This window comes from Kribbella sancticallisti (assembly GCF_039530625.1).
In the GTDB taxonomy this organism is placed as follows: domain Bacteria; phylum Actinomycetota; class Actinomycetes; order Propionibacteriales; family Kribbellaceae; genus Kribbella; species Kribbella sancticallisti.
Genome location: NZ_BAAAOS010000032.1, coordinates 113,791 through 170,635, shown reverse-complemented (window position 1 = coordinate 170,635; position 56,845 = coordinate 113,791). Strand labels below are relative to the sequence as shown.

The following is a 56,845-nucleotide window of genomic DNA, read 5'->3' as shown; positions in this document are numbered from 1 at the left end:
GCCAAGGGCAACTTCACCCGGGAGAGCGGCGAACTGGCGATGACCGAACTCCTCGCCGCCCACCCCGACCTCGACGGCGTCTTCGCCGCCAACGACCTGATGGCCGCCGGCGCCCTCCAAGTCCTCCATGACCACCACCGCGCCGTCCCCACCGACGTCGCGGTGGTCGGCTTCGACGACAGCGAACCCGCCCACTTCACCCGCCCCCAACTCACCACCGTCGCCCAACCGGTAGAGGAAATGGCGGCCGAGATGGCCCGCATCCTCCTCACCCACATGGAGGACCCCACCCTCCGCCCCACCTCAGTAATCTTCGACCCCCACCTCGTCCCCCGAGAATCAGCCTGAACCACCCAGAAGAACAGAAAGACAGAAGAAGAGAGACAGAAGAAGAGGAGGGGTGTGCTGGCTGCCTGCTTCAGCTGGTGGGTTGGTCGAGGAGGGTGGCGGTTTGGGCCTCTAGCCAAGGGAGAGTGACCTGGTGGGACCAGCCTAGTGCTGCAGCCGGAGTTTGTGATGCTGGCCGGTTGGCCCGGACCGCCATCACTCACCAACCTGCGTTTCCACCCGATAGCGCGCTTGCGCGCGCTCAGCCGCAGGCAACCAGCCGAGCTTGAGGAGTGGTGGCGGTCCGGGCGAACGCACGCCGAAATCACGAACTCCGGCTGTAGTACCAGCGCTGTGGAGGCGAGCAATGATCAGAACCTTTGGATGGCCCTCGGCGAGGTGGCGTGATGGTGGCGCACCTCCTCGAGGATGATCTCGCGACAGTCCCTGGAGGTGGACCCGCCACCTCACCGGGCGGTGGAGGAGCCGGGTCTCGTGGCTCTTCTCACCTGGCAGAACGCCGCAACTGCCTGATCGTCTTCGCCATGCTCACCTCGGCTGCTATCGAGCACCGCTCCGCGGCCGCTGGACCACGCAACGGGTCGGAGAGCCAGATTCGTTGTCCACAACTTTGATCTGTTGTGGACAAGTTGGCCCGATCGGATGGGTCCGACAAGATGCTGACATTCCTCGCGAACAAGGAAATTCCGGCCCGAAACTGTCGGTGGCGATCTCTAGGGTTGTCGTATGGAGTACTTGGGCGAGCGGCCGGCGTGGTCGATGAGCGACAGCGAGAAGCTGTCGACTCTCGACGCGGTGCATGCCGAGATCGCTCGCCTGAAGACGTACTCCTTGCACCTCATCGCCGACCTGGACTCGTCCGGTCACGCCAAGAACATCGGCGCCGGCGACACCGCCCGCCTCCTGACCATGCGCCACCGCCTCGACCCCATCGAAGCCCACCGCGACGTCCGTCTGGCCAAAGCCCTTGCCAAGTACCCGGACGTCTCCGCAGCCCTCCCCGACCCAGCCGGCGAGGAGGACAGCGAACAAGTGCTGATGCATCCCGCCCAGGCAGACGCGATCATCACCGCGCTCGAAGCGGTACCGACCACCGTGCCGGGCGACGACGTACGCGCCGCCGAGCAGCAGTTGGTGAAACTCGCGCGCACCTTCAGCCCGCGCGACCTTCGCCGAGCAGGCAAACGCATCCGCGACCTCCTCGATACCGACGGCCCCGAACCCGCCGAGCAGAAGGCCTACGGGCGCGAATCCCTCGCCCTGGTCAACGCAGACAACGGAGTGAGGTTCCACGGCTACCTGGCCAACGAGAACGCCGAGCTGTTCAGGGCCCTCATCCACGCCGGCGCGAAGCCCCACAAGACGATCGACGGCGAGCCCGATCCCCGGTCCCGCACCAAGCGCCAGGCCGATGCCCTCACCTCACTGCGGACGCCAGGCGGCAGCTCGACGGCAGCTGAAGCCACGGCACCTCCCGCCCTCATCCCCGGCCACGGCCCGAAGGCGCAGATCACCGTCACCATCGACTTTGACGCCCTGAAGTCCGCCACCGCGGACGCGGTCGGTGAGTTGGTGTACGGCGACGGTTTGTCGGCGGCCGCGGTGCGGCGGATGGCCTGTGACGCCAAGGTGCTCCCGGTCGTGCTGGGTTCCAAGTCACAGCCGCTGGATATGGGCCTGACCATCCGTTTCGTCACCGGCCCGATGCGCCAGGCTCTCAACGTCCGCGACAAAGGCTGCGTCGTCTGCGGCGCCCCACCCATCCACTGCGAGGCCCATCACCTGATCAGCTGGATCGACGGCGGCACCACCTGCGTCTCCAATCTCGTCCTGCTCTGCAAACGCCACCACATCGACCTGCACGCCGGCCACTGGAACATCCAGATCGTCGACGGTGCCGTCCGAGTGACCCGACCCGACTGGGCCAGCCCAGACCACGTTCCCCGCACCAAGTACCGGCCACCAGACACCAGCCCTACCCACGCCTGGGCATGGGACACCGACGCCCGCTGGATCACCGCGGAGGAAGCCGCACGCATCGACCCCTGGGACGATGCCCCGACCACGCCGGCAACCTCAACGATGCAGGCCACCTCAACGATGCAGGCCACCTCAACGATGCACGCCAGCTTGACGACGCCGACCAGTCTGACTAGCTGATCGTTTCAGAGTGCGATGCGTAGCCGCCTCAAGCAGATGATGGTGCAGGCGAGTTGGAGGAGTCCCTGGTGGAGGTCGGAGCGTATCTCGTAGCGGATGCGTAGGCGCTTGAACTGGTGCAGCCACGTGAAGGTTCTCTACCACCCCACGGGCTTGCCCAGGCCGGAGCCGTGCGGGGCGCCGCGTCGGGCGATCTTCGGGACGATGCCGCGGACCCACAGGACTCACGCCGGGAGCGTGCCAGGACAAAGCGGTTGAGGAGGGCGAGTCGGCCCGGCACACAGTCACCCGATGAGCCACAGCACAACGTCTGGCAGCTGGGACGGACCCTGGTGCCGCGTCCAAACAGAGCAGTTCGGGGCCGCGTTCCTGCCGAATGCCGGCGAGGACCTGGGTGCCGTGGACAACGTCGACGTCTTCGTGGACCTCAAGGACGGCTCCCGGTGGAGCGCGACCATCATCACCCTCGCCTAGGTCGAGATCCTCATGAAACGATGGACCGCCAGCGGGGAAGCCCTCGCAGGCCGCTACTTCTGGTGCTCGGACGGGCTCACCGTCCGCGATGCCGGCATCAGCAGCATGACCCAGGTCCTCACCGGTCTTATCGAGAACGGCGAGTTCACAAAGATCCTTGAACGCCTCGACAACTGACAGCCGCCCGGCTGCACGCTTCATTCTGAAACGATCAGTAACCCGAGAAGGCCGACCAGCAACTGGTCAAAGGCGCGATACGAACCAGTCGGGCCCTGTCTACCCCAAGGACCGTAGACCTCCGGCAGTCAGCGCCTCAGCCCGGCAGCAGTAGCCCGCGCAGCGCCTTCAGGTCGAGGTGGACCTGGTCGGCCGGCTGCCGGCCGCTGATCAGGACCATCTCACCGAGTTGCTCCGCGCGCTCGTCCTCTCGACCGAACAGGACTGAATGTCAAGACCCGGCTGATGGCTCCGACGTTCCGGTGAAGGCACTCACCGATACAGAAAGCCGGGAACGATGGAACCGCTGAACTTGATGGTCACGCTCAACCTGGTCGCCGAGGACGTACGCCACGAGGTGACCGGCCGGGGAGCGGCCCCCGGCGGGTACCGGTCCGAGCCGAGGAAGCGTCGTCGCTGGACCACGTTATGGCGGAGGCTGACCGTGCGGGAAACAGCTGATAGACAGGAGGAATGCACCAACTCCGCGCGCTGGGCGTCTCAGCCGAGGCCGAGGCGATCTACCTCGACCTGATGAAGCGCGGTGCGCTGAGCATCCACGAGCTCACGGCGGGTAGCGGTTCGGTGGACGACCCGCTGGCGGAGCTGGCGGCGGTCGGACTGGTGGACCGTGCCGACGACAAGGTGATGCCGCGGCCGCCGCACCTGGCGATGGAGGCGCTCGCCCAGCGGCATACGCGTGAGGTCGACCTCGCGCGGGAGTGCGCTGCCTTGCTCTCCGATCTGTGGACGGCCGGCGTCGGGCAGCAGACGTACGTCGAGTTGCTGCCCTCCGCCGAGACCGCCCGGGCAGTGCTCAACCACGTGCAGGTCGACGCGCAGCTCCAGGTCCGGGCGATGACCGTGGGCAATCTGGCCTCGCCGGACCACCAGATCGTGGACGGGTTGTTCGACGCGCTCGGCCGCGGCGTGACGTACGAGGTGATCTACGGGACCCAGGTCTTGCAGTCCCCGACCGCGTTGCGGATGGTGCAGCTGTGCGCGGACGCGGGGGAGCAGGCGCGGGTCTTCCCGCAGGTGCCGCTGAACCTGACCATCGTCGATGACCGCTGGGCCCTGCTCTCCGCGCGGACGCCGGTCGGCGAGATCGCCAGTACCGCGGCGATGGTGGTGCACCACTCTCCTTTCCTCACCGGCCTGGTCGGGTTGTTCGACGCGTTCTGGCGGATGGCGGTCCCGATCACCAGCGGCACCGAGACCAGCGACTCGATCGGAGCACCGTCGCTCGAGACCAAGCGGCTGCTGACCTACCTGAGCGCGGGCCTGACCGACGAGTCGATCGCGCGGGAGTTCGGACTCAGCGAGCGGACCATCGCTCGCCGGATCAGCCGGCTGCAGGAGGCGCTGGGCGCCCAGACCAGGTTCCAGCTCGGAGTACAGGCGTCTCGTCAGCAGTGGCTCTAGGGCCCCGTGTCGAGAACGGAAGTTCGGCTCCGACGTTGCTGCTGAGCGACCCCGGTATGGGGACGGACGAGAAGGGGTGGACCTGATGAAGTACATGCTGCTGATGCAGTCGAACAAGCGGGGTTGGGACGACATGGCCAAGACCTGGTCGCCCGAGGACGTCAGGGTGATGGTCGAGTACATGCGGGTTCTCAACCGGGAACTGCAGGAGGCGGGGGAGTTGCTCGAGGTGCGCGGGCTGTCGGGGCCTGACGAGATGAAGACGCTGCGCACCCAGGACGACGGCGAGCCGATCATCACCGACGGGCCGTTCAGCGAGACCAAGGAGGTGCTGGCCGGCTACTGGGTCGTGGACGTCGCCTCCGAGGAGCGCGCGTTCGAGATCGCGGCCCGCGTCTCCCGTACTCCGGGCCCGGGCGGGCGTCCGCTCAACCAGGCCGTCGAGATCCATCCCGCAGGCGTCGAGCCGGCGCCGTAGACAGCGGTACGGCGGGAGGTTCAGCTGCGGAGTTTTGCGACGATCAGGTCGGCGACGGCTGCCATGCCGGCGGCGGTCGGGTGGTAGATCGCGCCGCGGCCGGGGAGGATCGAGAAGCCGGTGGTCCACGGTTCGGCGGAGCCGACTGCGTGATCCTTGCTCGCGGTGGAAGCGGCGATCCGTTCGACGCCGGATCGTTCGGCCGCGGTCGCGAACGCCTTGGCCAGGCCGTCGGCCATCATCACGACGCTCGGCAGTTGCTCCTCGTTCAGCGGTACGTCGAGCCGCGGCCGGGTGGCCGGGCCGGCCACCGTCAGGTAGTCGACCAGCAGGATCCGGCTCTGCGGAGCACGCTTCTGGATCGCCGTCACCACGTCGAAAAGGGAGTCGGCGACGGCGTCGTACTCGGCCTGCTCCTTCAGGTAGCTGACCCGGGCACGGATCCGGTTGGCGACGCGTTTGCCGAGCAGGGTGGCCGGTTTGGCGAGGGTGTTCAGCTTGCTGCCGCGGGTGAACGTCCCGATGTAGTCGAGGTCGTTGCCCCCGGCAGTGATCGTCACGAGTGCCGTGTCGGGGCCGACGGCATCGATCTGAGGAGGGGCTTGGTCCTGCGGTTCGCGCAGGAGGTTCGCGGTGGTGGCGCCGGAGTACGTGACGTCGGTCAGGTGCAGGTCGAGCGCCTCGGCGACCAGGTGCGGATAGTTCCGCCCGGACCGGCCCGCCGCCTTGTCGAGGATGGGCTTGATTCCGGGTCCGGCAGCGAAGGAACTGCCCAATGAGACATAACGACTGCCAGGGGTGATCACCCAGAGAACATACCTGCGATCACTCGGTCCGGCGGTCCCGGTCCGGCTGGTCCTCGGCCATTCCCTGCTCGTTGACCTGGCGCTCCTCGGACCACTGGCGGGCGCCTTCGTCGCGGGTCTGGTCGACAGCGCCCGGGGGAGGGGTGTGCTCGACGGAACGGTCCGCGGTGCGCTCGCTGCTGTGCGCGGCGGTCTCGTTGCCCGCCTTGCCTTCGACCGACTTGGCCGCGGCCACGGCGCCCCGGCCCGCGGCGAACAAGGTCCAGAGGAGGTAGCCGACCAGCACCGCCACGATGACCATCACAAGAATCCAGATCGGGGCGCCCATGAGTCCTCCAGTGTTGACGTGGGGCAACCGGTACCCCCCGCGCCGCCGCCCATGCGCGGTACGTGTCGGGCGGGGTACCGGAAGGTCACGAATCCATGACTGGAGGAGAGATGGAGAGCAGAGCGAAGGTGGCCGGGCACAGTGTTCACCCGGTCCTGATCGTTTATCCACTGGGGCTGCTGTCCACGGCCGTGGTCTTCGACGTGTTGCACCTGATCACGGACCGGCCGGGCTTCGCGGTGGCGGCGGCGTACACGATGGCGGCCGGGCTGATCGGCGGCGTGGTGGCCGGGGCGTTCGGGCTGGTGGACTGGCTGGCGGTGCCAAAAGGCACCCGGGCCCGCCGGATCGGTGCGCTGCACGGCCTGACCAACGTGGTGGTCCTGATCCTGTTCGCGATCAGCTGGCTGGTGCGCAACGGCAACGACGGCTGGGATCCGGGCTGGGTCGCCATCATCCTGGGCTTCGTCGGGCTGCTGCTCAGCGGCGGCGCCGGCTGGCTGGGCGGCGAGCTGGTCGAACGCCTCGGCGTCGGCGTCCACAAGGGCGCGAATCCGGACGCTCCGAGCTCCCTCAGCGGCTGGCCTGCCACCAAGACGTCTGAAAAAGGGCCCCGAATCGAGTGATTCCGGCGATTTCGGGGGTACCGCGAGGTCGTGACCGGCCGCCCGGCCGGCCACGCCAGCAGCATCTTGCGGCTGGGAGTCGCGGAGGGAAACACGCACAATGGCTGACACCGGAACGGGCAGCATGACTGCCACGACACTCCAAAAGGCCGCTACCGCGGTGGCAGTGGTCTTCCTGTTGGTGGGTGTCCTGGGCTTCATCCCCGGGATCACCACGAACTACGACACGATGAGCTTCGCCGGGCACCACTCCGATGCGATGCTGCTCGGCATCTTCCAGGTCTCGGTGCTGCACAACATCGTGCACCTGCTGTTCGGTGTGGTCGGTCTGGCGCTGGCCCGCACCTTCCGCGGTGCCCGGGCCTACCTGATCGGCGGCGGCGTCGTGTACGCCGTGCTGTGGATCTACGGCCTGGTCATCGACGAGACCAGCTCGGCGAACTTCGTCCCGCTGAACACCGCCGACGACTGGCTCCACCTCATCCTTGCCATCGGCATGATCGGCCTCGGCGTCGCCCTGGGCCGGGAAGTGGGCACCCGCACCACCCACCGCACCACCTGATCGACCGGCAGTACCTCCACCCACGACCCGGGGCTTCAGCAGCCCCGGGTCGTGCGTCTGTGCGAACCGCCACCCGGCCGAAACGGTGGGTGGGTTCGGCGGCATACTCACTGCGGTGACGACGGATGTCTTTGGAGCGGCCGGGGTTCGGGAGCGGGTGCTGGCTGCGTGGGCGGCGGCGCCGGTACGGTTCCGGGAGGACGCCAACGCCGAGGAGGATCTGGCGCTGGGTGGCTATCTGGACCGGGTGGTCGTCGAGCTCGCCCAGAACGCGGCCGACGCGGCCGCGCGGGCCGGAGTTCCCGGGCGGGTCCAGTTCTCCCTGCGGGACTCGACGTTGGTCGTCTCCAACACCGGTACGCCGTTGTCGGCCGAAGGGGTCGAGTCGCTCGCCACGTTGCGGGCCTCGGCCAAGCGGGACGACGCGGAGAGCGCGGTCGGGCGGTTCGGGGTCGGGTTCTCGGCCGTTCTCGCGGTGACCGACGAGCCGGTGATCCTCTCGCGCACGGGTGGGGTCCGGTTCTCCCGCGCGGACACGGCCGCCGCGGTGGCCGGGTTGGACTCGCCCGGCCTCGCGACCGAAGTACGCCGGCGTGACGGCCAAGTGCCCGTACTGCGCCTGCCGTTCACGGCCGAGGGCGAACCACCTGAGGGCTACGACACCTCGGTGATCCTGCCGCTGCGGGACGAGGCGGCGGCCGAGCTGGTACGGCGGCTGCTCGACGAAGCGGGCGACGACCTGCTGCTCGCGTTGCCCGGCCTGGAACGCATCGAGCTCGACGTCCACGGTGAGGTCCGCGTGCTCGCCGACGCCGAGACCCGGTGGTACGTGCGGCGCGCGGCCGGCGTCCTCGACGAGAGCGACAGAGAGCGGTTGCTGGCGGACCGGCCCACCGAGGAGCGGTCCCGCCCATACTGGTCCGTGCTTTGGGCCCTTCCGCGTGGTCCCGCGTCTGAGCCTCCGCGCACGGTGCACGCGCCGACTCCCACGGATGAGCCGCTCTCGCTACCGGCGTTGCTGCTGGCAACTTTCCCGTTGGACCCGTCCCGGCGCCATGTCGCCGCCGGGCCGCTCACCGACTTCCTTGTCCAGCAGGCCGCGACGGCCTATGCGGAGCTACTCCGGACCCGGGCCGAGGACGGCGCCAGCGTCCTGCCGCTGGTCCCGACAGGTCTGGCGGCCGGTGCACTCGACGGCTCCCTCCGGGACGCGATCCTGGCTGTTCTGCCGGAAACGCCGCTGGTGAAGGCGATCGAGGACGGAACGCTGATCCGGCCGCGCGAGGCAGTCGTGGTCGAAGGCTCGGACGACGCGTTCAACACCGTGCTCGCGCCGATCGTCGGCGGCCTGATCGCCTCGCCTCGGCAGGATCGGACCGCCTTGGACGCGTTGGGGGTCCGCAGGCTCGACCTTGCCGAGCTGATCGACCAACTGGGAGCCGTCGCTGAGGCAGAGCCGCCCGAGTGGTGGCGCGGGGTCTACGAGGCGCTGTCGGCGATGGTCACCGATCCGCTCCTGCGCGAATCACTCGGCACCCTGCCGGTCCCGTTGGCGGACGGCCGGCTGGTTCGGGGAGTGCGTGGGTTGCTGTTGCCCGGCCCGGAAGTGCCGGCCGACGTACTGGCGACCTTCGGCGAGTACGGCGTACGGGTGGTTCATCCGGACGCGGTGCACGGATCGCTCGAGCGGCTCGGTGCGCTGCCGATGTCGCCGCGCGCGTTGCTCGAGGACAGCGCCGTTCGGGCGGCCGTCGAGCATTCGGCCGAGGCGGACGACCCGGACGTGATCGCGCACGCCGTACTGTCCGTGGTCGCCGCCGACGTCTCCCAGGCGGACGGCCTGTGGTGGCTTTCCGACCTCGTACTGCGGGACGCCGACGGTGACCTGGTTCCGGCGAACGCGCTGGTGATTCCGGGTTCCGACGCGGCCGCCGTGCTCGACGAGGAAGAGGTCGCGCCGATCGACCTGGCCGTCGTCGAGCGGTACGGACGCGAGGCGGTCGAGGCGGTCGGCGTACTCAGCTCGCTCGGCACCGTCGCAGCCTCCGACCTGACCCTCGACGAGTTGCCCGAGGCGCTGGCGGATCTCGACGGGATCGACGACTGGGCCGACGACGTGGCACCGGACGGCTCGCGGTTCGGCGTCACCGTCGGCGAACTGCGGGCGATCCGCGACCTCGACTGGATCGTGGACGACGCCTGGCCGCGGGTGCTCGAACTCTTCGGGACCTCGCCGGAGTTGCGCCGGGCGCTGGTGGAGCCGGTGCGGGTGGTCGGGCCGGACGACGTCGTGCATGGCGCGCTGTCATACCCGGCGTGGTGGATCAGAGAGCGCGTTCTGCTCGAGGACGGCGAACCGCTGACCGGCCGGGCCGACCCTGAGGTGGATCCGATCCTGGCGGAGTTCCTCGATGAGGCGCCGGAGTGGACCGCCCGGCTGGACCCCGAGGTTCGGCTCGCGGTCGGGCTGGTGCGGGAGGTGAGCGATCTCGACGCACACGGCGTCGGAGTGCTGCTCGACCGGCTGGCGGACCCGGACCGGGTGGTGGAAGAGAGCGCAATCTTGAAGTTGTGGAGTCGCCTCGGCAGCCACACGGCGTACCCGGGTCTGACGCCGGAGTACGTGCGGGTGCTGGACGACACGGGAGTCACGCGGGTCGTTGCCGCTGGGGAGGCCGTGATCGCGGATGCGCCGATGTGGTTGCAGCGTGGCGATCTGGGCGGCTTCGTGGTCGCCTCCGGCGTCGCCGCGGACGGGCTGAGCGACCTGCTGGACGTGCCGGTGGCGGAGGAAGTTGCCGCTGGCAAGATCGACAGCGAGGGGGTGGCGGCCGACGTACCGGAACTCGTGCGGGAACTGGTTCCGCAGGTCCCGGACACGTGGTGGGAGCACGAGGAACTGACCGTCGACGGGGTTGAGGTCTCGTGGTGGGTGGACGAGAACGGCAGCCCTCACGCTGCCACGTTCGACGGCCTCGCCAAGGCGCTGGCGTGGTCCGCCGACCGCTGGGACCAGCGCCACGTCATCCGCGCCGTCCTCAGCGAGCCCGACCGCGCCAGCGAACTCCGCCTCGACGCCACCTTCGACCAGCCCGCACCTGAGCGGCCCACACCCGAGCAGCCCGCTTAGGACAGCAGTGAGGTGAGCGCGGGATTGTCGATCTCCGCGCCGAGCAGGCGCGCCGCGGCGGCCGCTTGCGGGTCGCCGAGGCGGGCCTGGTGCAGCTTGGCCCGGACCATCAGTTCGCGCATGTCGCAGCGGGCGGCCAGGGCGTCGAGTTGAGCCACCAGCGGCCGGGCGCGCTCGTCGTCGTCACGGTCCAGAGCCGAGGTGACGGCAGTGTCCAGTACGTGTGCGTGGACCCACTGGTACCGGTCAGGCTCGCGGCTGGCTCTGGCAGCGGCCTGCGAAAGCCACTCCGTCGCGCCGTCGTAGTCTCCGCGGCCCGCGCTGAGGATGCCCAGCCCGCGGCCCGCCATCCCTTCCCAGTAAGGGTCGTTGAGCTGGCAACCCAGCACCCAGGCCTGTTCGAACCCATCGGTCGCCGCCTCGAGGTCGCCGGCGTACAGGTCGAGCTCGGCCTGGAGCGTCTGCGGCCAGGGCAGGAAGGCGATCCAGCGTTCCTGCCTGACCAGGTCGAGCGACTCGCGCACGATCGTCGCGGCCTGGCTGAGCTCGGCCCGAAGCAGGTGCGCGCGGCCCAGCAGCGACAGCGACCAGGCCTGCTGCCGATGGTCCCCGCACCGCTCGGCCAGCTCGATCGATTCGCCCAGTTGCTCGAACGCCGCCGGATAGTCGGCCTGGTCGGACGAGTTCATCCCCCGGACGCCGAGGATCGCGGCGTGCTCCTGGTCGGTCTCGGCCACGGCCTGCGCCTTCGCGAGCCAGCCGGCCGCCGTATGCCGCCGGCCGGCCTGGACCTCCACGAACGCGAGTTCGCGGTGCGCGGACACCGAGGAGGACCGGTCACCGGCCTGCTCGGCGACCAGGATCGCCTCGTGCAGGACGATCGCGCCTTCCTCGTCGCGCCCGCGGACGGCGTGTACGAGAGCACCGCCGAGAGCCGCGAGCGCGCGGGCCCGCAGTACGGGGTCTTTGCAGTGGTCGGCCTCGGCGACCGCTCTGCGCAGGCACTGGATGCCGGCATCGACCGCCCCTGCGACGATCGCCGCCCGGCCGGCTTCGAGCTGGCTGGCCGCCGCTGCCCGGCCACTCAGCGGCGGACCCGACAGTGAGCCAGGCCCGACCGCCGAGGCTTCGCGGAGAGCGGCCGACGCCTCGATCCCGAGCTCGCGGCGTAGCAGGTCTTCGCAGACCGCGACCTGCCGCAGTGCCCCCATCCGGTTGCCCGAGATGGCCAGGCTCCGGACCAGTAGCTCGTGGTTGCCCTGTTCGAGCGGGTTGAGCGCGACGGCCTTCGACGCGTACGGCACCGCCTCGGTCGCCCGGCCCGTCGCGACCAGGGACACGGCCGCCTCCCGGAGCCGGGCCTCGACCGCCGCGGAGAGGCGATGCCGCTCCACCAGCAACCAGGACTCGAACTCCGGGCACGACTCGAGCTCCACCCCCTCCAGGAGCTCCCCGCCCAAGGTCAGCAGCGGCGCCGGATCCACCAGGTCCCCGGTCACCGCGAGTACGTCGACCGCGGTACCGCCGCCGAGGCTCAGCGTGACCGGGTCACCGGTCACCTGGTCCTCCGGGCCGAGCGCCCGCCGAAGCTCGGCGAGCGTCCAGCGGAGCGCGCCGAGCGGGTCCTCCGCGTCGGCGAACAGCAGGTCGGCCAGCCGCTTGCGGCTCGGCGGACGGTCAGTCAGCACCAGGAAGGCCAGCAGAGCCCACGTCTTGCGGCCCCGGGGCGGACGAACCGGGCTGCCGCCGTGCTCGATCGCCGGTGGCCCCAGCAGCCGGATCGTCCGCATCCCGTTCACCCCTCCCCGAGACCCACAGTGTGGCCCAGCGACCGGCCCGGTGTCAGCGTTTGATGCCGACGGCCTCCAGGTACTCCGCCCGGCCGGCCAGCGTGCCGTCCTCGGCGTAGTTGTACTTCCGCGGTACGTCGGCCAGGTCCGCGGCGAACGTCGCCAGGTCCTGCTCCGACAGCGATCCCGCGAGCTTGGTGATCGGCCCGTAGAACTCGCGGAACCACTCCGAGAAGTGCTCGGGCGAGCGGTAGCGGAAGACGTAGTCCCGCTTGGTGAGGCCGACCCACTCGACCCGGTCCCCGAACAGCTCGGCGAGGTGCTCCTCGGTGCCCCACAAGGTGGCCGGCTTGACGCCCGCGGGCGGCGGCGCGTACTTGCCGACCGTCCGGAACATGTCGCCGATCATCCCGGTCGGCGTCCAGCTGGCCAGCGCGATCTTGCCGCCCGGCTTGGTCACCCGGACCAGTTCGTCGGCGGCCTTCTGGTGGTCCGGCGCGAACATCACGCCGACCGTGCTGAGCACCAGGTCGAACGCGACGTCCGGTACCGGTAGTTGCTCGGCGTCCCCTTCGAGGAAGGTGACCGGCAGATGCTCGGCGGCAGCCCGTTCCCGGCCCTGCTCCAGCAGGTTGGCCGCGTAGTCGACGCCCGTGGCCTCGGCGAACCGCCGCGCTGCCGCCATCGCCGCGTTCCCCTGTCCGCAGGCGACGTCCAGCACCGTCTGGTTCGCCCGCACGTCGGCGGCCTCGACCAGCAGTTCGGCGATGATCTGCAGCGTGTTGCCGACCCGGGGATAGTCCCCGGTCTCCCACCCGGCCCGCTGCTTGGCCTTGATCGCCTCGAAATCCACAGCCGTACTCGTCATGAAACTCCCCCAAAGCAGATGAAGTACGTCCCCCAGCCACGCCACCGCCCTCCGCGGTGTTCCCCCACCATGATCGGCCCCCGTGTGACAGGGCGTGTGACGGCCTTCCGCTGCAACAAGTGGCAGCCCCCGGCGTCCGGCAGGAAACTGTCCGGCGGCCCTGGTAGGAATGCCCCTGGCGCGGGCCGACTGCCGGTCCGCACGGCTGGGGAGGACTGGGCAATGGGTGAGTTGGTGGGGCGCCGCGATGGCGCCGATGTCGGGGTGCCGCAGGTCTGGTCCGAGGCCCTCGGCAAGGTCCTGGCGCGCCTTGACGATCGTGTCGGGGGTCTCGCGGAAGCGGTGGAGAACTATGTTCTGACCGGCTCGCCCGAGTCCGCCCTTGCCAAGGTGGAGAAAATCCACTCGGCCGCCGGGACGCTGGTCGTGCACCCCTATCAGTTCGGCGAGTACGACGAGACGTACAAGGCGCTGCAGGCCGGTTCCGGATCCGTCCCGGACGACGTGCTGCTGCGCTGGGCTCGGGTGCTGGAGGCGGCCTGGCAGTCCGCGGGCTACTACGCCGCCTTCGAACCCGTCGGCGGCGGTCGCTGGGCGGAGGCGCTCCTGGTCCATCTGACCCTCATCGGCAGCGCTCCCACCGATCGGTTGCCGGTGGAGCTCCCGGTCGATCACGAACAGCTTGAGCGGATGCTGGCCCTGACGGGGGCCGACCCGTCCGATCTGCTGGTGCAGGCGTTCCGGCACAGCGCCAACCGGCATGCCGCCGACCGGCGGGCGTCGCTCCGCTCACTGATCGGTTTCGAGGCGGCCGTCCGCCGTCACGCCGATGTCCTCCGGACGGCGATGACCGGTCGGCGGGTCGCGGATCAGTTGGCCGCGCTCGAGGTGCTCGGACCGCTCAGCCCGGAGCTGCTGAGCCTGTTTCCCGCCGAGCTCGCCCGGATGGCGACGTCGTCCAGCGCCCAGGTCCGGTCGCAGGCCGCCGCGCCCATCGCGAAGATCGACGCCGTCGAGCCGTTGAAGGCGATCGCGGCCGGCGGTAAGCCCGATGAGCGGCGCGAGGCGCTGCGGTTGCTGCGGTCCCGAAGCGACGCGGGCTTGAAGGAGTGGGCCCGGGATCAGGCGACGGCCGATCGTTCCCTCGCCGTCCGCGCCCTCGCCGAGGAATGGGACCAGGCCGGTGCCGAGACCGAGGTGCCGGGCGTCGGGGTTTCCGGGATCGCCGGCGTCGAGGTTCCCGCGATCGACTGGAAGGTGCCGGTCACCGACGAGTTGCGGGCACATCTGCTGCGATTCCAGACCGCGCTGAACAGCTCGGTCGATCGAGTGAACTCCTCTCACCAGGCCCAGGTCCAGGGCTGGTCCCAGCGGCGGCTCGACGACGAGGCGCTGGCCTCGTTGATCGAAGCGCTCGAAGCGGGCCGTCCTCCGGTGCACTCGCAGACGATCGCGGGCATCTGGGAGTACTCCTTCGACCAGACGGCCGAGCACCTGCTGGTCAGTCCGCTGCTGGGCCCGGCGGGTCTGACGATCCTGCTGAACCACCTCGGCCTGTTGTCCTCCTACGGCCACCTGACGAACCTGGCGGTGCGAGCCTTCAATGCCTTGCACGGTGTCAGTGGCAGCCCGACCTTCCTCGAGCTCTCGACGATGCTCGACCAGATGGGAGCCGACGGGCCGAAGATCGTCTTCGGGGACTACTCCCGCGTCTACCACGTGCTCGGCCAGGGATGGCCGGACGAGGACATCGCCCCGTTCGTGCTGCTCAACCTGACGCTCGTCACGGAGGCGTTGACCCCCAACCCGTCTGGCTCCTCCCTGACCAATCTGAGCCCGCTGGCCGCGTTCAGGGCCCTCGCGACCTTGCCGTCGACACCGCCCTTGGTCGTCGACGCCCTTTTCGCCTTGGCACTGGGGAGCCGGAAGACCGAACATGGCCCGGCCCAGGAAGCCCTCGCCCGGGTGCCGGGCATCGGTGACCGCGTGGTGACCGCCCTGTCCGACGGCAAAGCAGACGTCCGTACCGCGGCCGCGCAGTGGCTGCCGCGGTTGGGTCACAGCGCGGCCGTTCCGGCGCTCGAGGCGGCGGTGGCGCGGGAGAAGAAGGACGTCCCGAAGGGTGCCATGCTGGACGCGCTCCAGGCCTTCGGCCAGCCCGTCGAGAAGTACCTCACCCCGGAGTCGCTCGCCAAGCAGGCCGCTGCCGGGCTTGCGAAGGGCCTGCCCAAGGAGCTCGGGTGGCTGCGGTGGGAGGCGGTGCCGGCCGTGCGGTGGGCCGACAGCGGCGAGGCGATGGCGCCCGAAGTACTGAAGTGGTTCGTGGTCCAGGCGGTGAAGGCGAAGTCGCCGGAGCCGAACGTGATTTTGCGCAAGTACTGTTCGCTGCTGGATCCAGTGGACCGGGAGGCGTTCGGGCAGTACCTGCTCGAGGCCTGGCTGGCGGAGGACCTCAGGCCGGTCGACCACGACGAGGCTCACCGGCTGGCCGAACAAGAGGCTCAGTGGGCGCATTCCTACGGAGGCGGTGGGGGACTCAGTGTCGCCGAGTTGACCGCGCGCTACCTGCCGAGCATGGCCGGCAGGCCGGCCGGGTCGGCGATCGGGGCGAAGGGAGTCCTGGCGGTCGCAGCCGCGTGTGCGGGGGAGCGGGCGGCAGCTCCGGTCGCCCGCTACCTGAAGGAGTGGTACGGGATGCGGGCGGCTCAAGGCAAGGCCTTGATCGCGATGCTCGGGTGGATCGAGCATCCGGGAGCGACCCAGCTGATGCTGTCGATCGGCTCGCGGTTCCGGACGAAGAGCTTCCAGGAGGAGGCGACCCGGCAGGCGGAGGCGCTGGCCGAACGCAAGGGCTGGACCCTGGGCGAGCTGGCCGACCGCACGATTCCGGCCGCAGGCTTCGACGAGAGCGGGGTGATCGAGCTGAGCTACGGTGACCGGACCTTCACCGCGGTGCTGCTGCCCTCTCTGACCGTCGAGCTGCGGTCGTCCGACGGCAGGAAGATCAGCGCGCTGCCGGCGCCGCGGCAGTCCGACGACGAGGAGCGCGTCAAGGCGTCGAAGAAGGCGCTGACGCTGGCGAAGAAGGAGCTCAAGGCGATCGTCCAGCTCCAGACCGCGCGGCTGTACGAAGCGCTGTGCACCGAGCGGACCTGGCGCTTCGACGACTGGCAGCTCTACCTCAACCGGCACCCGGTCGTCCGGCATCTCACCCAGCGGCTGGCGTGGGTGGCGACGACGGCCGACGGCGCCACTGTGGTCCGGCCGCTGGACGACGGCACGCTGACCGACGTCAACGACGAAGAGGTGTCGTTGCCGCCGGACGCGATGCTCGCGATCGCCCACGACAGCCTGCTCGACGAGGCGACCGTTCAGGCCTGGCAGGAGCATCTGGCGGACTACGAGGTGGCACCGCTGTTCCAGCAGTTCGGCAAGGGCACCTTCACGCTGCCCGAGGACCAAGCCGGCGTGCGAGCCTCGACCGACTTCGAAGGACACCTGCTCGAGGCGTTCGCGCTCCGTGGCCGCGCGGGCAAGCTCGGGTACACCCGCGGGCTGACCGAGGACGCCGGCTGGTTCTACACCTACGAGAAGCGCTTCCCGACCCTGGGCCTGACCGCCGTCGTCGAGTTCACCGGTAACCCGCTGCCCGAGGAGAACCGGACCGTCGCGCTGAAGAACCTGAGGTTCGTCCGGACCGTGCAGGGAGGCGAGCCCAGCACGCTCCAGCTGGGGGAGGTGCCGTCGGTGCTGCTGTCGGAGGCCTACAACGACGTGCGGCTGATGGCCGCCGACGGCACCGGGTTCGACCCCGAGTGGGAAAAGAAGTCGGAGTACTGATGAACAGCGGCAACATCCTGCGCGCACCGGCCGAGCAGGTCTACGCGGATGAGCTTGCCCGGCTCGCCTCGACTGACGAACACCCTCGGCCGGAAGGCTGGGCGCTGTCACCGCGGGCCGTTCGCACGTTCGTCCTCGGCGACGAGCAGACGAACATCCGGAAGAAGTTCTACGGCGACGACGCACTGGTCGATCGCTGCATCGTCACGCTGATGAGCAACCGCGGCCTGCTGCTCGTCGGCGAACCCGGTACGGCGAAGTCGATGCTGTCGGAGCTCCTGGCTGCCGCCATCGGCGGCAGCTCGACCTGCACGATCCAGGGCACTTCGGGCACCACCGAGGACCAGATCACCTACTCGTGGAACTACGCGCTGCTGCTTGCGGAGGGACCGACGCAGCGGGCCTTGGTGAAGGGGCCGATGTACCAGGCGATCGAGCAGGGCCTGGTCTGCCGGTTCGAGGAGGTCACCCGGGTCCAGCCGGAGATCCAGGACGTGCTGATCGGTCTGCTGTCGGACAAGGCGCTGCACGTTCCGGAATTGGCCGGCACGGACGCGACGGTGTTCGCCGGCCATGGCTTCAACGTCCTCGCCACCGCGAACCTTCGCGATCGCGGCGTGCACGAGATGTCGAGCGCCCTGAAACGCCGCTTCAACTTCGAGACGGTCCGGCCGATCTCGGACCGGCGGCTGGAGGTCCGGCTGATCAAGGAACAGACCGCCGCGCTGCTGGAGCGGTCGGGGGTCGGCACCCGGATGGGTGACGACGTGGTCGAGTTGCTGGTGACGGCGTTCCACGATCTCCGGGACGGAGTGACGGCTGAAGGCATGGCGGTGGAGCGGACCAGCGCGGTCATGTCGTCAGCGGAGGCGGTTGCCGTCGGCTACGCGGCGACGCTGGACGCGCACTACTTCGACGGCGGGGACGTCGGCGGTGACCACATCGCCCGGCAGCTGATCGGCACCGTCCTGAAGGACAATCCCGACGACGGCAAGAAGTTGCGGCACTACTTCGACGTCGTGGTCAAGGAACGCTCCCGCCACCACCCGCAATGGCACCGAGTCCTCGACGCCCGCCAAGAGCTGAACCGCTGACCCATGCCCACGCCCCAGCAACTCATCGACTCCGCCCTGCCTTACGAGTCGGGCCAGGGCGTCACCGCCGACTGGGTTCGTGGGGTGGCGGGGAAGTTGGTGAGCGAGGAGTTGGTGGTGATGCCAGTGCGGCATCACAGTCCGGCCTGTGCCGTGCAGGTCCGGCGAATGATCGAGGAGTGCCGGCCCAGCGTCGTGCTGGTGGAAGGGCCTCGGGAGTTCTCGTCACTCGTCCCCCTGCTCACTCATCCGGACGCGCGGATGCCCTTGGCCGTCTACAGCTACGCGGTCCAGAGCACTCCTGAGGGTGAGCACAGATGGGCGGGCTACTACCCGTTCTGCGACTATTCGCCGGAGCTCGTGGCGCTCAGGGACGCGGTCGCTCGCGGCATTCCGGCACGCTTCATCGACCTGGACTTCTCGGAGCAGCATCTAGCCGCACAGGAGGCGTCCAGCCAGCCAGAAGGCGGAGGTGCCGCGGTCCAGGACGAGCTGGAGCCCAGCGGGCAGGAGGGCGAATCCTTACTGGATGAGCGGTACTTCCGGCACAGCAAGGCGCTGCAACTGCTGGCGGAGCGGCTGGGGTGCCGGGACGACGAGGACCTGTGGGAATTGCTGTTCGAGGCGGATGCCGCGACGACTCCGGCGATCGAGCACCTGGAGCGCGTGACGGCCTACTGTCTGCTGGCACGCAACGACCACACGGGCGTGGACCTGGTGGCGGATGGCACCGCCGCTCGGGAGGCGGAAATGGCCTGGCACATCAGTGAGGCCGTCCGCGAGAGACAACCAGGTAGTGGCCCGGTCCTCGCCGTGGTCGGTGGTTTCCACGCTGTCGCTCTGCCCGCCCTGCTCACCGAACAACCTCCACGGCCCGAGATCCCGACGCAGGACATCACCGCGGACTCCGCCCTGATCCGCTACTCGTTCGAACGGCTCGAGCGACTCAACGGGTACTCCGCCGGCATGACCTCCCCGGCCTGGCATCAACGGCTCTGGGAACAGCTGACCGGAACCTCCGCGGAAGACCCGCGAACGACAGCCCTGCTGGCGACACTGCTCGACATCGCGCAGGAGTTGCGCGTCCACCACAAGGTCCCACTCGCAGTGGCGACGGTCGCCGCCGCCTTCGAGCAAGCGCTGCGGCTCGCGGACCTTCGGGACCGCCCAGCACCTCTGCGCAGCGACATGCTGGACGCCGTCGCCAGCTGTTTCGTCAAGGGCGACATCGACGTCGAAGGCCTCCGCGTCCGTGCGGCCGCCCGTCGAACGCTGACCGGCGAAGCGATCGGGGTAGTCCCGCCCGGCGCCGGTACGCCGCCTTTGGTCCACGACGCCCTCGAACGCCTCAGACGGCAACGACTCCGCGTCGACAGCATGGACCGGCAGACCACCAGCCTCGACATCTACCGGAGCGCCGCCCATCGGGAGACCAGCAGGCTGCTTCATGGAATCGCCTTCCTGGGCGTGCCTTTCGCGACCCGCCTCGGAGGACCGGACTTCGTCCGTGGCACCGGGCTCGGTAGGCTCCAGGAGCGCTGGGACTACCACTGGTCGCCGGTCAGCGAAGGCGCCCTGGTCGAGGCCTCGGTGCTCGGCTCGACCGTGCCTTCGGCGGTGGCGGTCAAGTTCGATGCCCTGCTTGCTGTCCATCGTCAGTCCCAGGAGCGCGCCGATTCGACCAGCGCGGTCTCGCTGGTGTCGCAGGCGTGCGTGCTCGGCCTGCACGACCAGGTGGCGGCGACGCTCGACCTGGCGCGCGAGAGCCTGGCCGCCGACGCGTCCTTCGTCGGTGTCGCCGCAGCCGTGACGCGGCTCGCGCTGCTGTGGGAGGCCCGCGAACCACTCGATGCCCGCCGGCTCGACGAGTTGCCGGCACTCTTGCGTACGGCGTACCGGCGGGTGATGTATTTGGGGCGGGAGCTCGAAGCGGGGGATGACAGCGGGGTCACCCAAGCCCTTGTCCAGTTGAGGGAACTGCTCGTTGGTGAAGCGGGACAGGAGCTCGACGCGGACCTGTACTGGAGTCTGCTCGAGCAGGTCCACGTCGAGCATGAGTCGCCGTACGTACGAGGGGCGGCGACTGGCGTGATGTATTCGGCCGGGCGGTTGGGGTCGGTCGAGCTGGCCGGCCGGGTGTCCGGCCAACTGGCGGGCGGGGTTCCGCCCGGAGACGCGGTCGGCTTCCTTGGGGGCCTGCTCGCGACCGCTCGGGAGGCTGCCTGGCAGGAAGGTGAGTTGCTGGCAGGCCTTGACCGGCGGGTGTCCAGCTGGGACGAAGCGACGTTCATCCGGCATCTTCCTGACCTGCGGCTGGCGTTCGCGGAGCTGACGCCGGTTGAGACCGATCGAGTGGGCAAGGCCGTGGCGGGCTTGCACGGCGTGGCGAACCTTGGCCCATTGATCCAGCGAAACACGACCGAGCAGGAGGTCCAGAGAAACCTGGTGCTGTCGGCAACCGTCGCCGAGTTGTTGCGGCATGACGGTCTCGGCGCGTGGAGTGGCGCATGACCGATCTTGAGCGCTGGCGCCTGATCCTCGGCCGGTATGCCACTCAACAGCTGGGCGCCACTGGACCTGGCACGGAGCAGGCACGGATGGAAGCCGCGCTGGACTTCCTCTACAGCCGTGAGTACGGCGGCCGCGGGGTTCGGGACGATGGCCGGCTGCAAGCTGGTCTCGGTGATTCGACGCCGACGCTGGTCGACTGGCTCGGCGAGATCCGCGAGCTGTTCCCACGGCAGACGGCCGAGATCGTGGAGAAGCACGCACTCGATCGCTACGGGCTGACCGAACTCGTCACCGACCCGCAGACGCTGGAGCGGCTGGTCCCCGATGAGCAACTGCTGAAGACGATTCTCGCACTGAAGGGCCGGCTGAGCCCCGAAGTACTGGCCATCGCCCGCAAGGTGATCCGGCAGGTGGTGGAGGAGCTCCGGCGCAAGCTGGAAGCCGACGTACGCCGGGCGCTGTCCGGGCGGCTCAGCCGGCACCGGCACTCGCCGATGCGGCTCAGCGCCAACTTCGATGCCCTCGGCACCATTCGCCGGAACCTGAAGAACTACGACCCGGAGAGCGGTCGCCTGGTCCTGGAGAAGGTGCTGTTCTTCGAGCGCAACACCCGGCGGCTGCCGTGGGACATCATCGTCTGTGTCGACCAGAGCGGCAGCATGGCCGGCTCGGTGATCCACAGCGCGGTGATGGCCGGCATCCTGGCGGGGTTGCCGGCCTTCCGGGTGCGGCTGGTGCTGTTCGACACCAGCGTCGTCGACCTGTCGGACCAGGTCGACGATCCCGTCGAGGTGCTGATGAGTGTGCAACTCGGCGGCGGCACCGACATCGCGAAAGCAGTGCGCTACTGCGGTCAACTGGTCGACAATCCCGACCGCACCGTGCTCGTGCTGGTCACCGACTTCTGCGAGGGTGGCTCGGTCGCTGACCTGGAGCGTGCGGTCACCGAACTGGCTGAGGCGCGGGTGACGCTGCTCGGCCTGGCGGCGCTCGACGGCGATGCGAATCCCTTCTACGACAGGCAGATCGCGCAGCAGCTCGCCGATCGCGGGATGCGCATCGCCGCACTCACGCCCGCCCAGTTGGCGAACTGGCTGACCGAGGTGACCGCGTGAGTCTGCGGGTCGGCCTCCTGGCCCAGCTGAGTAGGTTCGACGACGACGCCTGGACGGCGCTCGCGAACCGCGGCCTGCTCCGCCGTGCCCGCAAGGACCTGGCCGGCGCGGCACCCGAGGTCGTCACCGACGAGGCCGAGGTCTTCGAGATCCGGATCGCCCCGTACGTCGTGCGCTTCGATGCGCAGGGACCGGCCGGCGCCGCGTGTGACTGCCAGAGCGGGAGCGTGTGCCGGCACATCTTGGTCGCCGGCCTCTGGTTGCTGTCGACCGCGGCCGCCGAGACCACCGCAGGAGCCGAGGTGCCCGCTGAGACACCTGCGGCGGAGTTGCTGACCATCGACCCCGAAGCTCTAACGGCGTACGCGGGCCGCGCGGGATACCGCTGGGCCTTGCGCTATGTCGACGACCTGGATCTCGAGTCCGACGTACGGGTCGAGGAGGATCGGCAGGTCGTCATCGCGCTGTCCAGCCCGCGAGTGACGTTCCGCTTCATGGGTGGTGGGGTGGCAGGTCTGGTTCCGGACACCAGGCTGCCGGCGATCGAGAAGTACCAGGCGGCGGCAGTCATCGTCTACCAACGGATGGCCGGCGTGGGACCGGCTCCAGAAGCTGCCAAAACCCAAACAGACAAGGGATCCCAGACAGGCAGGTCTGCGCGGTTGGCCGCTAGTCGGCTCAGGTTGCGGACGGCCGCCCAGCAGTTGCTCACCGACACCGTTCGGCTGGGCATCTCGCATCTGTCGCGATCTGTGCACGAGCGCTACGAGACGCTGGCCACCTGGGCGCAGGGCGCGGAGTACTACCGGCTGGCTCTGCTGCTGCGCCGGCTCGCTGATCACGTGGACCTGCTGCTGGACCGGTCGGCCAGAGCCGACGAACATCGCCTGCTCGACGAAGCCGCCGTCGCCTACGCCCTGGTCTGCGCGCTGAACAAGAGCGAGCAGCCGCGCTTGGTAGGCCAAGCGCGCAACCGGTACGACATGGTCCGCCGCCTGGACGTGATCGGCTTGGGAGCCTTTCCCTGGCGGACCGGATCCGGATACCAGGGTTTGACCGCGCTGTTCTGGTGGCCCGCTGAGAGCAGGTTCCTCTCCTGGACGGACGCCCGGCCCGAGGTGATGAGGACCTTCGAACCACGCCATCGATACGCGTCCCCCGGACCCTGGGCCGGACTCGGCTCACCGGCCGAGCTCACGGGTGCGACGGTGACCCTGAATGACGCACGCCTGAGCCCCACGGGGCGACTGTCGGGCGCCGAACAAACCCGGGCGACCGCGAAACCGCTCGCCGGTACTGCGATCGCAGCCGCGCTGCCGGCCGTGTCCCATTGGAGCGACCTGGCCAAGCGCCCACCACGCAGTCTGCTGGATACGCCCGATCCCTTGGACGACTGGGTTGTACTGCACCCGTCCGCTTTCCGCCGCCCGCGCTTCGACCCGGTCCGCCAGTTGCTCGAGTGGGACGTCGTCGACGACGCAGAGTCGGTGCTCAGCCATCAGTTGCCGTTCACCGCGGCGAACCAGCACGCGATCGATCGAGCCGAAGCACTCGGCGAGCAGGATCTGCCGGATGGCACTCTGCTGGTGTCGCGAGTTCACCGAACCGCGGCCGGGCTGGTGGGCGAGCCGATGAGTCTGGTCCGGCCGGATCTCGGGCCGGGCTCCGCGGTCGATCCGCTGCACTTCGGCAAGGCAGTTCCCAGGAGCCGTGGCGCCGAGCCGGCGTCCGGCGATCCCGCGGTTGCGATCTGGTTGCCACCGCAGCTCGACGACCTGCGGACCTGGTTGACCACCCACGCGGAAAGGGGCACCGGGGCAGCCGCGGCGGGCTCGCTGAACGCGGCCCTCGCGAGCAGGCATCGAGCGGTTCGCGACATCGGGTTCGGGGTGTTTCCCGATCCCGCCGGTGAGGATCCGGCCGTGGGGATTCTGCGGTCCTGCTACCTACTGCAGCAGACCGTCCGAGTGCTGACCGGGCGTACCGGTTGAGGCCGGCGGACTGCTGTCACCGTGCGTCAGCACGGCTGGGCGCCTTCGTTGTCAGAGGTTGATATATCGACTGATCAGCGGCTTCGGCGGATTCATTGCAACGTTGGAGCGAGATCTTGCCAACGTTGTCATCGCTACTTATAGTCCGAGAAACGTTTCAGCCGGTAGTCGCTGTCGCTGAGCAAGCGAAAGGGAGGTGGCTTCCATCACACCAGGCGGCGCGCGAGGACGCGCCGCGTGAGGAGAGTCCCGCCGGGGACTCGGATCGAAGGGAACCACATCGTGAACGATGCGCCGCGCCCACAGTTCGAAGACGTCGCCGACGTCGTCCGCCACCAGTTGAGCCGCCGGGCGGTGGTCGGGGGAGGTGCGGCCGCGCTGGCCGGCTTCCTGGCCGCCTGCTCCGGCAGCGGCTCGTACTCCGACAAGCCCGCCGACAACAACAACAAGCCGGCCGCCCAGAAGTCGATCCAGATCGGCAAGGCCAACATCCCGACGCCGCGGGACCAGACGGTGATCGTCGGCCAGGTCGAGTACACCGTGTTCGACAGCTTCAACACGATGATCCCGAACGGCTGGCAGTCCGGCGCCGGGTTCGAGTCGGTCTGCCGCGAGGCGATGTTCTACCTGAACCTGGCCACCGGCGAGCTGAAGCCGTGGCTGGCCACCGGGTACAAGTACAACGACTCGCACACCGAACTGACGATCAACTTCGAGCCGAAGGCCAAGTGGAGCGACGGCAAGCCGCTCACCGCGAACGACTTCAAGTTCACCATGATGCTGCTGCGGGACCGGTCGGACCTGTTCGGCGGTGGTGGCGAGCTGAAGGAGTTCGTCGGCGAGGTCGTGGTGCCGGACGAGCACACCGCGGTGATCAAGATGAAGAAGGCCACCCCGCGGCTGCACTACAACTTCGTCGCCGCGATCGCCAGCCCGCCGTTCGAAGTACTGCCCGAGCATGTCTGGAAGGGGCAGGACCCGACCAAGTTCAAGGAGAACCCGCCGACCCGGACCGGTCCGTACAAGCTGAAGCAGAACATCCGCAACCAGAAGATGTTCGTCTGGGAGAAGAGCCCGGACTACTGGGCCAAGGACCAACTCGACCCGGCGCCGCAGTACGTCGTCTACCAGAGCACCTCCAAGCAGCTCGACTCGGCGGCGCTGGCGTTCGAGCGGGCCGAGTTCGACGTCGGCTCGATCGACGAGCAGCACGCCAAGCAGTTGCGCAACAACGGCTACCCGAGCATGGTCACCACCCAGTTCCACGACCCGAACCCGCGGATGCTGTGGCTGAACTCCGACCCGGCCCGGGGCGTGATCGCCGAGCCGAAGATGCGCTGGGCGATCAACTACTGCCTGGACCGGGAGAAGATCGGCAAGTCGATCTGGCCGGTCGAGGTGCCACCGGCGATCTACCCGTGGGCCGACTACCCGGGCAACGACAAGTGGAAGAACGACGAGCTGGCGAACAAGTACAAGTTCGAGTTCAACCCGGAGAAGGCCGCCGGGCTGCTGGACGAGATCGCGCCCAAGAACGCGGCCGGCAAGCGGACGTACAAGGGCAAGGAGGTCAACCTCGAGATCATCACCGCCTCGCCCGTCGACGGCGGCGAGTACGCGATCGCGAACGTGCTGAAGACCGAGCTCGCCAAGGTCGGCGTGCCGGCCACGCTGCGCAGCCTGGTCGGTGGCGTCCACGGCGAGAAGTTCGAGCGGGGCGAGTACGACATCGACTCGAACTGGCACGGCTTCGCCTTCGACCCCGAGCAGCTCTACACCGACTGGGAGAGCAGCAAGGCGCAGCCGATCGGCAAGAACGCGGCCGGCAAGAACAAGGCGCGGTTCAAGGACCCCAAGCTCGACGAACTGTCGCTCAAGCTGGCCCAGCTGGATCCGACCAGCCCGGAGGCGAAGCCGCTGCTCGACCAGGCGCTGGAGATCTACTTCCAGAAGCTTCCGCTGCTCCCGGTGATCCAGACCGGGTACCCGTCGTTCTTCAACACCGCCTTCTGGACCGGCTGGCCGACCGACGACGACCTGTACCAGGTGCCGCTGAACTGGTGGCCGCACTTCATCTTCGTCCTCGGCAAGCTGAAGGCGACGGGCCAGAAGGGGCCGGCGTGACCGCGACGGCGCCGCCGGCGGAAGCCGTCCAGACACCAGCCGAGACCGCCCCGCGCAGCGCGTGGCGGTCCTGGCTGGCGCGGCACCCGCTGGCGGCGTACGCGCTGCGGCGGTTCGGGCTCTACCTGGTCGAGCTGTGGGGAGCGCTCACCATCGCGTTCTTCTTCTTCCGGCTGATGCCGGGCGACCCGATCCAGACACTGATCCAGACCCTGCAGCAGAACTACGTCTACAACCAGCAGGCGAGCACCGAGATCATCGCCCGGTACCGGGCCGAGTTCGGCCTCGACGGCAACATCTTCGCCCAGTACCTGAAGTACATGGAGAATCTGGTCCTGCACGGTGATCTCGGGCCGTCGCTGATCAGCTACCCGACGCCCGCCCAGGACGTGATCCTGCGGTCGTTGCCGTGGACCATCGGTCTGCTCGGCGTCTCGGCCGTACTGGCCTGGATCTTCGGCATCATCATCGGCGCGATCGCCGGCTGGCGGCGCGGCAAGATCGGCTCGGCGATCGCGACCAACCTGTCCATCGCGCTGTCGCACGTGCCGTTCTTCTTCGTCGCGCTGATCCTGGTCTACGTCTTCGCCTACTCGCTCGGGATGCTGCCGGCCAGATCGGCGTACGACTCCCGGATCAGTCCGGGGTTGAGCCTCGACTTCATCGGCAGCGTGCTGAAGTACGGACTGCTGCCCGCGCTGTCGATCGTGCTGATCGGGACGTTCGGCTGGATCCTGTCCACCCGGATGCTGATGGTCCCGGTGCTCGGCGAGGACTACCTGGTGTACGCCGAGGCGAAGGGCCTCAAGCCGTGGCGGATCCTGACCCGGTACGCGCTGCGCAACTGCTACCTGCCGCAGGTGACCGCGTTCGGCATCTCGCTCGGCTTCATCTTCAACGGCAACGTCCTGGTGGAGCAGTTGTTCAACTATCCCGGCCTCGGCACGACGCTGGTCACCGCGATCCAGCAACTGGACTTCAACACCATCATCGGGGTGACCGACATGGCCATCTTCTCGGTGCTGACGGCCGTCCTGCTGCTGGACCTCCTCCTGCCTCTGCTTGACCCACGGGTCAAGTACTGGAAGTGATGACGATGAGAGTTCTCAACGCGGTACTGCGTACTGTCCGCAACAGCAAGCGGCTCGCCACCGGGCTGGTGATCCTGGCGGTGATGGTGCTGGTGGCGATCTTCAGTCCGCTGATCGTGTCCTCGATCGGCGGCGACACCGATCCGCTCGAGATGGCCGCCTACGAGAAGTGGCTGGTGCCGTCGCCCGACCACGTGCTCGGCACGGACCAGTTCGGCCGGGACGTGCTGGCGATGGTGGTCAGCGCGATGTCGGTGTCGCTGCAGATCGGCGCGATCGCCGGGGTGATCTCGACCGTGGTCGGCGTGATCGTCGCGTTCGTGGCCGGCTACAAGGGCGGCTGGGTGGACGGCGTGCTGTCCACCTTCACCGGGGTCCTGCTGGTGATCCCGACCTTCCCGCTGCTGATCGCGCTCTCGGCGTACGCCAAGAACGTCAGCCTGTTCCAGGTCGGGGTGATGATCTCGATCTTCAGCTGGCCGTTCGCGGCCAAGACGATCCGCTCGCAGGTGCTCAGCCTGCGGTCCCGCCCGTACGTCGACCTGGCCCGGGTGAGCAAGTCCCGGGACCTGGAGATCATCGGCACCGAACTGCTGCCGAACCTGCTGCCGTTCATCGGCGTCGGGTTCGCATCGTCGGCGCTCGGCGCGATCTTCGGCCTGGTCGGCCTTGAGGTGATCGGTCTCGGCCCGGGCGGCGTGATCGATCTCGGCCAGATCATCTTCAACGCGATCAACACGGGCGCGCTGACGTTGGGCGCGTGGCCGATGTTCGTCGTCCCGATCGTGTTGCTGACGCTGCTGTTCGCGGCGCTCAACATGATCAACATCGGGTTGGAAGAGGTCTACAACCCACGGCTGAGAGGAGTGGCCGGTGAGTGAGGAGACCGTTCTCGAGGTGTCCGGCCTCGACGTCACGTACTCGACCAACCGCGGCGACGTCCGCGCGGTGCAGTCGGTCGACCTGTCCGTCCGGCGGGGCGAGATCCTCGGCATCGCGGGGGAGTCCGGCAGTGGCAAGAGCACTCTCGCCGTCGCGCTGCTGCGGCTGCTCAAACCGCCGGGCAAGGTGACCGGCGGGTCCGCGATTTTCCACCCCAAAGGCAGATCGCCAGTCGATCTGCTCAAGGTCCAGGGCGAGGACCTCCGCGTACTGCGCTGGAGCGCGCTCTCCTATCTGCCACAGGGATCGCAGAGCTCGCTCAACCCGGTGATGCGGGTCGGGGACCAGTTCCGCGACGTCATCCTGGAGCACGCGCCGGAACGCAAGGAAGCGCTCTCCGAGCTGATCGAGCGGTTGCTCGCGCAGGTCGGGCTGGAGCGCCGGGTGGCCCGGATGTACCCGCACGAGTTGTCCGGGGGGATGAAGCAGCGGGTGCTGATGGCGATCTGTGTCGCGCTCGAACCCGACCTGGTGATCGCCGACGAGCCGACCACCGCGCTGGACGTCACCATCCAGCGGGTGATCCTGCAGAGCCTCGCCGACCTGCGCCGCGACTTCGGCGTCACCTTGATGGTGATCTCGCACGACATGGGCGTGCACGCGCAACTGGTGGACCGGGTGGCGGTGATGTACGAGGGCCGGCTGGTCGAGGTGGGCGACGTCCACCAGGTCTTCAAGGATCCCCGGCATCCCTATTCACGGCAGCTGATCGAGTCGATTCCGCGGCTCGGAAGGAGAGCGTCATGACGGCCGGCAAGGTGATCGAACTGCGGGGCGTCCAGCAACGGTTCCACGCCCGCGGCACGCCCAGCGGCTACCTCACCGCGGTCGAGGACGCGAGCTTCCGGCTCGACGCCGAGCCGCCGCAGGTGGTGAGCCTGGTCGGCCAGAGCGGCAGCGGCAAGAGCACCATCGCCCGGAACGTGCTCGGTCTGCAGAAGCCGACCGCGGGCACGGTGACGTACGGCGGCAAGGACATCTTCAAGCTGTCCCGCGCCGAGCACGACGAGTACCGGCGCAACGTGCAGCCGGTCTTCCAGGACCCGTACTCGATCTTCAACCCGTTCTACCGGGTCGATCGGGTGCTCTGGAAAGCCGTGAAGAAGTTCGACCTGGCCACGACCCGCGAGCAGGGGCTCGCCATGATCGAGGAGTCCCTGCAAGCGGTCAGCCTCGATCCCGGCCGGGTGCTCGGCCGGTACCCGCACCAACTGTCCGGTGGCCAGCGGCAACGGATCATGCTGGCCCGCATCCACATGCTCCGGCCCGCTTTCGTCATCGCCGACGAGCCGGTCTCGATGCTGGACGCCCAGATCCGCAAGATGTTCCTCGACATCCTGCTGGACTTCCAGCGCGACCACGGCATGACGACGCTGTTCATCACCCACGACCTGTCCACCGTCTACTACCTCGGTGGACAGGTGATGGTGATCAACAAGGGCGTCATCGTCGAACGCGGCCCGGTCACGTCGGTGATGCACACCCCGTCCCACCCCTACACCCGACTGCTGCTCGACTCCATCCCTCAGCCGGACCCGGACAACCGCTGGACCACCCGGATCAAGGTCGACGACGAGGAGTCACTCCCACCGTCGGACAGCCAGGAGGTCACGCCGATCATCTGAGTCCGGCCAGCAGGATCAACCTTCCGTGATGATGGCGGGGTCGCTGACTCCGGCCTCGCCCGTCTCGACGTGGCCGGCGAACCTTCTGAGGAAGGCGGTGTCGGTGTCGGCGACCACCGTCACGTCGTACCACTGCTTGCTGTGATGGACGTTCAGCTTGTACTGCGCGCTGGTGCCCCGGCGGATCCTGATCCGCTGGGGGCGCCCGTCGTAGGAGTTGGTCAGGCTGAAGGCGACGTCCTTGCTGCTGGAGTTCGTCAGGGTGAAGTCCAGATCGCCGGTGCTGCTGTTGTGGCGGGCGGTGACCTCGAGTCCGGTGTCCGGCTTGCTCTTGAAGGTGCGGAGGAAGCCGTTCGGGCCGTGCACGGTCAGGTCGGTGGTACCGCCGGAGTACACCGTGTTCCAGGTGTCGGCGATGGTCTTGCCGGCCTCGGTCGTGTAGGTCCACGGGCCGTCGGTGCGGTTGGCGGCGGTGACCAGGAACTGCGCGCCCGCTTCGTTGCCTGAGGCAAACGTGAGCTGGTACTTGCCGCCGGCCACGGCCCCGTCGACGTACGGTGCGTAGGGCAACGGCCTCGTACGCCGGGAGCCGCGCTCCTGGCCCGGCATGCTGCCGACAGCAGGCGGTGTCGGCCGGTAGTCCGGGTGCCGGTCGTGGTCCGGCGGCTCGTAGGCCGAGGTGTCGGGGAGCTGTCCGGGCTGCCTGCCTTCGGCGCTGAAGTCGAACGCGGACGTCAGGTCGCCACAGATCGCCCGGCGCCACGGCGAGATGTTCGGCTCGTGCACGCCGAAGCGGCGCTCCATGAACTGGATGATCGAGGTGTGGTCGAACACCTCCGAGCAGTTGTACCCGCCGGTGCTCCAGGGCGACACCACGATCATCGGGACTCGCGGGCCGAGGCCGTACGGACCGGCGACGTACCGAGAGTTGCCCGCGAAGAGGTCAGGGACGACGTCGGTCGTGGACAGGCCCTGCGCCGCCGACGCCGGCGGGTACGGCGGTACCACATGGTCGAAGAAGCCGTCGTTCTCGTCGTAGGTGATGAAGAGCGCGGTCTTGCTCCAGACCTCCGGGTCGGACGTCAACGCGTCGAGAACCTGCGAGATGTACCAGGCGCCGTAGTTCGACGGGAAGTTCGAGTGCTCGGTGAACGCCTCGGGGGCCGCGATCCAGGAGATCTGCGGGAGATTGCCGTTCTTGACGTCCGCGCGGAGGTGGTCGAACAAACCGTCGCCGGCCTTCGCGTTCGTGCCGGTGCGGGCCTTGTCGTAGAGCGGGTTACCGGGGGAGGCGTTGCGGTACTGGTTGAAGTACAGCAGTGAGTTGTCGCCATAGTTGCCGCGGTACGCGTCCTCGATCCAACCCCAGCTGCCGTTGGCGTCGAGACCGTCGCCGATGTCCTGGTAGATCTTCCAGGACACCCCAGCCTGCTCGAGCCGCTCGGGGTACGTGGTCCAGCCGTAGCCGAGTTCGTCGTTGCCGAGCACCGGACCACCGCCCGTACCGTCGTTGCCCGTGTAGCCCGTCCACATGTAGTAGCGGTTCGGGTCGGTCGCGCCGATGAACGAGCAGTGGTACGCGTCGCAGACGGTGAACTTGTCCGCGAGCGCGTAGTGGAACGGGATGTCCTCGCGGGTCAGGTACGCCATCGTGGTCGCGGTCTTGGCCGGCACCCAACGGTCGTACTTGCCCTTGTTGATCGCGGCCTGGCCGTCCGGCCAGCTGTGCGCGAGGCCCTGCAGGAACTGCATGCCGAGGTCGTCGGCGTCCGGGTGGAACGGCAGCACGTCCTTCGTGCCGTTCGGCTGGTGGAACACCGGCTTCCCGCTCGGCAGCGTGACCGGCCGCGGATCACCGAACCCGCGAACCCCCTTGAGGGCGCCGAAGTAGTGGTCGAAGGAACGGTTCTCCTGCATCAGCACGACGATGTGCTCGACATCCTCGATGCTGCCGAGCCGCCGGTTCGCCGGGATGGCGGCGGCCTGCTCGATACTGCTGGACATGGCCGCGAAGGCCGCGGTGCCGCCGGCTAGCTGCAGAAAGCGGCGACGGTTGAGCTCTGGCATGACTGGATCTCCTCGTGGGCGGGACGGGGGAAGTGTTCAGCACCAGCACTGCGTCCCGGGCAGGCTAGCTGAAACGTTCAGCAGAATGAAGATGAACGTTGGTGTCTGCCAGCGGGAGATTTCGAGCTGTTAAGTGCGATATTGCAAACCTCGTTGAAGTCGGCCCTGAGCAATTGCTAGCGCCTGGGATGAGGCGGAGACTTGGACTGGGCGGGGGGCGGTGTATGCGGTCGACGGCCGGTACGACCCGGTGACCGCGCTGTTCATCCCGGCCTGAGAGGTCCGATGCAGCAAGTCTGGTACGTCGCCTACGGCTCCAACCTCGCGCTTGACCGGTTCCGTTGTTACCTGTCGGGCGGTCGACCGGCCGGCGGGATGCGGGACTATCCGGGATGCCGCGATCCGCGCGAACCCGAGCGGGTCGCGAGTCTCGAAGTACCGGGTGGGCTGGTGTTCGCCGGAGAGTCGAGGGTGTGGGGCGGCGGGATGGCCTTCTACGACACGAAGGCGGCCGGGCGGGTCGCGTGCCGGGCGTATCTGGTGACGGCCGAGCAACTGGGCGACATCGCCGCCCAGGAGATGCGACGCGAGCCCGGCGGCGAGTTCGCCCGCGACCTGGCCGGCCTGCTGCCCGACGTCGACCTGATCCACGCGATGGGACCCGGCCGGTACGAGACGATCGCCCGCCTCGGCTCCGAGGACGGCATCCCGATGTTCACCGTGACGCACGGCGAGGTCGCGGACCTCGACCTCGCGGCACCGACAGCGGCCTACGTTCGCTGGATCGCGGCGGGGCTGCGGGAGGCGCACGGGTGGGACGGCGAACAGGTCGCCGCCTACCTGAGCGAGGCGTCCGGCGTCGCGGAAGCGTGGTCCGTCGCCGAACTCGCCCTGGTCGCGCGGGGCTGACTTCACGCTGAGGGAGTGGTTCGGGGCTGATCCTTGGCCTGAAGTTGTATGAGATTCATATGATACGGTTTCGATATTAAATCGATCGATGTGGGAAGAGGCGGGAGTCAGATGCGGATCACGGTGTTCGGTGCGACCGGAAGGATCGGGGCGGCCGCGGTTGGGCAGGCGCTGGAGGTGGGGCACAAGGTGACGGCGGTGGTGCGCGAGTCGTCGCGGTTCGAGGTGGTGCATCCGGCGCTGGAAGTGGTGCGGGTGACCGGACTGTCAGATCCGGCGGAGTTGCTGCCGGCCGTCGATGGAGTCGAGGCGGTGCTGTCCGGCGTGGGGCCGCGAGGGCGAAAGGACGGGCCCGTCACCTCCACCTCGACGCGGGCGATCGTGGCCGCGATGAAGGAGGCCGGGGTACGCCGATTCGTCGGCGTCAGCGCCGCGCCGGTGGGGCCCGTGCCGCCGGGGGACATCCTGCTCAACCGGCGGTTCGTGTACCCGTTCTTCGGCTGGCTGCTGAAGGAGACGTACGCGGACCTGGCCTTGATGGAGGACGAACTGTCGCGGTCGGGCCTCGACTGGACCGTGGTGCGGCCGCCGAAGTTGGTGAGCAAGCCGGTGACGGGGGTCTATCGAACGGCCGCGGACGCCAACCTCCCGCGCGGGCTGTCGGTGTCGCGGGAGGACACCGCCCATCTGATGCTGGCCGTGCTCGACCGGTCGGCCACCGTCGGTCATGCCCTCGGAATCGCCTACTGAGTAGGGTGTTGTACGGAACTCGTACAACCTGAGGAGCGGATCGATGAGTCCTTCCCACGACGGGGCGCGGCGCAGGCGGCGGCTCGCGGGCGAGATCAAGGACTCACTGCGGGAACTGAGCAATCAGTTGTCGTTGCTCAACCACCAGGTCGGCGCGCAACTGGACCTGAAGGACGTCGATCTGGACTGCCTGGAGTTGATCACCCGGCACGGCCCGATGAGTCCGAGCGCCCTGGCCAGGCGGGCGGGCCTGCATCCGGCCACCATGACCGGCGTCCTCGACCGGCTGCAACGCGGTGGCTGGATCACCCGCGAACGCGACCCCGAAGCCGCCGACCGCCGCGCCGTCACGGTCCGAGCCCTCCGCGACCGTAACGCCGAGGTCTTCCACCTCTACTCCGGCATGAACACGAAGATGGACGAACTCCTGGCCGACTATTCGGAAGCCGACCTGCAACTCCTCGTCGACTTCCTCCAGCGGACGACGACCGCCGGCCACACGGCCACGGCAACCCTCGCCGAAGCCTGAGGTCCTGAGGTCCTGAGGTCTGAGGTCCTGAGTCCGGAGAACCCCGAAGGCGGCAGCCGGTTTCGCGGCTGCCGCCATCGAGGACTACTTCGCGACTGCTACGCAGGTCGTGGTGGACTTCTTGGTGGGATCGCTTTCGGACACGGCGGTGAGGGTGATCTTGGCGATGGGTGACGACTGGGTGGTGTGCTTGGCCTGGACCGGGACCTTGATGGTGGAGCCGGCCTCGGCGGTGGCGAGGGCGTTCGGGAGTGCGACGGACCAGCCCTTGCCGGAGATCGTGGTGGTCAGCCGGTAGACGTCGCCGTTCAGGTACTGCGTGACGTCCTCGGGGTGCTCGCCCTGCGCGGGAGCGGACTTGCCGGTGTTGGTCAACGGGAAGGCGCAGGTGCTGACCCCGTCACGACCGGGCAGGCCGACCGTCGGCAGGACCCGTACGCCGCGCTTCTGTGGGCCGGCGCCGTCGAGGGAGCGGACCGCCACGGTGTAGGACAGTTCGCCCTTGGCGTTGCGCCGCAGGTTCGTGACGTAGAAGTGCAACCGGTTCGCCTGGTCGACGTACTCGTACTCGCTGCCGGAGTTGGTCCCGGCGTGGAACAGGGCGTCCGACAGTTGCCGGTAGTCCCCGATGGTGATCGGGACCTCGGTGCCGTCGGGCAGCACGTAGTCGGTCATGTTGATGTCCTGCGGGTTCGCGTCGATGACCCACTCGAACGGTGCCCGGTCCTGGTTCTTGGTCTTGGCCAGCAGGACGCCGGAGTCAGGGGTGAACGAGTCGGTGCCGACCCGGTCGACCACCTCGGCCGTGTAGTTGTTGTAGTTGCCGCCGTCGCAGAGCGGGTCGGTGGTGGCGTTGCAGGCGCCGGTGGACAGGTCGCCGGTGCCGAAGGCGATGTTGATGCCCGACAGCCCCTTCGCGCCCGGCTGGATCGCCCGCGCGGTGACGTCGGCGACCACCACACCGGACTGGGCCAGGGCCTCGCGGTTCAGCCGCAGTACGTTCTGCTCGTCGACCATCTCGAGCTTGATCTTGTTGCGGAGCATGTGTTGCGCGCCCATCGACGCGCCACCCGTGGCCGGGATCATCCACCGGCTGTGCGGGCCGCCCGGGCCGTTGAACGTGCCGCGGCTGAGCATCTCCCAGATCCCGCTGTACGCCCGGCGCGGCGGTACGCCGTACGGGTTGTTGTAGTTGTCGCCGATCCCGAGCACGTGGCTCAGTTCGTGCGCGAAGACGGCCATGCCGGAGCTCTCGGCCTGGGTGGTGGAGCCGCCACCCGCGTTCGGCCACAGGGTCGAGCCGGCGGCCCAGGAGGTCCACTCGACGTACCGGGTGTTCGACCAGTTCGGCAGCAGCGGGTCCGGCGGGCCGAAGTCGTCGGTGACGTCCTCCTTGGTCGGGAACTTCATCATCCCGAACTCCTGCCAGGTGGACGACTCGTCCTGGCCGGCGCTGAGGTAGTAGATGAAGTCGAACCCGGCCGGGACCGCCTCGCCCACGTCGGCGACCCAGGCGGCCCGGGCGTCGGTGCGGAGGTCCTTGTCGCAGGTGTCGCCGGCCGGGCAGGCGGGGGCGCCCTGGAACTCCATCGCGTACTCGTGCGACTTGCCCGGCAGTTGGTAGGCGCCGAACGAGGTGAGTTCGACGCCGTACCGGCCGCCGGAGTCCTCCATCCAGTACTCGTGCAGCGTGTGACCGCGGTTCAGGGTGTTGGGCGTGTTGAGGAAGTCGCGGTAGAACTCGTCGACCTGCGCCCGCGGTACTCCGCTGGCTTCGGCGCTGGGGTTGCCGAACGGCGAGGAGCCCTTCGGCTGGGTGACGACGAACGGCTGGTTCGGGTAGTCGACCAGCACGAGCGCGCCCTTGAACGTCCGGACCGAGCCCTTCTTGCTGGGGTCGGCCCAGTTCGTGCCGGGCGGCTTCTTGTAGTCGGCCCACGTCATGTGGTCCGGGTTCTCCCAGTTCTGCGGATCGAGAGGGGCACCGAAACCTGGCTGGGCAAGACGGGTGGCGGCGAGCGGGGACTCCTGCCACGGCTGCTGCTTCGGCCAGTGGTCGAACTGCCAGGGGTTGGCCGGGTCCGGCTTGGCGGCGGCCGGTGCGGGATCGGCGGCGGCGGTGGTGGGGGCCGGGGCTGCGAGGGCGACTCCGACGACGGCGGCTGTGGTCAGTACTGCGGCCAGCCGCAGGGCAACGGGGGACTTACGAAGGTCGGGCACGGGCGGTATCCGATCGACGACGGACGGGCTTCGTGTTGCACAGCATGCCCTGCAGGTCAGCCGCGAAGCGACGGTTTTCCCCTGCCCGTCGCGAACTTTCCACCGGATCCAGGGGTTAGAAACTTCCCGAAGTTGACTCAGGGTGGTGCATATATCACGGAGCGAGAGTACAACTGAAAGGACATGGGTCGATCCGCCCCAAGACCTAGGAGGAACTGTCATGGCTGGAGTGAACGGCGAGGTTTCGTGGTTCTGTTGCGGTAATTCGTGGGGGCCCTGCGGTAGCGCGGGGACCGGTGCCTGTGGCACCTGTCATTCGGGGAACTTCCAGCACGCGTGGCCGAACACGTCGGACGCGTGCTACTCGATCACCAGGCCGGACCGGTGCGGGGTGACCGCGATGTCGCGGCGTACCTGCGGGTTCCGGCACTCGACCACCAACCTGTGCAACGGCGCCCGGGTGGTCACGTCGATCGCGGACTGCGGCCCGCAGACGGACCTGTTCTGCGGTGAACGGGCCTGCTGCGGCGGGACCTGCGCGTCCAACCGGATCATCGATCTGACGCCCGCGGCCTTCAGCGCCATCGGCAGCCTGAACGCCGGGCTCATTCCGTGCACGGTCAACGTGGGTTGAGGGGAGTGACCGAGATGACTGAGACCATTGGCCGCCGCACGCTGCTCACCGGTGCCGTGCTGGGCACCACCGCCACCCTGGTCGGCGCGACCGCGATGGGTTCGCTGGCGCCGGAGACCGCCTTCGCCGCGCGCTCGCAGATGCCGGAGCCGGGCCAGCCCGACCCCAACTTCGCGGAAGGCCGCGTCGTCAGCCGCACCGACAGCCTGGTGACGGCGGCCGGCTCGGACGGTCGCCTGCATCGCATCCAACTCACCGGCGGGACCAGCGTCTGGAAGTTGCGACCGACGACGCTCGACCAGGTGCAGGTCGGCGATGGCCTGTACGCGCGGGGCGTCCTGATGGCCGGGGTGCTGGCCGCCGAGTCGGTATGGGTGAACATCGTGAACCTGAAGGTCCACATCGCCGCGATCGGCAAGAACGTGCTCTACCTCGACCACAACGGCCAGCGGGTCGTCGGTCACGTCGTGCCGGGGACCAGTGCCGCGGTCTACAACGGGACACCGGCGATCTCGGACATGTCGATGCTGAAGGTCGGCAAGCACGCTCAGATCATCGGTGCGTGGCGGCCGGACACGAACGAGGTCGACGTCGCGACGATCTACGCGGCCGCCTGATGGCCGGACAACTCGCGGCCGTGCAGCCGCTGGTGATCGGCGCGCTGCTGGCGTGGTCGTCGTACGGGAAGTTGCGAGGGCCGGACGTCGACGCACGCGCGCGGCGTACGGCCTTGTCGAAGCTGGTCGGCGAGCGGCACGCCGGAGCGGCGTTCCGCGCCGTCGGTGGTTTCGAGCTGGGCATCGCGGTTCTGTTGTTGTTGCCACCGGTCTGGACAGTGGAAGCTCTGGCAGCGGTCGCGCTCTCGGCCGGCTTCGTGGGCTATCTCGTCTATGCCCGGCTCGTCGTTCCCGAGTCGTCGTGTGGCTGCATGGGTTCCGCGGCGACGCCGGTCCGATGGCGGTCGCTTGCTCGCGGTGGGTTGTTGCTGGCGGCTTCAGTGCTGGCGTTGACCGCTGATGCCGGCTGGTGGTCCGTGCAACCTTGGCTGGGTGGGGTAGTGGTGGTCGCAGAGGCGATGCTGTTCGTCGGATTGTCGGCCGAGCTGGATCGGTACTGGCTGATTCCGCTGCGTCGGCTCCGGGTCCGCCTCACCCATCCACTCGCGGACACGGCGGCGTTCGAAGTACCGCTGGCGGCCACGCAGCAGCAACTACTCCGTAGTACCGCCTATCAAGCGCTGAACCCGTTCCTTCGATCGGACATCCGCGACCACTGGGATGAGGGGGAGTGGCGCTTCGTCAGTTACACCGCCTCGTACGGGGACCGCCCGGCGACCGCCGTCTTCGCAGTACCGCGGCTGCGTTATGAGCCGGACGAGGTCCGGGCCGCGATCGTCGACGACGAGTCGGGGGAGACGCTGTACCGCCCGCTGAACCCGCTCGTGCTCGTGGACTGAGACAGGAAGGAGAATTTCCGGCAGACTGTATACAGTATGTGCTGAGGGCGCTAATCTTAGCGCCCTCATGCACTGTCGTAGAGAGAACGGAGGGCTCGTTCCCCATGTACGCAGTCACCAACCCGGCGACGGGCGAGCTGATCGAAGAGATCCCCAACTCGACCGACGAGGAGGTCCAGGCCGCGATCGCGCGGGTGCACAGCGGGTACGGCGCCTGGCGGCGGCGGTCCGTGGAGGACCGGGCGGCGATCGTGAAGCGGGCCGCCGAACTGTTCGCCGAGCGGGCCGACGAGCTCGCCGCGATCATGACCCTGGAGATGGGCAAGCGGATCAACGAGGGCCGCGGAGAGGTCGGCATCGTGGTCGACATCTTCACCTACTACGCCGCCAACGGGCCGCAACTGCTGGCCGACGAGCCGATGGCGATCAAGGGCGGCGAGGCGGTCATCACCAAGGGCCCGATCGGTCCGCTGCTCGGCATCATGCCGTGGAACTTCCCCTGCTACCAGGTGGCCCGCTTCGTCGCGCCGAACCTGGTGCTGGGCAACACGATCCTGCTCAAGCACGCCTCGATCTGCCCGCGCTCGGCCGCGGCGATCGAGTCCGTACTGCGTGACGCCGGCGTCCCGGACGACGTGTACGTGAACACGTTCGCGTCCTCGTCCCAGATCCCCGCGATCCTGGCCGACCCGCGGATCCAGGGGGTGTCGCTGACCGGCAGCGAGCAGGCCGGCATCTCGGTGGCCGCCGAGGCCGGCCGGAACCTGAAGAAGACGGTGCTCGAACTGGGCGGCTCCGACCCGCTGATCGTGCTCGACACCGACGACCTGGAGGAGACCGTCAAGGCCACCGCCACCGCCCGGATGCGCAACTGCGGCCAGTCCTGCAACGCGCCGAAGCGGATGATCGTGCTGGCCGACCTCTACGACGACTTCGTCGTCGGGCTGACCAAGCGCGTCGCCGACTTCTACCTGCCCGGCGATCCCGCCGACCCGGAGACGAAACTGCCGCCGCTCGCCTCGATCGCGGCCGCTGACGAGGTCGCCGAACAGGTCGAGCGCGCGGTCCGGCAGGGCGCAGTACTGCGGACCGGTGGCAACCGCATCGAGCCCGGCGCCTACCTCGAAGCCACCGTCCTCACCGACGTCACGCCCGAGATGGACGCGTACTACGAGGAGATCTTCGGCCCGGTCGTGATCGTCTTCAAGGCCGAGACCGAGGAGGAGGCGATCGCGATCGCGAACGACTCCCCGTTCGGCCTCGGCGCCAGCGTCTTCGGCACCGACCCCGAACGCAACGCCCGGGTGGCCCGCCAGATCGAGTCCGGCATGGTCTACCTCAACAGCGCCGGCGGCTCCCAGGCCGACCTCCCGTTCGGCGGCATCAAGCGCTCCGGCATGGGCCGCGAACTGGGTGCGGCCGGCATCGAGGAGTTCATGAACAAGAAATCCATCCGGCTCTGACCGGCGGCGGGAAGTAATCGGGCTGCTGCGTTGCTGATTGTTGAGGATTCACTCGCCGACAGCGCAGGAGACTTCATGACCAAGCAGGCCGACCAGATCATCGAGATGCTCCGCGCCGGGCACGACGACCTCGACACCGTCGTGGCGAGGTTCCGGCCGGAGGATCTCGCCCGGGGGTCCGCCGCCGCGGAGTGGACGGTCGCGCAGGTGCTGAGTCACCTGGGCAGTGGCGCCGAGATCAACCTGGCGACGCTGGAGGGCGCGCTCGCCGGTACGGGCGTGCCGGGTGGCGAGTTCAACCAGGCGACCTGGGACCGGTGGAACGCGATGTCGCCGGGCGAGCAGGCGGCGGGCTTCCTGACCGCCAACGAGAAGCTAGTGCAGCGGTACGAGGGTCTGGATGACCGTCAGCGGCAGGAGTTGAGGATCGACTTCGGCTACCTGCCTAAGCCGGTCGAAGTGGCCGCCGCCGCCGAGATGCGGCTGAGCGAGCTCACCCTGCACAGCTGGGACGTGCGGGTCGCCTTTGACTCCTCGGCGGTGCTCGCGCCGGAGCCGACCGGGACGCTGCTCGACGGCATCGGCCGGTTGCTCGGCTGGGTGGGCAAGGCGGACCAGTTGGACGGCGCGGCCCGGATCGCCGTGCACACCGTCGAACCGGAGCGCGCGTTCGGCCTGGTCATCGACGACAAGGTGCACCTGACCGAGGTGCCGGAGTCGGCCGACGGCACCCTGACGGCGCCGGCCGAGTACGTCGTACGGCTGGTCACCGGGCGGCACGCTGCGGAGTTCACGCCTGCCTCGGTCGAGTTCACGAGCGAGACGCTGACCCTGGACAACCTGCGACGGGTCTTCCCGGGGTTCTGATCAGTCCCACTCCCAGGTGATGCCGATGATGCCGCGGTCGGTGCTGGGGGTGAGGACGTGGACTCGCCCGTCGTGGGTCGGGGTCAGGTCGCGGTGGAGTGAGTCGGGCGCGCTCGAGTGCGGCCGGCGGAACTCGGCGATGCGGACCGGGATCGCCTCGCGCGGGAACTGGACCTCGAGGACGTGGTGGGTGCCCGGCCACTCGTGGAAGCGGTAGTACTGCGTCGCCGGCAGGCCGCTGCGGTCGGCGATCTCGTAGTGGACGACGGCGGTGTCGCCGACGGCGAGGGTGCGGTCCAGGAGCAGTTCGCCCAGGACCGCGCCCGCGTCGGGATCGCGGGCCACCCGGCCGGTCCGGCAGCCGGTGATGCCGCGCGGAACGATCAGCGTGACGTCGCAGCCGGGCTCTCTCTGGTGCACGACGATCTGGCGGTCCGCTTCCTTGACCGCGACCAGGGTCTGGATCACCCGCTTGGACGTCATGCTGCGGTCCGCGCTGATGACGATCTCCTCAACGACAGTGACGCTGAGCATCACCGGCCAGGACCAGCAGAGGCCGAACTGGTGCTGGGCCGCGACCGGCAACAGCATCGCGGCGTACTACGGCTACAGCTACCCGCAGAACCAGTTCTGCAACATGGCCTTCGGCAACGCGCTGAACGCCACCTGCCCGAACAACCAGGCGACCCAGGCGGCGGTCGTGGTGCAGCAGGATGCTGTGGCGGTTTATGCGTTGAATCCTGCGTTCGTCGCCGGCAAGTCGGGTGAGGTCGCGTCGCTTTGGTATGTCGCGACGACGGCGACGAAGGGGAGTGCGACGCTGACCGTCTTCACCGCACCCGACCCGGCTACTGGCTCGTGGCAGGAGCGCTCCGGCGACATCGTCTGGCTGGTCGGGGGAGCGGCGGCCATCGTCCTGGCTGCGGCTCTCGTACTTCACCGACGGCGACGATTCCCGCACTGACCCCCTCGGCATCACCTCGGCCGCGACTTCGGGCTCTGATCGGCGCGGATGTCCTTTTCTCCGCTGATGGTTCGTTCCATCCTTGAAGGGCCGACCTGGGCCCACGGGAACGAGATGGGGAGATCCGAATGCCGCAGTACCTTGCGATGACCTACACGGCGGACGTGAACTGGTGGGCGCCTGAGCAGGCCGACGAGCTGACGAAGTACCGGCAGTTCGCCGTCGATCACGACAGCAAGATCAAGGCGAGCGCGTTGCTGCACCCGACCAGTACGGCGACCGTGGTCCGGGTCGAGGGGGCCCGCGGTGGCGAGGTGGTCACCACCGACGGGCCGTACGCCGAGACCAAGGAGGCGCTGACCGGGTACTACCTGATCGAGGCCGCCAATCTGGACGAAGCGGTGAAGATCGCGGCGGACATCCCCGCGGCCTGGCCCGGCGGCGGGGCGGTCGAAGTACGGCCGGTCATCATCGCGCGGTAGCTGTGAGGCCTGAGCACGACGCGGTCGCCGAGACCGTCCGGGTCGAGGGGGCGCGCATTCTGGCCACCTTGATCCGGACCCTCGGCGACGTGCAACTCGCGGAGGACGCGGTCCAGGAGGCGTCGCTGGCCGCGCTCGGGGCGTGGCCGGTCACCGGGGTGCCGCCCGAGCCGCGGGCCTGGCTGACGGTGACCGCGCGCAGGAAGGCGATCGACATCATCCGGCGCGAGCGGGTCCGGCCGGACAAGGAGCAGGACGGGCAGCGGATGGTGGAGCTCACGAGGTCTGACCTGCCGACCGAAGAGGTGGTGCAGGACGACCTGCTGCGGCTGATCTTCACCTGTTGCCATCCGGCTCTGTCGCCCCCAACCCGGGTGGCTCTGGCTCTGCGGACGTTGTGTGGGCTGTCGCCCGCACAGATCGGGGCCGTGTTGCTGACGACCGAGGCCGCTACCGCGAAGCGGCTGACGAGGGCTCGGCAGAAGATCGCCGCCGCGAAGATCCCGTACCAGGTGCCTGCGCAGGAGGACCTGGCCGACCGGTTGCCCGCGGTGTGCGGAGTGATCCACAGCCTCTACACGGCCGGTCATGCGCCGGTCGACGGCACCGCCGCGTACGACGTCGACGCGTGTGCCGAGGGGATCCGGCTGGCGGAGTTGCTGCACGAATTGCTGCCGGACCAGCCGTCGCCTACCGCAGTACTGGCTCTGCTGATCCTCACCGAGGCCCGCCGGTCTGCCCGGCTCGACGATCAAGGTGACGTCATCACGCTCGACGTGCAGGACCGAAGCCAGTGGGACGCGGCGGCGATCGAGCGCGGGATCTCGCTCCTGAACGAGTCCCTGCTCAGGTCCGGCCGGCAGGCTGACAGCTACCAACTCCAGGCTGCCATCGCCGCCGAGCACGCTCGCGCTCCCAGCTATCAGGCCACGGACTGGGCGGAGATCGTGCGGCTGTACGACCTGCTCATCTCGATCGCGCCGAGCGAGGCCGCCAGGTTGGCCCGGGCCGTCGCGACCGCTGAGGCAAGCGGCGCCGCGACTGGGCTCGCGCTGCTGGAGGAGTTGGAGCCGAGCGCGCGGTGGTACGCAGTACGGGCTGAGTTGCTGGCGCGCGAGGGCCGGTACTCCGAGGCTGCTCAGGCGCTGGGCGAGTCTCTCGGTCAGCCCTCCACCGAGCCGGAACGCAGGCATCGGGAGCTTCGCCGCCAGGTCTTTCTCGACGCGCGCTGATCCCGGCATCCGGGACGCACTGAACCGGATCAGTTCGCGGGTTCCTAGGATCGGGGCGATGACGCGATCGACGAGTTGCTGAGGCCGGGCTGATGTCGTCGGTCGTCGGTGCCTTCGTCACCTTGATCTCGGTCGCGCTGCTGGGCTACCTGGTCGGGCTCTGGAAGGTACTGCGGGCCGAGGACGAACTGGTCCTGTCCCGGCTGGCGTTCTTCGTGGCGACGCCGGCGCTGCTGTTCACGACGGTGGCGCGGGCGGATCTCGGCGCGATCTTCTCGCCGGTGCTGCTGACGAACCTGGCCAGCGTGTTCGTGGTCCAGTTGCTCTATCTCGCGGTCGCGGTACTGATCTGGCGGCGGGATCGGGCCCGGGCCACGATCGGGGTGCTCGCGGCGTCGTACGTGAACGCCGGCAATCTCGGCATCCCGGTCGCCGTCTACGTGCTCGGCGACGGGGCGCTGGTGGCGCCGATCGTGCTGTTCCAGTTGGTGGTGATGGCGCCGGTGGCGTTCGCAGTACTGGATGGGGATCGGAAGGGGTCCGGCCGCCGGACTTCACTTCGCAGCGTGCTGACCCGGCCGCTGCGCAATCCGCTCACGATCGCGTCCTTGCTCGGTCTCCTGGTCGCGGCGATCGATGTCGACCTGCCGACCCTGATGCTGCGACCGATCGAACTGGTGGCCGCCGCCGCGGTCCCGGTCGCCCTGATCGCCTACGGCCTGAGCCTGAGCGGCACCCGCAACACAGTGACCCTCGGCCCAGGCCCGGACGTCGCGCTGGCGGTCACCCTCAAGACTCTGGTCCAGCCAGTCGTCGCGTACTGCGTGGGCCGGTGGCTGCTGGACCTCCACGGCACAGCCCTCCTCGGCCCGACCTTGCTGGCAGCCCTGCCCACGGCCCAGAACGTCTACGTCTACGCCGTGCACTACCGAACTGGACGCCGCCTGGCCCGCAGTGCAGTCCTCCTCAGCACCTTCCTGTCCATACCTGTCATGGCGACGATCAGCGGCGTCCTCGGCTGAAGCTCAGACGTTGCGCAGGACCGAGACGACGATGCCGAGGACGACGGCGTTGTCGCCGTCGATCACCTCGTACGCCGGGTTGCGGGGCTCGAGGTAGGTGTGGCCGTTGCGGCGGCGGTAGACCTTGACGGTCGCTTCCTCGTCGATCATGGCGGCGACGATCTGCCCGGAGTGGGCCTCGGACTGCTGCCGGACGATGACGAGGTCGCCGTCGCAGATGGCGGCGTCGATCATCGAGTCACCCCGGACGCGCAGCGCGAAGACAGTGCCGCGGCCGGTCAGGTCGCGGGGGAGTTGGAGCGTGTCGTCGACGTGCTCGATCGCGGAGATCGGCGTTCCGGCGGCGATGTCGCCGACCACCGGCACGGTGACGGAGTCGGAGGCCGGCCGCGGCGCCGAGGCGTCCTGCAGGAACAGCCGTACGTCGATCGGCCGGGAGACGGTGGCACCGCGGTTCAGGAAGCCCTTGTCCTCCAGACTCGCCAGGTGCTTAGACACCGACGAGGCCGACCGCAACCCGACGGCGTCACCGATCTGCCGGCTGCTCGGCGCATACCCGTGCTTGATCACCCAGTCCCGGATCGTGACCAGAATCCGCTGCTGCCGGGGCGGCAGTGCCGACGTGTCGAGGTGTTCGAAAGAATCAAGCTCGTGGAAGGTGGTCACCAGCCGAATCGTAGAGGCAACCATCGACAGTCCGTCCGACCGGCCGGCGGTGTCGCAGCGAAGGGACCGAATCGTGGAACAGCAGGACACCAGTTCGCTGACCGCGCAGGAGCGGGTCGTGCTCGGTCGGCTGGCGGAGGTGGTTGTTCCGAGGGACGAGTGGCCTTCGGCTGCGGATGCCGGGGCGGTTGCGTTCGTCGAGCGGGTGATCACCAAGGACCGGCCCGAGTGGTGGCCGCGGGTGGCGCGGGCGTTGGCGGTGGCCGGACCTGAGCCTGAGCTCGAGGCGGTGCTCGCCGATGTCGATGGTGCTTGGCTCGTCCGGTTGCTGGCGCAGGGCTTCTATGCCGGTGACGGCCACATTCCCGATGCCTATGGCAACCAACCGCCCGCTTGGACGATGGTCGGCTGGCAATCCGGCGTGGCCGGGAGTTGGCGGGCGGTGCAGACCGAGTTGCCCATCACGCCGCGGTCGGCGTTGGCAGGTCGCTACGACTGTGTGGTCATCGGCTCGGGCGCGGGTGGAGGAGCGGCCGCGCAGGTGGTGGCCGAGTCGGGGCGGTCGGTGCTGGTGGTGGAGACCGGGCGCTATCCCACCACGGCAGCGCTGACGCACGATCACCTGCGGAACCCACGCTCGTGGTCCGGGCTGCCGGCCGTGACCGACCCGGACTTTCATGGTCGGCCGCGGGTCTCGGTGGTCGACGGCGAAGCACGGGTGGTGCTGCCGAGTGATGGTGGCTGGAGCAACAACGCGTTCACGGTCGGCGGCGGCACCCGGGTGTACGGCGCGCAGGCGTGGCGTTTCGTACCGCGGGACTTCGCGATGGCCAGCACGTACGGCGTACCGGAGGGCAGCGGGCTCGCGGACTGGCCGATCACCTACGACGACCTGGAGCCGTACTACGCCCTGGCCGAGCAACGGTTCGGGGTCAGCGGAGGTGGGGTGGATCCATGGCACGAGCCGCGTTCGCTGCCGATGCCACCTCTGCCGCGGCCCAGGTCCGCGCACTTGCTGGCGGCTGCGGCGGATCGCCTCGGCTGGGGGACGCTCGACGTACCGTTGCTGATCAACTCCGTGGACTACCAGGGTCGAGCGGGTTGTGTGCGGTGTGGACAGTGCGTCGGGTTCGCTTGTCCGGTGGAGGCGAAATCTGGAACGCACAACACCGCACTCCCGGCTGCGCTCGCCACAGGTCGATGCTCCCTGGTCACCGAGACGACGGCGGAGCGGCTCGTCACGAACGGCGCGGGTCGGGTCGTCGGTGTGGCATTCGTTGCCGTGGGCGACGATGGGCAGATCTGGCGACGCACCATCGACTGCGCGGAGGTGGTGGTCGCGGCCGGTGCCACGGAGACTCCTCGGCTGCTGCTGAACAGCGCTCACGATCGTGAACCGGGCGGGCTCGGCAACAACCAGGACCAGGTCGGGCGCTACCTGCAGGCGCACGTCTACGCAGGCGCTGTCGGGTTGTTCGACGAGGATGTGGTCGACCTGGTCGGCCCCGGCGTATCGGTCGCGACCTGCGACTTCCGGCACGGCAACGACGGGATCGTCGGCGGCGGAATGCTGGCCAACGAGTTCGTCCCTACTCCGGCCGCGACCTACGACTATCTGACTGACGCGGGGCTCATCCCGGTGGCCGGGGCTGCCGGAAAGCAGGCGATGCGGCGTGAGGCACGGCGGATGCTGCGGGTGGTCGGCCCGATCCAGGAGGTGTCGTCGGCCGCGTCCAGAGTGCGGGTCGACCCGGGCGTGAAAGATCGGTTCGGCAATCCGGTCGCGAGGCTCAGCGGGTCGATCCACCCGGAGGACGTCCGGGCTCAGGCCTACCTGAGCGACAAGGCGAGGCAGTGGTTGGTCGAGGCCGGCGCCGTGCGGACCGCGGTCGGTGGCGTACCCAGTACGGGGGAAGCGAGCGGCGGGCAGCACCAGGCGGGGACCTGCCGGATGGGCGAGGATCCGGCGCGATCGGTGACCGACCCGTACGGCCGGGTGTGGGGGCACGACAACGTCCGGATCGCCGATGCGTCCGTGCACGTGACCAACGGGGGAGTGAACCCGGTACTGACAGTGCTCGCGGGATCGCTGCGGATCGCCGAACACCTGGTGCGCTAGTGTCCCGTAAGCGAGATAGCTTGACGGGACACTAGGACCTTCGGCGGGGTTTGCCGCGTTTGTTGCCGGCTTTGGGTTTGGGCGGGGTGGAAGTCTGCTGGCGCTTCTTGGGGGCCGGCTTGGCGACGGCGGGGCCGCGGGTGCTGTTCACGGTCCGGCCGCGGACGATCCCGATGAACTGCTCCATCAACTCGGTCGTCTCGTCCTCCGGCCAGGACAACGACACGGCAGATTCCGGAGCGTCCACGAGCGGCCGGTAGGTGAGGTCCTTGCGGTGATGCAACCGGGCAAGCGACTGCGGTACTACGAGCAGCCCGGTGCCCGCCGCGACAAGTTCGATGGCGTTGGCCGTGGTGGCGGGGCGCTCGTCGATCACTCGTCCGGGCGGACCCTGCCAGTCGAGTGTGTCGTCCAGTGGGTGCAGCATCAGTTCGTCGGCGAGGTCTTCCAGCGTCGCCTCTTCCACCGCCGTCACGACGTGGTCCTTGGGGACCACGACCACTGTCGTTTCGGAGTACAGGGGGATGGCGTGCAGGCCCGTGCGGTCGATCGGGAGCCGGAGCAGGGCGGCGTCGGCTTGTCCGTCACGCACCAGGGCGGCGGCCTCGGCGGCGGTCACCTGGATCAGGTCGAGCGTCACCCGGGGCAACCGCTCCTTCCAGAGCCGCACCCACTTGGTCGGCGTCACCCCCGGGACGTACCCGAGCCGGAAGGTTGCGGGAGGTACGTCCGAGCCGGTCACCCGAGCCAGATTACCGGGCGTGATCAGCGGCGGCGCGACCGATGGATACCCTTGCGGTCATGACGTCGCAGAAATCCCCCCAGACGATGAAGCCCGCGACAGCGGCGAAGAAGCTGGGCGTGTACCTCGAAGCCACTCCGGCCGAGTTCCAGGAGGGCGTCGTCACCCGCGACGAACTGAACACGCTGCAGTCCGACCCGCCCGAGTGGCTCCAGGAACTACGCCGTACCGGACCGCACCCCCGACCCGTCGTGGCGGCCCGCCTGGGCGTCTCCATCAGCGGTCTCGCCCGCGGGGGAATCACCGAGCCTCTCACCACCGAGGAGATCGAGGCCCTGAGGGCGGAGGACCCCGAGTGGCTGGAGCGCGAGCGCGCCATCCAGGCCGAGGTCCGCGCGGAAGAGGCTCGCCTCAAGGAGACCAAGCGCCGCCCCTGACCAGCAGGCGCGGTACCCACTTGGTAAGCGGTATCAGCTCGACTGTCGGCGGCCGGCGAGATCGGCCAGGAGCGTGTCGGTCTCCAGTGGTGTCATCGAGGTGAGCGGTAGTTGCCGGGCGGCGCTGACGAAACGGCTGGCCAGGTCGCGGACCGGTACACGGGCGTTGCGCGCGTGCCAGACCAGCAGGGCGAACGCCGCGTCCGGGTCGAGGCCGTAAACCGCCATCAGGATGCCCTTCGCCTGTTCGATCGCCGCCCTGGTCAGCAGAGCGCGGTGCAGGTTGCGCACCTGGCCGAGCAGGATGTCGTGGTTCGGCGCCGGTGCTCCGGGGGCGGCCAGCGAGTCGGCGACCGCCTCGTCGAGCGAGGTGAAGGTGCGGATCGTGAGGTCCTGCCGCAGCGCCAACTCGTCGAGGAGCCGTCGAAAGTCCGAGGCCGGGCTGGACACGGCGACGGGGACCGCGTCGGAGGTCGCCTCCCGCAGAGATCCGAGCAGGGCGGTGACACCGTCCCGATCGCAGCCGACCAGTCCGCCGGTGTCGATCACCAGGCGCTCGGGCCGGTTGGACAGTGCCTGCCGGACGGCGCCGCGAAGATGGCAGGTCGACGGCGCGCCGAGCCGGCCCGACAACGCGCCGACCAGCAACTCGGGACAGAAGTCGAAGCGAACCCGCAGACCGGGCCCGGTCCCGACCAGCCACTGGAATCGTTGGCCGATCGCGCGGCCTGTCGGGTCGTAGTGATGGCAGTCCACAACTCACCCCCCACGGCGGTCAAGCGCAGGCTGCCTTCCGAACCCGCTTTCAGATTAAGGACGCCGCTCGACTTGTGTCGAGCCGTGTCCGTTAGCCGGTGAGCGCCGCTCTCATCACCAGCATGATGTTGCGCAGCAGCCGCGACACCTGCATCTGGCTCACGCCGATCTCGGCCCCGATCTCGGCCTGGGTGCGGTGGTCGACGAAGCGTCTGCGCAGGATGAGCCGGTCCCGGGCCGGCAGGTCGGCCACCACCGGACGCAGCGCCTCGACGTGGTCGACGAGTTGGTAGGTGTCGTTCGGGTCCGGGATCAACGTGGCCAGTGACAGCGAGGGTGCACCACTGAGTCGCGCGTCGAGCGAGGCGGGCTGAAAGCAGCCCTGCGCCCGCTGCGCCTCGATGATCTGTTCCAGTGTCACCCCGAGATGGTCGGCCAGGTCCTGGAAGGTCGGCCAGCGGTGCAGGGTGGCCGCCAGTTCTCCCTCGGCGGTGTTGATCGCGGCCTGCAGATCCTGGATCCGCCGCGGTGGCCGGACCATCCACGCCCGGTCGCGAAAGTGGCGGCGGATCTCCCCTTGGATGGTGGGGATCCCGTACGAGCGGAAGTCGGTGTCCGGGCCCGGCCGGTAGCCGTTGGCGGCCTTGACCAGCCCGACGTACGCGACCTGGAACAGGTCGTCGGAGTCCACTCCGCGCCGGTGGTAGCGCGAGGCAACCGCCCGTGCCGTCGGGACTCCGGCCAGTATCGCCTCTTCGAGAAGTGCGGCTCTGCGCCGATCCTGCTCGCAGGCCGCCAGCCGCAGCAGCCGCTCGACCTCCGCGGCCTGCCGGTCCCTGCTGTTGCCCGCCTCGTTGACTACGCGCGAAAGCGATCCCTCACTGATCATGGGAAGTCCTGCTCGCGAGAACCGGTCGGCATGGCAGGGGTTTGGGCCACGACCGGACCTGCCCCACGTACCCACGTTCCGCGGGTGCACACGCGAAATCGACAGAACTTGTTTCACCGCGCGGACGGAGAGGCGCTACTCCCTGGCGCCGAAAAGAAAAGCAGCGCTACGCCACGTGTACGAGCGCTTCGTCGGGGTACCTCCGCGCCTCCAGTTCCACCAGGAAGGGGTGAGGCACGATGCGGGTCCTCGGCGTCAACGCGATCTTCCACGACCCGTCCGCCGCGCTGGTCGTCGACGGCCGGATCGTCGCGGCAGCGGAGGAGGAACGGTTCAGCCGGCGCAAGCACGGCAAACGGCCGGTGCCGTGGTCGGCCTGGGAGTTGCCCGAGCAGGCGATGCGCTGGTGCCTGAGCGAGGCAGGACTACGGCCGGACGAGATCGACCTGGTCGGCTACTCGTTCGACCCGGCGCTCTGTGTGGACCTCGGCGGACTGGGTGTGACCGATCCCGGTGACCAGACCCGGGTCGACTATGCCCGGCGCGCGCCTCGCTTCCTGGCCGCCGCCCTGCCGGGGCTGGACCCGGACAAGGTGAAATTCGTCCCGCACCATGTCGCCCATGCGGCGTCGGCCGGCCTCGCGGCGCCGTACGAGGAGAGTGCTTGCCTGGTGCTGGACGGCCGGGGTGAGCGGGCTTCGCATCTGGCCGGTCGGTACGACGGGCCGCGGCTGGAGGTGCTCGCGGCGCAGGACCTGCCGCACTCGCTCGGACTGCTCTACGAGGATCTGACCGAGCACCTGGGCTTCCTGCGATCGAGCGACGAGTACAAGGTGATGGCGCTCGCTTCGTACGGCAAGCCGCGGCATCTGGCCGACTTCCGTGAGCTGGTGCGTACGACGGGTGACGGTGGCTTCGTCACGGAGCCGATCGACTGGAATGCCTATGCCCCCAAGGGATCCAGCGGAGCCGACCTCAACGACGACCAGGCAGACCTGGCCTGCAGCGTGCAGCGCCGGCTTGAAGAGGTGCTGCTGGAACTGGCGTCCTGGCTGCACGACCAGACGGGTGCCAAGGCGTTGACCATGGCCGGTGGCACAGCCCTGAACTGTGTGGCCAACTCAGTGATCGCGCGGCATGGTCCGTACGACCACGTCTGGGTTCAGCCCGCCGCAGGAGATGCCGGTACGTCGTTGGGCGCGGCGCTTCACCTCAGCGCGACCGCGGGTCGTCCGCTGGCCATGCAGACGGCCGCGCTCGGCCGTGAGTGGACCGACGACCAGATCGCCCAACGTCTGCAGCAGGCGGCGCTGCCATTCGAGACGCCACCGGACCTGGCAGCGGTGGTCGGTCAGGCTTTGGCGGACGACCAGATCATCGCCTGGTACCAGGGCCGGTCGGAGTACGGCCCGCGAGCGCTGGGACACCGCTCGCTGCTGGCTCATCCCGGCCGCCGGGAGAATCTCGAGCGGCTCAACGACATCAAGGGCCGCGAGCAGTTCCGGCCGGTCGCGCCGCTGGTTCTGGCGGAGCGGGCGGCGGACATCTTCGACGGACCGTTGCCCAGTCCGTACATGCTGTTCGTCCACGACGTGGCGTCGGCCTGGCGGGAGCGGATTCCCGCCGTCGTCCATGTCGACGGCACGGCGCGGATCCAGACGGTCGACCGGGCCGACGAACCGTTGCTCGCGAACCTGCTCGAGGAGTTCGAGCGACGTACCGGCCTGCCCGTACTGGTGAACACCAGTCTCAACACCGCCGGTCGCCCGATGGTGGACAGCCCTGCTGACGCGCTGGAACTGTTCGGCTCCACGCCGGTGGATCTCCTGGTGCTGGGGCCGCACGTCATCAGACGGGCCGGGACGTTCCGATGACGACCTGGTCCGTCGTCATTCCGACCGTCGGCAGGCCTTGCCTGACCGACCTACTCGCTGACCTTTCGCGCCAAGCCTGGCCCCCGCAGGCCGTCTATGTAGTCGACGACCGCCGTCGGCCGGCGGAGCCGCTGCAGGTCGAAGCCTCCGTACTGCGAAGCGGTGGCCGGGGCCCGGCGGCAGCGCGGAACCTCGGTTGGCGTAGCTCAGCCACCGAGTGGATCGCCTTCCTCGACGACGACGTGCGGCTGCCCGACACCTGGTCGGACGACCTCGTGCGCGATCTCCAAGCGGCGGATGAGCTGACAGCGGGCGTGCAGGGCAGCATCGTCGTACCGAAGCCCGCTGGACGGCCGCTCACTGACTGGGAGCGGAGCACCGCAGGGCTGGAGAACGCCAAGTGGGCTACCGCGGACATGGCCTACCGGCGCGAAGCGCTGGAAGAGGTCGACGGCTTCGACGAGAGATTTCCGCGGGCGTATCGCGAAGATGCCGAACTCGCTCTCCGGGTGCGTGGCCGCGGCTGGAAGCTCGCGCGTGGTCGGCGCTCCATCATTCATCCGGTCCGGCCGGAGAACTTCTGGGTCAGCGTCCGGGTGCAGCGAGGAAACGCTGACGACGCATTGCTGCGGGCGATCTACGGCAGGCACTGGCGCCGGTACGCCGAGTGCCCGCCCGGCCGGTTCAAGTGGCACCTCGCGACGGTGCTCGCCGCGTTGTCGATCCCGGCCGGATTCCGTCGCCTCGGTGCGCTCGCCTGGCTGGCCTTGACCACCGACTTCATCCGCCGCCGGCTCGAGCCCGGTCCCCGCACGGTCAACGAGATCGCGCGCATGATCCTGACCTCGCCCGTACTGCCGTTCGTCGCCGTCTGGCATCGCGCGAAGGGGACCTGGCGGCACCGAGGCAGTACGCCCTGGCCGCCACCGCTGCGAGCCGTCCTCTTCGACCGGGACGGAACCCTGGTGCGCGACGTCCCCTACAACGGCGATCCCGATCGCGTCGAACTGTTCCCCCAAGCCCGCCAAGCGGTCGAACGTCTTCGTACCGCGGGTCTGCAACTCGGCGTGGTCACCAACCAGTCGGGTATCGGCCGAGGCCTGTTGACGGCCGAGCAGGTCGCGGGGGTCAACCGGCGGATCGACGAACTGCTGGGGCCGTTCAACACCTGGCAGGTTTGCCCGCACGCGCCCGATGAAGGCTGTGCCTGCCGCAAACCGGCCGCGGGTCTGGTCCTGGCCGCGGCGGCGGAACTGGGGGTGCCGCCCGGTCAGGTGCTGGTGATCGGTGACATCGGAGCCGATGTCGAGGCCGCGCAGGCCGCCGGTGCTCGCTCTGTCCTGGTCCCCAACCGGCGGACCAGGACCGAGGAAGTGCTCGCCGCACCGATGACGGCACCCGACCTGACCACGGCGGTGGAGTACGTGCTCGCCGAGTTGCCGGGGAGACGTTGATGCGGACCGTGCTCATCACCCGGCTGGACAACGACGGTGACGTCCTGCTGGCCGGCCCGGCGATCCGGGCGGTCGCCGCCACCGATCGAGTCGTCCTGCTGGTGGCGCCGTCCGGCGAACAGGCCGCGCGGTTGCTGCCCGGCGTGCACGACGTCCTGGTCTGGGACTGCCCGTGGACCGGCTTCGAGCCGCCGCCGGTGGATCGACGCAGCGTGAACACACTGATCGACGTACTGTCGCTGGCTCACCTGGGTGCCGCCTTCGTGCTGACGTCGTACCACCAGAGTCCGCTGCCGATGGCGCTGCTGCTGCGCATGGCCGGGATCAAGTACGTGGCCGCGAGCTCGGTGGACTACCCCGGGTCGTTGCTCGATCTGCGCCACCACCCGGAGCCTGGTCACGAGGTCAGCAGGGCGCTCTCGCTGGTGCGGGCAGCCGGCTACGAGTTGCCCGCCGGCGACGACGGTCGGCTGGTGGTCAAGCAGGCACCGATCGATCGGCTGCCGGACGAGCCGTTCGTCGTCGTGCACCCCGGCGCCTCAGTGGCCGCGCGGGCGGCCGGACCACAACAACTCGCACGCATCGTGGAAGCACTGACCGGAGACGGTCACCGCGTCGTGGTGACCGGATCCGCGCAGGAGCGCGACCTGACCGCAATAGTTGCTGGAAGCAAGGGAATCGACCTGGGTGGGCAGACGGACTACCGCCGGCTGGCGGCGCTGCTCCGGGCCGCGTCGTGCGTGGTGGTGGGCAACACCGGACCTGCCCATCTGGCGGCCGCGGTCCGTACGCCGGTGGTCTCGCTGTTCGCTCCGGTGGTGTCGGCCGACGACTGGGCTCCCTGGGGTGTGCCCTTCGTCCTGCTGGGCGATCAGCAGGCCGAGTGTCGCGGCACCAGAGCCCGTGAGTGCCCGGTGCCGGGTCACCCCTGCCTGAACGGGATCTCACCGGACGAGGTGGTCATCGCCGTCCGCAAGTTGATCGAGGAGGTGACGTGATGAGGATCCTTGCCTGGCACGTCCACGCCGCCTGGATGACCTCTTTCGTCCAGGGACCACACGAGTACTACGTTCCGGTGCTGCCTGACCGCGGCCCGGACGGCAAAGGCCGCGCCCAGACCTACCAGTGGCCGGACAGCGTCCGGGAACTCACCCCCGACCAGCTCCAGACAGCCGACTTCGACGTCGCGGTCCTGCAACGTCCGGCGGAGCTGGAGCTGTTCCAGCGATGGACGGGCCGGGCGCTCGGGCGCCGCGGCGTACCGGCTGTGTACGTCGAGCACAACACGCCTCGGGGAGACGTCGCGGAGTGGCAGCATCCGCTGTCGGCCCGCGCCGACATCCCGGTCGTGCACGTCACCGAGTTCAACCGCACCATGTGGGACAACGGCATCGCGCCGGCCGTGGTGATCGAGCACGGCGTCCCCGACTACGGCTACCGCTACGTCGGCGATCGCGACTCGCTCGTCGTGTCGGTGAACGAACCGGTCCGCCGGTGGCGGGTGGCGGGCACCGATCTGGTGGCGACGATCGCCGGCCAGGTGCCGGTCAGCCTGTACGGGATGGGCACCGATCAGCTGGCCACTCGGATCACCTCCGGGCTGGACCTGGTCGACGATCTGACGCAGGGCGAGTTGCACGAGCGGATGGGCAGGCACTTCGCGTACCTGCATCCCTATCGCTGGACGAGCCTCGGTCTGTCGCTGATCGAGGCGATGACCTTGGGCCTGCCGGTACTGGTCGTCGGCGCGACTGCCGCGTACGAGGCGGTGCCGGCCGGCGCGGGCGTGGTCAGTGCGAGCCCGGAGCGACTGGTCGAGACGGCCAGGCGTTGGCGTGCCGATCCACACGAAGCCCGCGAGACCGGACTGGCCGCCCGCGCGCACGCAGTACGGCAGTTCGGGCTGGGCCGGTTCCTGGATGACTGGGATCGATTGCTGAAGGAGATATGCCGATGAAGATCGCCATGGTGTCCGAGCACGCCAGCCCACTGGCCGTGCTCGGTGGGGCCGACGCGGGTGGGCAGAACGTCCACGTCGCGGCGCTGGCCCTCGCGCTCGCCGCGCGTGGTCACGAGGTCGACGTCTACACCCGACGCGACGACCCCGGGATCGCCGAGCGGGTCAGACTCGGACCGGGGGTGGAGGTGGTCCACGTGCCGGCCGGGCCGCCGGAACAGCTTCCCAAGGACGACCTGCTGCCGCACATGCCGGAGTTCGGGCAATGGCTGGGGACGCGCTGGTCGGTCGATCGCCCGGACGTCGTCCATGCGCACTTCTGGATGTCGGGAGTCGCTTGCGAGCAGGCGCGGAAGGTGGCCGGCTTCGCGTTCGCCCAGACGTTTCACGCACTGGGCGTGGTGAAGCGCCGGCACCAGCGCGACCAGGACACCAGCCCCGCGGAGCGGTTGGCGATCGAGAGCCGGCTGGCCTGTACGGCCGACGCGGTGATCGCGACGGCCACCACCGAGGTCGCGGAACTGCTGGCCATGGGCGCGCGACCGGGGTCACTTCACGTCGTGCCCTGTGGCGTCGACCAGTTCCCCGGTACCGCGACCGACGACCGCTGGTGGCACGGCCAGGGCGGGCGGATCCTCTCGCTGGGCCGACTGGTCGAGCGCAAGGGCGTGGACACCGTCATCGCCGCGGTGGCCCAGGTCCCCGGTGCGCAACTGGTGGTGGCCGGCGGACCGGTCGATGCCTTCGACGACGATCCTGAGGTGCGACGGCTGCGCGCGGAGGCGGAGCGGCTGGACATCACGGATCGCGTCCGGCTGATCGGTGCGGTGACCCGCGACGAGGTACCGGGCTTGCTGCGCTCGGCCGACGTGGTCGCCTGCACACCGTGGTACGAGCCGTTCGGGATCGTGCCGCTGGAGGCGATGGCCTGTGGTCGACCGGTGGTCGCGTCCGCGGTGGGCGGACTGCTGGACACGGTGGTCGACGGTGTCACGGGTGTCCACGTACCGGCGAAGGACCCGGACCGGCTGGCCGCAGTACTGCGACGGTTGCTGGCCGATCCGGTCGAGCGACGGCGGCTCGGCGAAGCAGGAGCGGCGCGGGTGGCGGAGAAGTACACCTGGCCCAAGGTGGCTGCCGCGACCGAGGAGGTCTACCGGCGGATCACCGCGCCGGTCGCCGCGGGGAGGGTGCGCTGATGGCCCGGTTCGGCACGCTGGCAGAGCACCTCGGTCACCTCCGGATCGCGCTCGCAAGCCTGGACCAGCAGGCCGCGCTGATCGACGGCTGGGGACAACAGCTCAGTACCGGGTTCGCGGCCGGCGGCAAATTGCTTGCTGCAGGCAACGGTGGAAGCGCGGCCGAGGCGCAGCACCTGACGGCGGAACTGGTCGGCCGGTTCGAAATGGAGCGCGGGCCGCTACCGGCTATCGCCCTGCACGCGGAGACCTCGAGTCTGACGGCGATCTGCAACGACTACGGTCCCGACGGCATCTTCGCCCGCCAGGTCCGGGCGCACGGCCGCTCCGGCGACGTGCTGGTGCTGTTGTCGACGAGTGGGCGCAGCCCCAACCTGCTGGCCGCCGCGACCACCGCCAAGGAGCGCGGGATCCAGGTGTGGGCGATGACCGGCCCGGGCCCCAATCCGCTGACTGAGCTGGCCGATCGGGCTCTCGTGATCGAGTCGGCCGCGCCGACCGCGGTACAGGAGGCGCAACTGGTCGCCGTCCACGCCCTGTGTTCCGCGGTCGAGCGCTATCTGCCCTCGGCCAGCTGGGCAGCCGAGGTGGAAGAGGTGGCCTGGTGACCGTA

51 protein-coding genes and 1 pseudogene (2 of these 52 running past the window's edge) are annotated in these 56,845 nt (G+C 68.8%); 39 read left to right on the top strand and 13 right to left on the bottom strand.

What is annotated here, in order from left to right; genetic code table 11:
- Together ABD255_RS23310 and ABD255_RS23305 are read left to right on the top strand one after the other, a co-directional pair.
- A protein-coding gene (locus ABD255_RS23310; RefSeq protein ID WP_344217368.1) for a LacI family DNA-binding transcriptional regulator crosses the window boundary here: on the top strand, positions 1 to 348 show its end. It extends 672 nt beyond the left edge of the window; only the last 348 of its 1,020 coding nucleotides appear in the window; its start codon lies beyond the left edge, outside the window; the stop codon is at positions 346 to 348.
- A gap of 726 nt (positions 349 to 1,074) precedes the next feature.
- Entirely contained in the window at positions 1,075 to 2,508 is a 1,434-nt protein-coding gene (locus tag ABD255_RS23305; protein ID WP_344217366.1) for an HNH endonuclease signature motif containing protein, read from the top strand.
- Between the two features lie 5 nt (positions 2,509 to 2,513).
- Here ABD255_RS23305 and ABD255_RS23300 read toward each other — a convergent pair.
- Positions 2,514 to 2,729: pseudogene (locus ABD255_RS23300) on the bottom strand (IS5/IS1182 family transposase); the annotation flags it as partial.
- Between the two features lie 70 nt (positions 2,730 to 2,799).
- Here ABD255_RS23300 and ABD255_RS23295 point away from each other — a divergent pair.
- From ABD255_RS23295 to ABD255_RS23280, 4 genes are all read left to right on the top strand, one after another.
- On the top strand, positions 2,800 to 2,982 hold the full coding sequence (locus ABD255_RS23295) for a hypothetical protein (RefSeq protein WP_344217364.1): 183 nt from the start codon (positions 2,800 to 2,802) through the stop codon (positions 2,980 to 2,982).
- Positions 2,983 to 2,994: 12 nt separating this feature from the next.
- Positions 2,995 to 3,159 (top strand): hypothetical protein, encoded by a 165-nt coding sequence (locus tag ABD255_RS23290; RefSeq protein ID WP_344217362.1) that lies wholly within the window; start codon positions 2,995 to 2,997, stop codon positions 3,157 to 3,159.
- Between the two features lie 513 nt (positions 3,160 to 3,672).
- Positions 3,673 to 4,623: a LuxR C-terminal-related transcriptional regulator gene (locus tag ABD255_RS23285; protein WP_344217360.1), complete on the top strand. Its 951-nt coding sequence runs from the start codon at positions 3,673 to 3,675 to the stop codon at positions 4,621 to 4,623.
- An 85-nt stretch (positions 4,624 to 4,708) separates the two neighbouring features.
- The gene (locus ABD255_RS23280; RefSeq protein WP_344217358.1) at positions 4,709 to 5,101 is read left to right on the top strand and encodes a YciI family protein; all 393 of its coding nucleotides are present in this window, start codon (positions 4,709 to 4,711) and stop codon (positions 5,099 to 5,101) included.
- Positions 5,102 to 5,121: 20 nt separating this feature from the next.
- On the opposite strand, the gene ABD255_RS23275 is transcribed toward ABD255_RS23280, so the two are convergent.
- Both ABD255_RS23275 and ABD255_RS23270 read right to left on the bottom strand, forming a co-directional pair.
- Positions 5,122 to 5,907, bottom strand: coding sequence for an SGNH/GDSL hydrolase family protein (locus ABD255_RS23275; RefSeq protein ID WP_344217356.1), 786 nt, complete (start codon positions 5,905 to 5,907; stop codon positions 5,122 to 5,124).
- Positions 5,908 to 5,926: 19 nt separating this feature from the next.
- Positions 5,927 to 6,235, bottom strand: coding sequence for a hypothetical protein (locus tag ABD255_RS23270; RefSeq protein WP_344217354.1), 309 nt, complete (start codon positions 6,233 to 6,235; stop codon positions 5,927 to 5,929).
- A gap of 110 nt (positions 6,236 to 6,345) precedes the next feature.
- Between ABD255_RS23270 and ABD255_RS23265 the strand changes: the two genes are divergently transcribed.
- From ABD255_RS23265 to ABD255_RS23255, 3 genes are all read left to right on the top strand, one after another.
- Positions 6,346 to 6,861 (top strand): DUF2231 domain-containing protein, encoded by a 516-nt coding sequence (locus tag ABD255_RS23265; protein ID WP_344217352.1) that lies wholly within the window; start codon positions 6,346 to 6,348, stop codon positions 6,859 to 6,861.
- A 124-nt stretch (positions 6,862 to 6,985) separates the two neighbouring features.
- Entirely contained in the window at positions 6,986 to 7,423 is a 438-nt protein-coding gene (locus ABD255_RS23260; protein WP_344217350.1) for a DUF4383 domain-containing protein, read from the top strand.
- 115 nt (positions 7,424 to 7,538) lie between these two features.
- Entirely contained in the window at positions 7,539 to 10,553 is a 3,015-nt protein-coding gene (locus ABD255_RS23255) for a sacsin N-terminal ATP-binding-like domain-containing protein (RefSeq protein WP_344217348.1), read from the top strand.
- Here ABD255_RS23255 and ABD255_RS23250 read toward each other — a convergent pair.
- Complete coding sequence (locus ABD255_RS23250; protein ID WP_344217346.1) at positions 10,550 to 12,343, bottom strand: AfsR/SARP family transcriptional regulator; 1,794 nt, start codon at positions 12,341 to 12,343, stop codon at positions 10,550 to 10,552. The genes ABD255_RS23255 and ABD255_RS23250 overlap by 4 nt on opposite strands.
- 52 nt (positions 12,344 to 12,395) lie before the next feature.
- Entirely contained in the window at positions 12,396 to 13,211 is an 816-nt protein-coding gene (locus ABD255_RS23245) for a class I SAM-dependent methyltransferase (protein ID WP_344217344.1), read from the bottom strand.
- A gap of 222 nt (positions 13,212 to 13,433) precedes the next feature.
- Between ABD255_RS23245 and ABD255_RS23240 the strand changes: the two genes are divergently transcribed.
- The 10 genes from ABD255_RS23240 to ABD255_RS23195 all read left to right on the top strand — a co-directional run bounded on the left by ABD255_RS23240 (position 13,434) and on the right by ABD255_RS23195 (position 29,544).
- A complete protein-coding gene (locus tag ABD255_RS23240) occupies positions 13,434 to 17,051 on the top strand; it encodes a DUF4132 domain-containing protein (protein WP_344217342.1) in 3,618 nt (1,205 codons plus the stop codon).
- Complete coding sequence (locus ABD255_RS23235) at positions 17,051 to 18,145, top strand: ATP-binding protein (RefSeq protein ID WP_344217339.1); 1,095 nt, start codon at positions 17,051 to 17,053, stop codon at positions 18,143 to 18,145. Before ABD255_RS23240 ends, ABD255_RS23235 begins: the two co-directional genes overlap by 1 nt.
- 3 nt (positions 18,146 to 18,148) lie before the next feature.
- Positions 18,149 to 20,656, top strand: a complete 2,508-nt coding sequence (locus tag ABD255_RS23230) for a DUF5682 family protein (RefSeq protein WP_344217337.1) — start codon at positions 18,149 to 18,151, stop codon at positions 20,654 to 20,656.
- Positions 20,653 to 21,771, top strand: coding sequence for a VWA domain-containing protein (locus ABD255_RS23225; protein WP_344217335.1), 1,119 nt, complete (start codon positions 20,653 to 20,655; stop codon positions 21,769 to 21,771). Before ABD255_RS23230 ends, ABD255_RS23225 begins: the two co-directional genes overlap by 4 nt.
- Complete coding sequence (locus ABD255_RS23220) at positions 21,768 to 23,762, top strand: hypothetical protein (RefSeq protein WP_344217333.1); 1,995 nt, start codon at positions 21,768 to 21,770, stop codon at positions 23,760 to 23,762. Before ABD255_RS23225 ends, ABD255_RS23220 begins: the two co-directional genes overlap by 4 nt.
- Before the next feature lie 282 nt (positions 23,763 to 24,044).
- Positions 24,045 to 25,886, top strand: coding sequence for an ABC transporter substrate-binding protein (locus ABD255_RS23215; protein WP_344217331.1), 1,842 nt, complete (start codon positions 24,045 to 24,047; stop codon positions 25,884 to 25,886).
- The gene (locus ABD255_RS23210) at positions 25,883 to 26,977 is read left to right on the top strand and encodes an ABC transporter permease (RefSeq protein WP_344217329.1); all 1,095 of its coding nucleotides are present in this window, start codon (positions 25,883 to 25,885) and stop codon (positions 26,975 to 26,977) included. The genes ABD255_RS23215 and ABD255_RS23210 overlap by 4 nt, the downstream gene beginning before the upstream one ends.
- Positions 26,978 to 26,982: 5 nt before the next feature.
- Complete coding sequence (locus ABD255_RS23205) at positions 26,983 to 27,858, top strand: ABC transporter permease (RefSeq protein WP_344217327.1); 876 nt, start codon at positions 26,983 to 26,985, stop codon at positions 27,856 to 27,858.
- On the top strand, positions 27,851 to 28,666 hold the full coding sequence (locus ABD255_RS23200) for an ABC transporter ATP-binding protein (RefSeq protein WP_344217325.1): 816 nt from the start codon (positions 27,851 to 27,853) through the stop codon (positions 28,664 to 28,666). Before ABD255_RS23205 ends, ABD255_RS23200 begins: the two co-directional genes overlap by 8 nt.
- Positions 28,663 to 29,544 carry an ABC transporter ATP-binding protein gene (locus ABD255_RS23195; protein WP_344217323.1) on the top strand — a complete coding sequence of 294 codons (882 nt, stop codon included), beginning with the start codon at positions 28,663 to 28,665 and terminating at the stop codon, positions 29,542 to 29,544. Before ABD255_RS23200 ends, ABD255_RS23195 begins: the two co-directional genes overlap by 4 nt.
- 15 nt (positions 29,545 to 29,559) lie before the next feature.
- Here the strand turns inward: ABD255_RS23195 and ABD255_RS23190 are convergent, their stop codons facing one another.
- A complete protein-coding gene (locus tag ABD255_RS23190; protein ID WP_344217321.1) occupies positions 29,560 to 31,611 on the bottom strand; it encodes a phosphocholine-specific phospholipase C in 2,052 nt (683 codons plus the stop codon).
- Positions 31,612 to 31,896: 285 nt separating this feature from the next.
- Here ABD255_RS23190 and ABD255_RS23185 point away from each other — a divergent pair, with 285 nt between their 5' ends.
- The 3 genes from ABD255_RS23185 to ABD255_RS23175 all read left to right on the top strand — a co-directional run bounded on the left by ABD255_RS23185 (position 31,897) and on the right by ABD255_RS23175 (position 33,799).
- Positions 31,897 to 32,520 (top strand): histone deacetylase, encoded by a 624-nt coding sequence (locus ABD255_RS23185; RefSeq protein WP_344217319.1) that lies wholly within the window; start codon positions 31,897 to 31,899, stop codon positions 32,518 to 32,520.
- Positions 32,521 to 32,631: 111 nt separating this feature from the next.
- Complete coding sequence (locus ABD255_RS23180) at positions 32,632 to 33,270, top strand: NAD(P)-dependent oxidoreductase (RefSeq protein ID WP_344217317.1); 639 nt, start codon at positions 32,632 to 32,634, stop codon at positions 33,268 to 33,270.
- 43 nt (positions 33,271 to 33,313) lie between these two features.
- On the top strand, positions 33,314 to 33,799 hold the full coding sequence (locus tag ABD255_RS23175; protein ID WP_344217315.1) for a MarR family winged helix-turn-helix transcriptional regulator: 486 nt from the start codon (positions 33,314 to 33,316) through the stop codon (positions 33,797 to 33,799).
- 84 nt (positions 33,800 to 33,883) lie between these two features.
- Here ABD255_RS23175 and ABD255_RS23170 read toward each other — a convergent pair whose 3' ends face one another.
- On the bottom strand, positions 33,884 to 36,019 hold the full coding sequence (locus tag ABD255_RS23170) for a M6 family metalloprotease domain-containing protein (protein WP_344217313.1): 2,136 nt from the start codon (positions 36,017 to 36,019) through the stop codon (positions 33,884 to 33,886).
- A 360-nt stretch (positions 36,020 to 36,379) separates the two neighbouring features.
- On the bottom strand, positions 36,380 to 36,628 hold the full coding sequence (locus tag ABD255_RS23165) for a hypothetical protein (RefSeq protein ID WP_344217311.1): 249 nt from the start codon (positions 36,626 to 36,628) through the stop codon (positions 36,380 to 36,382).
- Positions 36,629 to 36,667: 39 nt separating this feature from the next.
- On the opposite strand from ABD255_RS23165, the gene ABD255_RS23160 reads away from it, so the two are divergent.
- The 4 genes from ABD255_RS23160 (at position 36,668) to ABD255_RS23145 (ending at position 40,439) form a co-directional block, all read left to right on the top strand.
- Positions 36,668 to 37,270 (top strand): cell wall protein, encoded by a 603-nt coding sequence (locus tag ABD255_RS23160; protein ID WP_344217309.1) that lies wholly within the window; start codon positions 36,668 to 36,670, stop codon positions 37,268 to 37,270.
- Positions 37,270 to 38,109 carry a MauE/DoxX family redox-associated membrane protein gene (locus ABD255_RS23155; protein ID WP_344217307.1) on the top strand — a complete coding sequence of 280 codons (840 nt, stop codon included), beginning with the start codon at positions 37,270 to 37,272 and terminating at the stop codon, positions 38,107 to 38,109. The genes ABD255_RS23160 and ABD255_RS23155 overlap by 1 nt, the downstream gene beginning before the upstream one ends.
- 104 nt (positions 38,110 to 38,213) lie before the next feature.
- Positions 38,214 to 39,572, top strand: coding sequence for an NAD-dependent succinate-semialdehyde dehydrogenase (locus ABD255_RS23150; RefSeq protein WP_344217305.1), 1,359 nt, complete (start codon positions 38,214 to 38,216; stop codon positions 39,570 to 39,572).
- Positions 39,573 to 39,647: 75 nt separating this feature from the next.
- Positions 39,648 to 40,439, top strand: coding sequence for a maleylpyruvate isomerase N-terminal domain-containing protein (locus ABD255_RS23145; RefSeq protein ID WP_344217303.1), 792 nt, complete (start codon positions 39,648 to 39,650; stop codon positions 40,437 to 40,439).
- On the opposite strand, the gene ABD255_RS23140 is transcribed toward ABD255_RS23145, so the two are convergent.
- Positions 40,440 to 40,922 (bottom strand): hypothetical protein, encoded by a 483-nt coding sequence (locus tag ABD255_RS23140; protein ID WP_344217301.1) that lies wholly within the window; start codon positions 40,920 to 40,922, stop codon positions 40,440 to 40,442.
- On the opposite strand from ABD255_RS23140, the gene ABD255_RS23135 reads away from it, so the two are divergent.
- The 4 genes from ABD255_RS23135 to ABD255_RS23120 all read left to right on the top strand — a co-directional run bounded on the left by ABD255_RS23135 (position 40,912) and on the right by ABD255_RS23120 (position 44,139).
- Entirely contained in the window at positions 40,912 to 41,403 is a 492-nt protein-coding gene (locus ABD255_RS23135; protein WP_344217299.1) for a papain-like cysteine protease family protein, read from the top strand. The genes ABD255_RS23140 and ABD255_RS23135 overlap by 11 nt on opposite strands.
- A gap of 128 nt (positions 41,404 to 41,531) precedes the next feature.
- Positions 41,532 to 41,885: a YciI family protein gene (locus ABD255_RS23130; RefSeq protein WP_344217297.1), complete on the top strand. Its 354-nt coding sequence runs from the start codon at positions 41,532 to 41,534 to the stop codon at positions 41,883 to 41,885.
- A gap of 2 nt (positions 41,886 to 41,887) precedes the next feature.
- The gene (locus ABD255_RS23125; protein ID WP_344217294.1) at positions 41,888 to 43,117 is read left to right on the top strand and encodes an RNA polymerase sigma factor; all 1,230 of its coding nucleotides are present in this window, start codon (positions 41,888 to 41,890) and stop codon (positions 43,115 to 43,117) included.
- A 92-nt stretch (positions 43,118 to 43,209) separates the two neighbouring features.
- Positions 43,210 to 44,139, top strand: coding sequence for an AEC family transporter (locus ABD255_RS23120; RefSeq protein ID WP_344217292.1), 930 nt, complete (start codon positions 43,210 to 43,212; stop codon positions 44,137 to 44,139).
- Positions 44,140 to 44,142: 3 nt separating this feature from the next.
- Here the strand turns inward: ABD255_RS23120 and lexA are convergent, their stop codons facing one another.
- Entirely contained in the window at positions 44,143 to 44,805 is a 663-nt protein-coding gene (gene lexA / locus ABD255_RS23115) for a transcriptional repressor LexA (protein ID WP_344217289.1), read from the bottom strand.
- A 73-nt stretch (positions 44,806 to 44,878) separates the two neighbouring features.
- Here lexA and ABD255_RS23110 point away from each other — a divergent pair, with 73 nt between their 5' ends.
- The gene (locus tag ABD255_RS23110; RefSeq protein ID WP_344217287.1) at positions 44,879 to 46,924 is read left to right on the top strand and encodes a GMC oxidoreductase; all 2,046 of its coding nucleotides are present in this window, start codon (positions 44,879 to 44,881) and stop codon (positions 46,922 to 46,924) included.
- 31 nt (positions 46,925 to 46,955) lie between these two features.
- Here ABD255_RS23110 and ABD255_RS23105 read toward each other — a convergent pair whose 3' ends face one another.
- Positions 46,956 to 47,666 (bottom strand): LysR substrate-binding domain-containing protein, encoded by a 711-nt coding sequence (locus ABD255_RS23105; RefSeq protein ID WP_344217285.1) that lies wholly within the window; start codon positions 47,664 to 47,666, stop codon positions 46,956 to 46,958.
- A 59-nt stretch (positions 47,667 to 47,725) separates the two neighbouring features.
- On the opposite strand from ABD255_RS23105, the gene ABD255_RS23100 reads away from it, so the two are divergent.
- A complete protein-coding gene (locus tag ABD255_RS23100; protein WP_344217283.1) occupies positions 47,726 to 48,103 on the top strand; it encodes a DUF5997 family protein in 378 nt (125 codons plus the stop codon).
- A 33-nt stretch (positions 48,104 to 48,136) separates the two neighbouring features.
- Here ABD255_RS23100 and ABD255_RS23095 read toward each other — a convergent pair whose 3' ends face one another.
- Together ABD255_RS23095 and ABD255_RS23090 are read right to left on the bottom strand one after the other, a co-directional pair.
- Positions 48,137 to 48,859: an ANTAR domain-containing protein gene (locus ABD255_RS23095; RefSeq protein ID WP_344217281.1), complete on the bottom strand. Its 723-nt coding sequence runs from the start codon at positions 48,857 to 48,859 to the stop codon at positions 48,137 to 48,139.
- Positions 48,860 to 48,950: 91 nt separating this feature from the next.
- A complete protein-coding gene (locus tag ABD255_RS23090; RefSeq protein ID WP_344217279.1) occupies positions 48,951 to 49,748 on the bottom strand; it encodes a sigma-70 family RNA polymerase sigma factor in 798 nt (265 codons plus the stop codon).
- Between the two features lie 239 nt (positions 49,749 to 49,987).
- On the opposite strand from ABD255_RS23090, the gene ABD255_RS23085 reads away from it, so the two are divergent.
- The 7 genes in view from ABD255_RS23085 to ABD255_RS23055 are tightly spaced (each overlapping or abutting the next) and all read left to right on the top strand, a layout consistent with a single transcriptional unit that may run on beyond the window.
- Positions 49,988 to 51,622 (top strand): carbamoyltransferase family protein, encoded by a 1,635-nt coding sequence (locus tag ABD255_RS23085; protein WP_344217277.1) that lies wholly within the window; start codon positions 49,988 to 49,990, stop codon positions 51,620 to 51,622.
- Complete coding sequence (locus ABD255_RS23080) at positions 51,619 to 53,076, top strand: HAD-IIIA family hydrolase (protein WP_344217275.1); 1,458 nt, start codon at positions 51,619 to 51,621, stop codon at positions 53,074 to 53,076. The genes ABD255_RS23085 and ABD255_RS23080 overlap by 4 nt, the downstream gene beginning before the upstream one ends.
- A complete protein-coding gene (locus ABD255_RS23075) occupies positions 53,076 to 54,074 on the top strand; it encodes a glycosyltransferase family 9 protein (protein WP_344217273.1) in 999 nt (332 codons plus the stop codon). The genes ABD255_RS23080 and ABD255_RS23075 overlap by 1 nt, the downstream gene beginning before the upstream one ends.
- Positions 54,074 to 55,033 (top strand): glycosyltransferase, encoded by a 960-nt coding sequence (locus ABD255_RS23070; RefSeq protein ID WP_344217270.1) that lies wholly within the window; start codon positions 54,074 to 54,076, stop codon positions 55,031 to 55,033. Before ABD255_RS23075 ends, ABD255_RS23070 begins: the two co-directional genes overlap by 1 nt.
- A complete protein-coding gene (locus ABD255_RS23065; protein WP_344217268.1) occupies positions 55,030 to 56,232 on the top strand; it encodes a glycosyltransferase in 1,203 nt (400 codons plus the stop codon). The genes ABD255_RS23070 and ABD255_RS23065 overlap by 4 nt, the downstream gene beginning before the upstream one ends.
- Positions 56,232 to 56,840 (top strand): D-sedoheptulose-7-phosphate isomerase, encoded by a 609-nt coding sequence (locus ABD255_RS23060; RefSeq protein WP_344217266.1) that lies wholly within the window; start codon positions 56,232 to 56,234, stop codon positions 56,838 to 56,840. The genes ABD255_RS23065 and ABD255_RS23060 overlap by 1 nt, the downstream gene beginning before the upstream one ends.
- Positions 56,837 to 56,845, top strand: the 5' portion of a protein-coding gene (locus ABD255_RS23055; protein ID WP_344217264.1) for a PfkB family carbohydrate kinase. It continues 1,341 nt past the right edge of the window; only the first 9 of its 1,350 coding nucleotides appear in the window; it begins with the start codon at positions 56,837 to 56,839; the stop codon falls past the right edge of the window. Before ABD255_RS23060 ends, ABD255_RS23055 begins: the two co-directional genes overlap by 4 nt.

Coding starts and splice junctions, on each gene's coding strand:
- ABD255_RS23190 (WP_344217321.1), bottom strand. CDS start 31,611: ATGCCAGAGCTCAACCGTCGCCGCTTTCTGCAGCTAGCCGGCGGCACC.
- ABD255_RS23305 (WP_344217366.1), top strand. CDS start 1,075: ATGGAGTACTTGGGCGAGCGGCCGGCGTGGTCGATGAGCGACAGCGAG.
- ABD255_RS23235 (WP_344217339.1), top strand. CDS start 17,051: ATGAACAGCGGCAACATCCTGCGCGCACCGGCCGAGCAGGTCTACGCG.
- ABD255_RS23070 (WP_344217270.1), top strand. CDS start 54,074: ATGAGGATCCTTGCCTGGCACGTCCACGCCGCCTGGATGACCTCTTTC.
- ABD255_RS23285 (WP_344217360.1), top strand. CDS start 3,673: ATGCACCAACTCCGCGCGCTGGGCGTCTCAGCCGAGGCCGAGGCGATC.
- ABD255_RS23085 (WP_344217277.1), top strand. CDS start 49,988: ATGCGGGTCCTCGGCGTCAACGCGATCTTCCACGACCCGTCCGCCGCG.
- ABD255_RS23195 (WP_344217323.1), top strand. CDS start 28,663: ATGACGGCCGGCAAGGTGATCGAACTGCGGGGCGTCCAGCAACGGTTC.
- ABD255_RS23150 (WP_344217305.1), top strand. CDS start 38,214: ATGTACGCAGTCACCAACCCGGCGACGGGCGAGCTGATCGAAGAGATC.
- ABD255_RS23080 (WP_344217275.1), top strand. CDS start 51,619: ATGACGACCTGGTCCGTCGTCATTCCGACCGTCGGCAGGCCTTGCCTG.
- ABD255_RS23185 (WP_344217319.1), top strand. CDS start 31,897: ATGCAGCAAGTCTGGTACGTCGCCTACGGCTCCAACCTCGCGCTTGAC.
- ABD255_RS23270 (WP_344217354.1), bottom strand. CDS start 6,235: ATGGGCGCCCCGATCTGGATTCTTGTGATGGTCATCGTGGCGGTGCTG.
- ABD255_RS23075 (WP_344217273.1), top strand. CDS start 53,076: ATGCGGACCGTGCTCATCACCCGGCTGGACAACGACGGTGACGTCCTG.
- ABD255_RS23100 (WP_344217283.1), top strand. CDS start 47,726: ATGACGTCGCAGAAATCCCCCCAGACGATGAAGCCCGCGACAGCGGCG.
- ABD255_RS23165 (WP_344217311.1), bottom strand. CDS start 36,628: ATGAGCCCGGCGTTCAGGCTGCCGATGGCGCTGAAGGCCGCGGGCGTC.
- ABD255_RS23065 (WP_344217268.1), top strand. CDS start 55,030: ATGAAGATCGCCATGGTGTCCGAGCACGCCAGCCCACTGGCCGTGCTC.
- ABD255_RS23120 (WP_344217292.1), top strand. CDS start 43,210: ATGTCGTCGGTCGTCGGTGCCTTCGTCACCTTGATCTCGGTCGCGCTG.
- ABD255_RS23280 (WP_344217358.1), top strand. CDS start 4,709: ATGAAGTACATGCTGCTGATGCAGTCGAACAAGCGGGGTTGGGACGAC.
- ABD255_RS23090 (WP_344217279.1), bottom strand. CDS start 49,748: ATGATCAGTGAGGGATCGCTTTCGCGCGTAGTCAACGAGGCGGGCAAC.
- ABD255_RS23230 (WP_344217337.1), top strand. CDS start 18,149: ATGCCCACGCCCCAGCAACTCATCGACTCCGCCCTGCCTTACGAGTCG.
- ABD255_RS23180 (WP_344217317.1), top strand. CDS start 32,632: ATGCGGATCACGGTGTTCGGTGCGACCGGAAGGATCGGGGCGGCCGCG.
- ABD255_RS23130 (WP_344217297.1), top strand. CDS start 41,532: ATGCCGCAGTACCTTGCGATGACCTACACGGCGGACGTGAACTGGTGG.
- ABD255_RS23260 (WP_344217350.1), top strand. CDS start 6,986: ATGACTGCCACGACACTCCAAAAGGCCGCTACCGCGGTGGCAGTGGTC.
- ABD255_RS23160 (WP_344217309.1), top strand. CDS start 36,668: ATGACTGAGACCATTGGCCGCCGCACGCTGCTCACCGGTGCCGTGCTG.
- ABD255_RS23205 (WP_344217327.1), top strand. CDS start 26,983: ATGAGAGTTCTCAACGCGGTACTGCGTACTGTCCGCAACAGCAAGCGG.
- ABD255_RS23155 (WP_344217307.1), top strand. CDS start 37,270: ATGGCCGGACAACTCGCGGCCGTGCAGCCGCTGGTGATCGGCGCGCTG.
- ABD255_RS23225 (WP_344217335.1), top strand. CDS start 20,653: ATGACCGATCTTGAGCGCTGGCGCCTGATCCTCGGCCGGTATGCCACT.
- ABD255_RS23060 (WP_344217266.1), top strand. CDS start 56,232: ATGGCCCGGTTCGGCACGCTGGCAGAGCACCTCGGTCACCTCCGGATC.
- ABD255_RS23250 (WP_344217346.1), bottom strand. CDS start 12,343: ATGCGGACGATCCGGCTGCTGGGGCCACCGGCGATCGAGCACGGCGGC.
- ABD255_RS23245 (WP_344217344.1), bottom strand. CDS start 13,211: ATGACGAGTACGGCTGTGGATTTCGAGGCGATCAAGGCCAAGCAGCGG.
- ABD255_RS23175 (WP_344217315.1), top strand. CDS start 33,314: ATGAGTCCTTCCCACGACGGGGCGCGGCGCAGGCGGCGGCTCGCGGGC.
- ABD255_RS23240 (WP_344217342.1), top strand. CDS start 13,434: ATGGGTGAGTTGGTGGGGCGCCGCGATGGCGCCGATGTCGGGGTGCCG.
- ABD255_RS23140 (WP_344217301.1), bottom strand. CDS start 40,922: ATGACGTCCAAGCGGGTGATCCAGACCCTGGTCGCGGTCAAGGAAGCG.
- ABD255_RS23145 (WP_344217303.1), top strand. CDS start 39,648: ATGACCAAGCAGGCCGACCAGATCATCGAGATGCTCCGCGCCGGGCAC.
- ABD255_RS23265 (WP_344217352.1), top strand. CDS start 6,346: ATGGAGAGCAGAGCGAAGGTGGCCGGGCACAGTGTTCACCCGGTCCTG.
- ABD255_RS23290 (WP_344217362.1), top strand. CDS start 2,995: ATGAAACGATGGACCGCCAGCGGGGAAGCCCTCGCAGGCCGCTACTTC.
- ABD255_RS23295 (WP_344217364.1), top strand. CDS start 2,800: ATGAGCCACAGCACAACGTCTGGCAGCTGGGACGGACCCTGGTGCCGC.